Source organism: Brenneria izbisi (assembly GCF_025840185.1).
Lineage (GTDB): Bacteria > Pseudomonadota > Gammaproteobacteria > Enterobacterales > Enterobacteriaceae > Brenneria > Brenneria izbisi.
Map to the genome: position 1 here is coordinate 57,672 of NZ_JAMPJU010000007.1, position 57,671 is coordinate 115,342.

General features: G+C 52.6%; 51 protein-coding genes and 2 tRNA genes (2 of these 53 cut by a window edge). 33 read left to right on the forward strand and 20 right to left on the reverse strand.

All coding sequences use genetic code 11. The features are described from left to right. A protein-coding gene (locus tag NC856_RS10750) for an alpha/beta hydrolase family protein (protein ID WP_264090432.1) crosses the window boundary here: on the forward strand, nucleotides 1-163 show its 3' end. The gene continues 878 nt to the left of window position 1, outside the view; 163 of the gene's 1,041 nt are visible here — the last part of the coding sequence; its start codon lies beyond the left edge, outside the window; it ends in the stop codon at nucleotides 161-163. Here NC856_RS10750 and NC856_RS10755 read toward each other — a convergent pair. From NC856_RS10755 to mutY, 4 genes are all read right to left on the reverse strand, one after another. Continuing rightward, nucleotides 126-1,172: a helix-turn-helix domain-containing protein gene (locus NC856_RS10755; protein ID WP_264090433.1), complete on the reverse strand. Its 1,047-nt coding sequence runs from the start codon at nucleotides 1,170-1,172 to the stop codon at nucleotides 126-128. The genes NC856_RS10750 and NC856_RS10755 overlap by 38 nt on opposite strands. Nucleotides 1,173-1,262: 90 nt before the next feature. Next, complete coding sequence (mltC, locus tag NC856_RS10760) at nucleotides 1,263-2,336, reverse strand: membrane-bound lytic murein transglycosylase MltC (protein ID WP_264090434.1); 1,074 nt, start codon at nucleotides 2,334-2,336, stop codon at nucleotides 1,263-1,265. Between the two features lie 54 nt (nucleotides 2,337-2,390). Then, on the reverse strand, nucleotides 2,391-2,663 hold the full coding sequence (locus NC856_RS10765; RefSeq protein ID WP_264090435.1) for an oxidative damage protection protein: 273 nt from the start codon (nucleotides 2,661-2,663) through the stop codon (nucleotides 2,391-2,393). Between the two features lie 35 nt (nucleotides 2,664-2,698). Beyond that, a complete protein-coding gene (mutY, locus tag NC856_RS10770) occupies nucleotides 2,699-3,769 on the reverse strand; it encodes an A/G-specific adenine glycosylase (RefSeq protein WP_264090436.1) in 1,071 nt (356 codons plus the stop codon). A 164-nt stretch (nucleotides 3,770-3,933) separates the two neighbouring features. On the opposite strand from mutY, the gene trmB reads away from it, so the two are divergent. The 4 genes from trmB to NC856_RS10790 all read left to right on the forward strand — a co-directional run bounded on the left by trmB (nucleotide 3,934) and on the right by NC856_RS10790 (nucleotide 9,112). Continuing rightward, the gene (gene trmB / locus NC856_RS10775; RefSeq protein ID WP_264090437.1) at nucleotides 3,934-4,653 is read left to right on the forward strand and encodes a tRNA (guanosine(46)-N7)-methyltransferase TrmB; all 720 of its coding nucleotides are present in this window, start codon (nucleotides 3,934-3,936) and stop codon (nucleotides 4,651-4,653) included. A 1-nt stretch (nucleotide 4,654) separates the two neighbouring features. Next, nucleotides 4,655-4,999 (forward strand): YggL family protein, encoded by a 345-nt coding sequence (locus NC856_RS10780; RefSeq protein ID WP_264090438.1) that lies wholly within the window; start codon nucleotides 4,655-4,657, stop codon nucleotides 4,997-4,999. A 95-nt stretch (nucleotides 5,000-5,094) separates the two neighbouring features. After that, complete coding sequence (locus NC856_RS10785; RefSeq protein ID WP_264090439.1) at nucleotides 5,095-5,808, forward strand: YggN family protein; 714 nt, start codon at nucleotides 5,095-5,097, stop codon at nucleotides 5,806-5,808. A gap of 316 nt (nucleotides 5,809-6,124) precedes the next feature. Beyond that, nucleotides 6,125-9,112: an autotransporter domain-containing protein gene (locus tag NC856_RS10790; protein WP_264090440.1), complete on the forward strand. Its 2,988-nt coding sequence runs from the start codon at nucleotides 6,125-6,127 to the stop codon at nucleotides 9,110-9,112. Between the two features lie 59 nt (nucleotides 9,113-9,171). Here the strand turns inward: NC856_RS10790 and NC856_RS10795 are convergent, their stop codons facing one another. Together NC856_RS10795 and NC856_RS10800 are read right to left on the reverse strand one after the other, a co-directional pair. Beyond that, nucleotides 9,172-10,212 carry an NADP(H)-dependent aldo-keto reductase gene (locus NC856_RS10795; RefSeq protein ID WP_264090441.1) on the reverse strand — a complete coding sequence of 347 codons (1,041 nt, stop codon included), beginning with the start codon at nucleotides 10,210-10,212 and terminating at the stop codon, nucleotides 9,172-9,174. Between the two features lie 210 nt (nucleotides 10,213-10,422). Continuing rightward, on the reverse strand, nucleotides 10,423-10,641 hold the full coding sequence (locus NC856_RS10800) for a YgdI/YgdR family lipoprotein (RefSeq protein WP_264090442.1): 219 nt from the start codon (nucleotides 10,639-10,641) through the stop codon (nucleotides 10,423-10,425). A gap of 100 nt (nucleotides 10,642-10,741) precedes the next feature. Between NC856_RS10800 and NC856_RS10805 the strand changes: the two genes are divergently transcribed. Then, nucleotides 10,742-10,888 carry a hypothetical protein gene (locus tag NC856_RS10805; protein WP_264090443.1) on the forward strand — a complete coding sequence of 49 codons (147 nt, stop codon included), beginning with the start codon at nucleotides 10,742-10,744 and terminating at the stop codon, nucleotides 10,886-10,888. 6 nt (nucleotides 10,889-10,894) lie between these two features. Here NC856_RS10805 and NC856_RS10810 read toward each other — a convergent pair whose 3' ends face one another. Further along, nucleotides 10,895-11,611, reverse strand: a complete 717-nt coding sequence (locus NC856_RS10810) for a TerC family protein (protein ID WP_264090444.1) — start codon at nucleotides 11,609-11,611, stop codon at nucleotides 10,895-10,897. A 165-nt stretch (nucleotides 11,612-11,776) separates the two neighbouring features. Continuing rightward, on the reverse strand, nucleotides 11,777-12,460 hold the full coding sequence (gene mutH, locus NC856_RS10815; protein WP_264090445.1) for a DNA mismatch repair endonuclease MutH: 684 nt from the start codon (nucleotides 12,458-12,460) through the stop codon (nucleotides 11,777-11,779). A gap of 697 nt (nucleotides 12,461-13,157) precedes the next feature. Between mutH and rppH the strand changes: the two genes are divergently transcribed. The 13 genes from rppH (at nucleotide 13,158) to NC856_RS10880 (ending at nucleotide 32,589) form a co-directional block, all read left to right on the forward strand. Continuing rightward, complete coding sequence (rppH, locus tag NC856_RS10820) at nucleotides 13,158-13,691, forward strand: RNA pyrophosphohydrolase (RefSeq protein WP_264090446.1); 534 nt, start codon at nucleotides 13,158-13,160, stop codon at nucleotides 13,689-13,691. Between the two features lie 12 nt (nucleotides 13,692-13,703). Continuing rightward, nucleotides 13,704-15,950: a phosphoenolpyruvate--protein phosphotransferase gene (ptsP, locus tag NC856_RS10825; protein ID WP_264090447.1), complete on the forward strand. Its 2,247-nt coding sequence runs from the start codon at nucleotides 13,704-13,706 to the stop codon at nucleotides 15,948-15,950. A gap of 178 nt (nucleotides 15,951-16,128) precedes the next feature. Further along, nucleotides 16,129-16,995, forward strand: coding sequence for a prolipoprotein diacylglyceryl transferase (lgt, locus tag NC856_RS10830; RefSeq protein WP_264090448.1), 867 nt, complete (start codon nucleotides 16,129-16,131; stop codon nucleotides 16,993-16,995). 35 nt (nucleotides 16,996-17,030) lie between these two features. Continuing rightward, nucleotides 17,031-17,825 carry a thymidylate synthase gene (gene thyA, locus NC856_RS10835; protein WP_264090449.1) on the forward strand — a complete coding sequence of 265 codons (795 nt, stop codon included), beginning with the start codon at nucleotides 17,031-17,033 and terminating at the stop codon, nucleotides 17,823-17,825. 227 nt (nucleotides 17,826-18,052) lie between these two features. After that, nucleotides 18,053-18,556, forward strand: coding sequence for a prepilin peptidase-dependent protein (locus tag NC856_RS10840; RefSeq protein WP_264090450.1), 504 nt, complete (start codon nucleotides 18,053-18,055; stop codon nucleotides 18,554-18,556). Beyond that, nucleotides 18,550-19,128, forward strand: a complete 579-nt coding sequence (locus tag NC856_RS10845) for a prepilin peptidase-dependent protein (RefSeq protein ID WP_264090451.1) — start codon at nucleotides 18,550-18,552, stop codon at nucleotides 19,126-19,128. Before NC856_RS10840 ends, NC856_RS10845 begins: the two co-directional genes overlap by 7 nt. After that, nucleotides 19,125-19,580, forward strand: a complete 456-nt coding sequence (locus NC856_RS10850; protein WP_264090452.1) for a YgdB family protein — start codon at nucleotides 19,125-19,127, stop codon at nucleotides 19,578-19,580. Before NC856_RS10845 ends, NC856_RS10850 begins: the two co-directional genes overlap by 4 nt. Before the next feature lie 4 nt (nucleotides 19,581-19,584). After that, complete coding sequence (locus tag NC856_RS10855; RefSeq protein ID WP_264090453.1) at nucleotides 19,585-20,010, forward strand: prepilin-type N-terminal cleavage/methylation domain-containing protein; 426 nt, start codon at nucleotides 19,585-19,587, stop codon at nucleotides 20,008-20,010. Nucleotides 20,011-20,044: 34 nt separating this feature from the next. After that, entirely contained in the window at nucleotides 20,045-23,437 is a 3,393-nt protein-coding gene (recC, locus tag NC856_RS10860; RefSeq protein ID WP_264090454.1) for an exodeoxyribonuclease V subunit gamma, read from the forward strand. A 31-nt stretch (nucleotides 23,438-23,468) separates the two neighbouring features. Continuing rightward, nucleotides 23,469-26,417 (forward strand): pitrilysin, encoded by a 2,949-nt coding sequence (gene ptrA, locus NC856_RS10865; RefSeq protein ID WP_264090455.1) that lies wholly within the window; start codon nucleotides 23,469-23,471, stop codon nucleotides 26,415-26,417. Next, complete coding sequence (gene recB, locus NC856_RS10870; RefSeq protein ID WP_264090456.1) at nucleotides 26,414-29,962, forward strand: exodeoxyribonuclease V subunit beta; 3,549 nt, start codon at nucleotides 26,414-26,416, stop codon at nucleotides 29,960-29,962. The genes ptrA and recB overlap by 4 nt, the downstream gene beginning before the upstream one ends. Nucleotides 29,963-29,967: 5 nt before the next feature. Further along, on the forward strand, nucleotides 29,968-31,830 hold the full coding sequence (recD, locus tag NC856_RS10875; protein ID WP_264090555.1) for an exodeoxyribonuclease V subunit alpha: 1,863 nt from the start codon (nucleotides 29,968-29,970) through the stop codon (nucleotides 31,828-31,830). A 225-nt stretch (nucleotides 31,831-32,055) separates the two neighbouring features. Then, nucleotides 32,056-32,589, forward strand: coding sequence for a VirK family protein (locus NC856_RS10880; RefSeq protein WP_264090457.1), 534 nt, complete (start codon nucleotides 32,056-32,058; stop codon nucleotides 32,587-32,589). 71 nt (nucleotides 32,590-32,660) lie between these two features. Here the strand turns inward: NC856_RS10880 and NC856_RS10885 are convergent, their stop codons facing one another. Next, a complete protein-coding gene (locus NC856_RS10885) occupies nucleotides 32,661-33,683 on the reverse strand; it encodes a LacI family DNA-binding transcriptional regulator (RefSeq protein WP_264090458.1) in 1,023 nt (340 codons plus the stop codon). A gap of 356 nt (nucleotides 33,684-34,039) precedes the next feature. On the opposite strand from NC856_RS10885, the gene NC856_RS10890 reads away from it, so the two are divergent. Further along, nucleotides 34,040-35,236, forward strand: a complete 1,197-nt coding sequence (locus tag NC856_RS10890; protein WP_264090459.1) for an L-talarate/galactarate dehydratase — start codon at nucleotides 34,040-34,042, stop codon at nucleotides 35,234-35,236. Between the two features lie 99 nt (nucleotides 35,237-35,335). Then, complete coding sequence (locus tag NC856_RS10895; protein ID WP_264090460.1) at nucleotides 35,336-36,649, forward strand: MFS transporter; 1,314 nt, start codon at nucleotides 35,336-35,338, stop codon at nucleotides 36,647-36,649. A 129-nt stretch (nucleotides 36,650-36,778) separates the two neighbouring features. Here NC856_RS10895 and argA read toward each other — a convergent pair whose 3' ends face one another. Next, nucleotides 36,779-38,104: an amino-acid N-acetyltransferase gene (gene argA, locus NC856_RS10900; protein WP_264090461.1), complete on the reverse strand. Its 1,326-nt coding sequence runs from the start codon at nucleotides 38,102-38,104 to the stop codon at nucleotides 36,779-36,781. Between the two features lie 215 nt (nucleotides 38,105-38,319). Here argA and amiC point away from each other — a divergent pair, with 215 nt between their 5' ends. Next, the gene (gene amiC, locus NC856_RS10905) at nucleotides 38,320-39,561 is read left to right on the forward strand and encodes an N-acetylmuramoyl-L-alanine amidase AmiC (RefSeq protein WP_264090462.1); all 1,242 of its coding nucleotides are present in this window, start codon (nucleotides 38,320-38,322) and stop codon (nucleotides 39,559-39,561) included. 118 nt (nucleotides 39,562-39,679) lie between these two features. Here amiC and NC856_RS10910 read toward each other — a convergent pair. Next, a tRNA-Met gene (locus tag NC856_RS10910) sits at nucleotides 39,680-39,756 on the reverse strand. 48 nt (nucleotides 39,757-39,804) lie between these two features. Further along, nucleotides 39,805-39,881: transfer RNA gene (locus tag NC856_RS10915), tRNA-Met, on the reverse strand. A gap of 278 nt (nucleotides 39,882-40,159) precedes the next feature. Here NC856_RS10915 and mltA point away from each other — a divergent pair. The 3 genes from mltA (at nucleotide 40,160) to tcdA (ending at nucleotide 44,508) form a co-directional block, all read left to right on the forward strand. Next, on the forward strand, nucleotides 40,160-41,296 hold the full coding sequence (gene mltA, locus NC856_RS10920) for a murein transglycosylase A (protein ID WP_264090463.1): 1,137 nt from the start codon (nucleotides 40,160-40,162) through the stop codon (nucleotides 41,294-41,296). A 90-nt stretch (nucleotides 41,297-41,386) separates the two neighbouring features. Next, a complete protein-coding gene (locus NC856_RS10925) occupies nucleotides 41,387-43,645 on the forward strand; it encodes a molybdopterin-dependent oxidoreductase (protein ID WP_264090464.1) in 2,259 nt (752 codons plus the stop codon). A gap of 47 nt (nucleotides 43,646-43,692) precedes the next feature. After that, nucleotides 43,693-44,508: a tRNA cyclic N6-threonylcarbamoyladenosine(37) synthase TcdA gene (tcdA, locus tag NC856_RS10930; RefSeq protein WP_264090465.1), complete on the forward strand. Its 816-nt coding sequence runs from the start codon at nucleotides 43,693-43,695 to the stop codon at nucleotides 44,506-44,508. Nucleotides 44,509-44,535: 27 nt separating this feature from the next. On the opposite strand, the gene csdE is transcribed toward tcdA, so the two are convergent. Continuing rightward, nucleotides 44,536-44,991, reverse strand: a complete 456-nt coding sequence (gene csdE / locus NC856_RS10935) for a cysteine desulfurase sulfur acceptor subunit CsdE (RefSeq protein WP_264090466.1) — start codon at nucleotides 44,989-44,991, stop codon at nucleotides 44,536-44,538. Nucleotides 44,992-45,005: 14 nt separating this feature from the next. Then, nucleotides 45,006-46,211, reverse strand: a complete 1,206-nt coding sequence (gene csdA, locus NC856_RS10940; protein WP_264090467.1) for a cysteine desulfurase CsdA — start codon at nucleotides 46,209-46,211, stop codon at nucleotides 45,006-45,008. 184 nt (nucleotides 46,212-46,395) lie between these two features. Here csdA and NC856_RS10945 point away from each other — a divergent pair, with 184 nt between their 5' ends. The 4 genes from NC856_RS10945 to rlmM all read left to right on the forward strand — a co-directional run bounded on the left by NC856_RS10945 (nucleotide 46,396) and on the right by rlmM (nucleotide 49,453). Then, the gene (locus NC856_RS10945; protein WP_113865557.1) at nucleotides 46,396-46,617 is read left to right on the forward strand and encodes a YgdI/YgdR family lipoprotein; all 222 of its coding nucleotides are present in this window, start codon (nucleotides 46,396-46,398) and stop codon (nucleotides 46,615-46,617) included. Between the two features lie 369 nt (nucleotides 46,618-46,986). Continuing rightward, a complete protein-coding gene (locus tag NC856_RS10950) occupies nucleotides 46,987-47,910 on the forward strand; it encodes a transcriptional regulator GcvA (protein ID WP_264090468.1) in 924 nt (307 codons plus the stop codon). Between the two features lie 54 nt (nucleotides 47,911-47,964). After that, the gene (locus tag NC856_RS10955) at nucleotides 47,965-48,360 is read left to right on the forward strand and encodes a DUF423 domain-containing protein (RefSeq protein ID WP_264090469.1); all 396 of its coding nucleotides are present in this window, start codon (nucleotides 47,965-47,967) and stop codon (nucleotides 48,358-48,360) included. Next, on the forward strand, nucleotides 48,353-49,453 hold the full coding sequence (gene rlmM, locus NC856_RS10960) for a 23S rRNA (cytidine(2498)-2'-O)-methyltransferase RlmM (RefSeq protein ID WP_264090470.1): 1,101 nt from the start codon (nucleotides 48,353-48,355) through the stop codon (nucleotides 49,451-49,453). The genes NC856_RS10955 and rlmM overlap by 8 nt, the downstream gene beginning before the upstream one ends. A 9-nt stretch (nucleotides 49,454-49,462) precedes the next feature. On the opposite strand, the gene xni is transcribed toward rlmM, so the two are convergent. The 3 genes from xni to queF form a co-directional block, all read right to left on the reverse strand. Beyond that, nucleotides 49,463-50,230: a flap endonuclease Xni gene (xni, locus tag NC856_RS10965; protein WP_264090471.1), complete on the reverse strand. Its 768-nt coding sequence runs from the start codon at nucleotides 50,228-50,230 to the stop codon at nucleotides 49,463-49,465. A 121-nt stretch (nucleotides 50,231-50,351) separates the two neighbouring features. Beyond that, nucleotides 50,352-51,716 carry a nucleotide 5'-monophosphate nucleosidase PpnN gene (gene ppnN, locus NC856_RS10970; protein WP_264090472.1) on the reverse strand — a complete coding sequence of 455 codons (1,365 nt, stop codon included), beginning with the start codon at nucleotides 51,714-51,716 and terminating at the stop codon, nucleotides 50,352-50,354. Nucleotides 51,717-51,876: 160 nt separating this feature from the next. Next, nucleotides 51,877-52,746, reverse strand: a complete 870-nt coding sequence (gene queF, locus NC856_RS10975) for an NADPH-dependent 7-cyano-7-deazaguanine reductase QueF (RefSeq protein ID WP_264090473.1) — start codon at nucleotides 52,744-52,746, stop codon at nucleotides 51,877-51,879. A gap of 70 nt (nucleotides 52,747-52,816) precedes the next feature. Between queF and syd the strand changes: the two genes are divergently transcribed. The 4 genes from syd to NC856_RS10995 all read left to right on the forward strand — a co-directional run bounded on the left by syd (nucleotide 52,817) and on the right by NC856_RS10995 (nucleotide 55,710). Continuing rightward, nucleotides 52,817-53,365, forward strand: coding sequence for a SecY-interacting protein (gene syd, locus NC856_RS10980; protein ID WP_264090474.1), 549 nt, complete (start codon nucleotides 52,817-52,819; stop codon nucleotides 53,363-53,365). 685 nt (nucleotides 53,366-54,050) lie between these two features. Continuing rightward, nucleotides 54,051-54,437, forward strand: coding sequence for a YqcC family protein (locus NC856_RS10985; RefSeq protein ID WP_264090475.1), 387 nt, complete (start codon nucleotides 54,051-54,053; stop codon nucleotides 54,435-54,437). After that, nucleotides 54,430-55,215: a tRNA pseudouridine(65) synthase TruC gene (gene truC / locus NC856_RS10990; protein WP_264090476.1), complete on the forward strand. Its 786-nt coding sequence runs from the start codon at nucleotides 54,430-54,432 to the stop codon at nucleotides 55,213-55,215. The genes NC856_RS10985 and truC overlap by 8 nt, the downstream gene beginning before the upstream one ends. A gap of 39 nt (nucleotides 55,216-55,254) precedes the next feature. Next, nucleotides 55,255-55,710, forward strand: a complete 456-nt coding sequence (locus tag NC856_RS10995) for a flavodoxin (protein WP_264090477.1) — start codon at nucleotides 55,255-55,257, stop codon at nucleotides 55,708-55,710. Nucleotides 55,711-55,774: 64 nt separating this feature from the next. Here the strand turns inward: NC856_RS10995 and NC856_RS11000 are convergent, their stop codons facing one another. The 3 genes from NC856_RS11000 to glnD all read right to left on the reverse strand — a co-directional run. Then, nucleotides 55,775-56,164 (reverse strand): DUF3461 family protein, encoded by a 390-nt coding sequence (locus NC856_RS11000; protein ID WP_264090478.1) that lies wholly within the window; start codon nucleotides 56,162-56,164, stop codon nucleotides 55,775-55,777. 175 nt (nucleotides 56,165-56,339) lie between these two features. Then, nucleotides 56,340-57,167, reverse strand: a complete 828-nt coding sequence (dapD, locus tag NC856_RS11005) for a 2,3,4,5-tetrahydropyridine-2,6-dicarboxylate N-succinyltransferase (RefSeq protein ID WP_264090479.1) — start codon at nucleotides 57,165-57,167, stop codon at nucleotides 56,340-56,342. Between the two features lie 28 nt (nucleotides 57,168-57,195). Further along, nucleotides 57,196-57,671: the final stretch of a bifunctional uridylyltransferase/uridylyl-removing protein GlnD gene (gene glnD / locus NC856_RS11010; RefSeq protein WP_264090480.1), read on the reverse strand. It continues 2,209 nt past the right edge of the window; only the last 476 of its 2,685 coding nucleotides appear in the window; its start codon lies beyond the right edge, outside the window; the stop codon is at nucleotides 57,196-57,198.

Below are 57,671 nucleotides of genomic sequence, written 5' to 3' on the forward strand. Positions count from 1 at the left end.
TATGCAACTCTGCAAGCCGGGCGCGGCAGCACTCATCAATGCTTCAGAACCGGGCGAAGGCATTATCTGCACGGATGGCGCAACGGGTTCTCGCGAGGCCATTCATCGTGCGCTGATCGAGAAGATCAACGGCTTTCTGACGCGGACGTGGCAGCAGAACTAGCGGATGTTGATGAGGTGTTGGCGCGTCGCCAGTGGCTGGGGGACATCCCCGTGAATTTTAAAAACTCCCGGTTGAAGTTTGATTTGGTCTGGAAGCCGCAGGCCAACATGATGTCGATGATGCGTGAATCGGTCTGGCTGAGTAACCGCCTGGCTTCATTAATACGATAGCCATTCATGATCTGAGAAATATTACGCCCGTAAACGCGATTAATGGCTTCCGATAGTTGCCGGGTGGGGATGCCCAGCCGTCGGGCAAGGCGTTGGATCGTCATCGTGGGATCGGTATAGAGATTGTGGGTACGGATCAATTGATCCAGTTTGTCTGCCAGCGCCCGATCTTCAGGGCTGGCAGGCTGTATTTCGACGCCGTCTCTATTTTTCTCAGCCGTTTCCGCCAGAGAAGGGTCCGTGGTCACAATAAGCAAAGTCAGAACAATCAGCGTGGCAATGTGGGCGGCGGCAATCATTCCCGGCGCCCGCCTGCCGCCAAAAATCTCCAGATCCAGCGCGATGGCGATATCGGCCATCCCCGAGCAGATGAAATAAACGCCCGCCAGAAAACGTATTTTTTTCCACCGGGGGGATGCCGATGGAATAGCGCATGACGAGTGAACCAACGCCGTGCCATAGCCGGCGTAAATCATCAGCAGCGATAAATCGAGCAGCGGCAAGTTGATGTGGGCTCTCATGGTGACCAGGAGAGCCACGCCGATCACGGGAAGCAGATGCCGAAAGTAGCGTACCAACGGTTTGCTGTCGTTATTGACTGGTTTGGCGCAAAGCCAAAACAGCGGCGGCACAGAGGCTGCGACAATCGGTTGAAAAAAGGCTGGCAGTGAAAGCGATGTTCCCCAGTGGAATCCGCACAGGGTGATAGTAAGACAACTGGCGGCAATAAACGCGGTTTCTGTTTTTGTCGAACGCGCCTTGCCGTTAATATGCCGAATTCGCAGGAAAAGGACGATTAACAGAAACGCGGTGATAAACGGTAGCGGTATCGCGGGCATGCCAGTTCCCTTATGCGGTCAGGTGGTTTTATGATACTGAGCCTTTGGTCATCCATGTCAGAGGCCCAGCCAGAATGATTGAAATAATCGCTAGCGACGATAATTTTTCTGCGCCGTATTCACTTTGTACAGATATCGTCGAGACTCGCCTGACGGATGTTTGGTGGTCAGCGTCTGATAAACATCGCTGGGCGACATGTTATTGATAATTCCCACCGCCCGATCCCGGTCGCTGGAGAACACCCGCAGGACACTGCCCGCGCCGCCGTTATAAGCGGTGATCACCGCATAACGCCGCGAGGTTGGGTCTGCAATTCCGGCCAGATAGTTGTTCTTCAGAATCGACAGATAGGCAGTACCGGCATCAATGTTGTTTTCTGGATCAAACAGATAACTACGGCTGGGCTGTCCCCACTTTCCTTTCATTTTGAATACATCACGGCCCGCGCTGTGCTGGACGACCTGCATCAGACCGAGTGCGTCGGAGCGGCTGACCGCATAGGGGTTGAAACTGGATTCCGTCTGCATGATCGCCAGAATAAGCGATTCTTCAATGCCGTAGCGCTCGGCAGCTTTACGCACCAGCGGCAGATATTTGTGCGCACGTTTGTCCAGATGGTTGGGAACCAACTGAATGGTGACGGACCAGATGACATGCAACCCGGAATTTCGTTTCTGCAAGCGGTTCTGGATCAGATAATCGGCAAAGCTGGCGGCGCGGCCTTCCCAGCGGATCGGCTGCCCGGTGTTGTCCAGCACCTGCCCATAAAGCATCGGTTCGCGGCTGATCTGAATATCATTGGCGTCGGAGTAAAGATCGGTGTTGGTGGCGTCGTCACCCATCAGCAAGGTGGTGATAATCGCCTGACGCAAGCTGGCGACGGAATTGGTCGCCGAAATAGTCTCAATGGTGATCGTACCGGCATCAAAATTGATATGGCTGCGTGTTTGATATTGGTCGCTATATTTTACGTAATCTTTCGGTCCGGCGATCAGGACTTCGTTCATACCCCAGATATTCTCAATGTTGTGGGCGAACTGCCCCATCAGAATATCGAACGCATTGGTATCCTTGATAAATTGTTCGTTGACGGCGTTATCTTTGCTCCCTGAGCAGGAGATGAGTAACGGCGCGATAACCAGCAAAGCTAAAGTTTTCTTCATATAAAAAGCCGTGTCGGAATGAAAGACGTAACAGGATCGTCGGACCCTGCGGTATCAATGACTCGGGGGCGTATAGCCTTCGATATGTACGTCCTTCCCCTCAAACAGGAATTTGATCATTTCCTGTTCCAGCAGTTTGCGATCGTCGACGTTCATCATGCTGAGTTTCTTTTCATTGATCAGCATGGTTTGCTTGGTTTGCCATTGCGCCCAGGCTTCTTTGGAGATCTCGTTATAGATGCGTTTCCCCAGTTCGCCCGGATAAAGCTGAAAATCCTGCCCTTCGGCATCACGTTGTAAAAAAGTACAAAAAATCGTTCTGCTCATGCTTGTTCCTCATTAATTACGCAGGCATTCAATCATCATGCTGACTGCGGCTGGGCCAATTCCCGCAGCAGGCGTTCAACCGGGGTTGCCAACCCGACAGCAGGCGGCTGCGCTAAGTTATACCAGAGACCTGCGCCTTCATCCATGCGGGACCTTTGTAGTGAACGATCCTGCTCGCCGACGTGCAACCAGAGCGGCACGATATCCAGATGGAAATGGCTGAATGTGTGACGAAACGCGTTCAGTTGCTGGAGTGCGTTAACGTTCAGACCGCGTTGTTGCACCCATTGTTCCAATTCATGGCGTGCGCTGAATTGCGGAAAGCAGAATAATCCGCCCCACAGACCCACGGCAGGGCGTTGTTGCAGCCATACTTTTGAGCCTTGTTGCAGCAACAGAAACCAGCCGGTTTTCTCCGGCAGCGTTTGTTTAGGCTTTTTGCCGGGATACTGCGCCCAGTTCTGGTTGACATAAGCGATACAGCCCTTATTGAGCGGACACAGTTCGCATTTGGGACGACTGCGGGTACACACCATTGCGCCCAAATCCATCATCGCCTGATTGAACTGGCTGACGCCGCCAGCTGGGGTTACCGCTTCGCTTAATGTCCACAGCCGTTTTTCGACCTCTTTTTTACCCGGCCAGCCATCAACCGCATAGCAGCGCGCCAGTACGCGTTTTACGTTGCCGTCCAGGATCGGGTAGTGCTGTCCCAGCGATAGAGACAGAATAGCGCCGGCGGTGGAGCGACCGACGCCGGGTAAATCGGCCACCTCATCAAATGTGGTGGGGAACACGCCGCCGTGTCGGGAAGCGATGGTTTGCGCGGCTTTGTGCAGATTGCGGGCGCGAGCGTAATAGCCCAGCCCGGTCCACAGGTGCAGCACTTCATCCAGCGGCGCATTCGCCAGAGCGTTAACATCAGGGAAGCGGGCCATGAAGCGCTGAAAATAGGGAATGACTGTGGCGACCTGAGTTTGTTGCAACATCACTTCGGACAGCCATACTTTATAGGGCGTTTTCTCAAGCTGCCATGGCAGGGTTTTGCGGCCATAACGCTGATACCAGTCCAGCACCTGGTGCGCGAACTGTTGCGCTTGCATCATAAAATGGGATCACTATCCGGCAGGTAAAAGTCTGACAGCGATTCCAGCACAGAGTCATGATGCTGTAAACCGGAACTTTCCGAGGCGGCGGACTTGCTAAACCACAGTATCCTTGCATAATGCGCGTTTCCTTAATGAAATCGGACAGCCAGTAAGCACGCTTTATGATTAACAATGTCATCTCGCCGGAATTTGATGAAAACGGGCGCCCACTGCGTCGGATACGCAGTTTTGTTCGTCGTCAGGGACGTCTGACCAACGGGCAACAATTAGCGCTGGATAACTATTGGCCGGTGATGGGCGTGGAATATCAGACGGAACCGCTGGTATTTAGCTCGCTGTTTGGTCGTGAAGCGCCGGTGGTGCTGGAAATTGGTTTTGGCATGGGCGCGTCGCTGGTGAGCATGGCCGCGCAACATCCAGAACAGAATTTCCTGGGAATTGAGGTGCATCTGCCCGGCGTGGGCGCCTGTCTTGCGTCAGCGCATGAGGCGGATATCGGCAACCTGCGCGTCATGTGCCATGACGCGGTGGAAGTGTTGGAAAACATGATCCCCGACGGTTCGCTGTCGATGGTGCAGCTTTTCTTCCCTGATCCGTGGCATAAAGCCCGGCATAACAAACGCCGCATCGTGCAGACGCCTTTTGTGGAACTGGTGCGACGCAAGTTAAACATCGGCGGCGTCTTCCATATGGCTACAGACTGGGAACCTTATGCGCAACATATGCTCGAAGTGATGAGCGCTGTCGCAGGCTATCGCAACCTTTCTGACAATAATGACTATGTTGAGCGGCCGCAATCACGTCCGCTGACGAAATTTGAAGCTCGCGGCCAGCGTTTGGGGCATGGCGTTTGGGATCTTATGTTTGAGAGGATGAATTAATATGGCACAAGCTCGTAGCCGTCGTTTACGGAAAAAATTGCACATTGATGAGTTTCAGGAACTAGGCTTTTCCGTTAGCTGGCGTTTCCCGCAAGGAACCAGCGTTGAAGATATCGATCGCATGATGGATAAATTCGTTGATGACGTCATTGAACCGAATGGCCTGGCGTTTGAAGGCAGCGGTTATCTGCAATGGGAAGGATTGATCTGTTTGCAGAAGATCGGCCATTGCACCGATGAACACCGTCAACTGGTCAGCCGCTGGCTGGAAGAGCAGAAACTGACTGATGTTAAAGTCAGCGATCTGTTTGACATCTGGTGGGACTTACCCGAACAACTGTTGTAAATCAGGGCGCGGCTGAGTAACGCCATCGTTATTCGGCCTTTTTCGTCCGGCTAGCGATTCTCCCCGCCTCCGTCGTTGTTTCTTCAGGAGAAAATATGTTGCGTAAAATGACTCTCGGTTTACTGATGTTAATGTCCTGGCAGGCTCAGGCCGCCTATCAGTGTAGCGTTAACCCGCAGGACGATATCATCATCAGTCCGCAGCAGGTGCAGGTGGTTGGCGCCAGTGGGAATTTACAGATTTCACCGCAGGGAGATATGGTACGTAACGGCACGTCCTTGACGTTGAATGCCGAGCAACGCCGGCAGTCTAAAGCCTATCAGGAAGATCTGCGCCAGCAGATCCCGTGGATCGATCAGGGGGCGAGGCAGCGTCTGGAAAAAGCGCGCGTCGCGCTGGATAAAATCATTGTGCAGGAGTTAGGCAGCGATAGTAATGTGCGTAACCGGTTGACGACGCTCGATAAGCAACTCAAGCAGCAGATGAACCGCATCATTGAACACCGCAGCGACGGATTGACCTTCCACCATCAGGCGATCAAACAGGTCGAGCAGGATGGCAAGCAACTGGTGCAGCAGAGCATGGGCGGCGTCTTGCAGGACAGTCTCAATGAAATGGGCGTAAAACAGATGTCCAGCGGCGGCAACCCGTTACAGGCGATGATGGGCAATCTCGGCGGTTTACAAAAAGCGATTCAGACTGAGTGGAACAATCAAGAAATGGAATTTCAACAGTTTGGCCGTGATGTGTGCCAGCGCGTCACTACATTGGAAAACAAACGTAACAATTTATTGCAGTCAATTAAGTAGATTATTGTAATCATTTTCAATCGATTATCAAAAGGCAGCATTTTCATATATTGCCTTTTGATTTTATTGGATCGTATTTTTTTACAATTATTATGGTTTCATAATTTTTTCTTTTCGTAATGCTAATAAGCTATAACGTAAGCCGTTAAGGACAGTCTTTATCTGTGATGTGAAATACTATGGAGGGTACATGGAAATTTTTTCCAGGGTTATTCCTGGCTTCGAGCATGGAACGCACACTTCATGTCAAAATGTCATCAGTCATAAAACGAGATTCAGTCAGTGGTCCCGGTGGTGGACGGGCGCACTATGGGTGATGGCTTGTTTTCCGGCTACGCCATTGCGGGCGGCTACCGCGGATGATTTTCGAACGCCGGAATATCTGAGCAACGGTGCGTCGCTGGATTCGATGCGGGCGGCGGATGCTTACGCACTGGGATTTAGTGGTCGGGGCGTAACGGTGGGGATTATTGATACCAGTGCCGATTTGTCAGGGGCGGAGTTTCTGGGCCGGGTGGATGACAGAACGCGCTGGATCAGCACTCCTGCCGATAGATCGCCGCACGGTCGCGCCGTTGCAGGGGTGATAGGCGAGGCGAAGAACGATGCCGGCGTACAGGGCGTTGCATACAATGCCAACCTGCTGGCGCTCGGCACCGATCTCAGCATTGGTAGTCTGGCGCAGGCGATGGGGGAAATCGCGGAATACCCGGATGTGAAAATCATCAATAACAGCTGGGGTTTTGAACTCTATTATGACAATATCGACAGCTATTCTCCCGAAATCAAGGACGAGATAGACAATATTTTGATTCCCGGTTTTACCGAGTTGGCGGAAGGTATCACATCACGCGGAAAATTGATGGTTGTCTCCGCAGGAAACGAGGGACATCTGACGCCCGCGTTGCTGGCCGGGTTGCCGACGTGGTTGGACGTCACTGGTCGGGAGAACCGAATTGGCAACAACTGGCTCAACGTGATGACGTATGATCCCCGGCAATCTTCAAATAGCGCGGCGTTTATCGCTTCGTTCAGTAACCTGGCTTTGGGGGCTAGCGAATACAGCCTGCTGGCGCCAGGGGTGGAAGTCTCCACCACCATAGGCGAGGACACGTATACCAGGTTGAGTGGCACCTCGTTTTCCGCACCTTACGTAGCGGGCGTCGGCGCGCTGGTTAGCGAAGCGTTTCCCTATCTGGACGGTAAACAGATTGCCGATGTCTTGCTTTCCACCGCGACGCCGTTGAGCGGCGATAATCGTCCTAAAGCGATAATGCTGACACGCAACGAATACGATGGCGATCTGAATCTGGTCGATATCACGCTGAAATTTTATTCAACCCAACGCGATGTCACAGTTACTGAAGATGAGATAAATGTTCTGCTTGGCTCATTAATCACAGAACAAACCCCCGAAGAAGTGAAGGAACGGTTGCGAGACATGATCCTCACCGCATCCAGCGAACAGAATATCACCGTGCTTCCTGAAAACGACTATCAATCGCTGTTCGGCCAGGGGATCGTGAACGCTTATAAAGCCGTGCAGGGGCCGGGCGCGCTGAATGCGCGGCGGCTGAGCGATGATGATATTGGCGGCGGGGCGACCGGCGGCGAGTATGCTTTGTATGGCGTTGATACCCAGGGTGTAGATAGCGCCTGGCGTAATGATATTGCTCAGGTTCGTAATCAAAATCCTGAAAGCACGCTGTTTGGACGTGACGTCGGTTTGCGTAAGCAAGGCGATGGCACGCTTTATCTGACGGGCGATAACCGCTATGCCGGGCCGACCATCATCCAGGGCGGCGAGATTGTGGTCGGCGCTGTCGCGGGGGGAACAGGCAGTCTGGCTGGCGATGTCTGGGTACAATCCGCCGCGACGCTGAGCGGTCACGGCAAGATTGCCGGCAGCGTGACGGTTGATGACGGCGCCACGCTCTCGCCCGGCACTTCCATTGGGACATTGACCGTAGGCAATGTGACTTTCCGGCAAGGCGGCATCTATGCGTTTGAGGTTGATGAACAGGGCAGAACGGATAGCCTGAGGGTCACGCAGGACGCGCATCTGGCGGGAAAGGTCATGCTGACAAGCGCTTATCCGCAGGCGTTTGGCGAGCGTTTTTCGCTGGTCAATGTGGGCGGTAAGCTAACCGGGGCCTTCGATCCGCTGACCTCGCCCCGCCAGACGCTTTTTCTGACCGATACGCTGAGCTACAGCGACCAGCAGGCTTATCTGGAGGTGGCGCGTAATAGTCGGCCATTCAACGACGTGGCGCAAAATCGTAATCAAAGCGCTGTCGCTCAGGCGATTGACAGTCAGAAGCGTGGTCGGGTTTTTGCGGTGATAGCCGACACAAGAAGTGAAGAAGCCGCCCGCGCCGCATTTGATAACCTCAACGGTGAGATTTATGCCGCGTCCCGTTCCGCCATGTTCCAGCGTAGCCGTTATATGCGCGACGTAATCAATAGCTCAATGCATGCAGGAAAAGCGGATGCCTTGTGGTTGAGTTCCTGGGCTAATGAAGGGCAGGTGGATAAACAGCCGGGGTTCGCCCAGGTGACGCACAGCGGTTATGGTTTTTTAATCGGTAATGGTAACGCAATCGGTGAAAACAGTACCCTGGGTTTTGCGCTCGGCAGTGAGAAAAGCAAAATCAAAATCGATGAACGTGCGTCCAGCACGGATGTCACCGCCTATCATCTCGCAGGTTTCTGGGGTAGCAAGCAGTGGGGGATGGATATCCGCAGCGGTATAACATATAGCTATCTGGATATGGCAAGCGAACGTTCGATCACCGTGCCGGGGCTGGAGAGTCGGGCGCGATCGAAATACCGCGCTCATTTGGCGCAGGGCTTTGCTGAGGGCAGTCATCGGTTTGCGTTTAACGATCATTTTAGCCTTGAGCCTTATGGCAACGCGGCTTATGTCTGGATGAGCATGCCCGGCGCACGGGAAAATGGCGGCGAGGCGGCGCTGAACTGGCGCAAACAGACTGGCGGCACAGCGTTTTCCACGCTGGGTCTACGCAGTGAATTGCGCTTTTCCTCCCCGCTGCCGGTCGCCTTTTACACGGATGCAGGCTACCAGCGCCGTATGATGGCTGATGATAATCAAATGCGGCTGCGTTTTGCGCGTGGCGACGAATTCACCATCAAGTCCGGCGCCGATCGCGATACCTTGCTGCTGCGTGCAGGGATGTCTTTGGGTCTGACGCAAAGCGGAAAACTGTCGCTGGGTTATCAGGGCATGTTGGGGAAAAATACGCGTGACGACAGCGTCAGGATGCAGTTCAGCGCGACATTCTGAGTGAGTATGGCGATACGCTGCTCCGTTAGGAACGGCGTATCAAACGATATGGGCGGAAATTACGGCGCCGGGATCGTAAAGCGGCGGTGGATCGCGTCCAGTTCGTCCAGAATCTCGCTATTTAACCGCAGATCCTGACTCGCCAGGTTGATCTTGAGTTGCTCCACCGAGGTGGCCCCCAGCAAGGTAGTGGCGACAAACGGTTGCTGGCGGACGAAAGCCAACGCCATCTGCGCCGGATCCAGTCCATGTTTCCGCGCCAGCGCGACGTATTCGGCGATTGCCGACTCAGTATGAGGCGCAGTGTAACGGGTAAAGCGGCTGAACAACGTATTACGGGCGCCGGCAGGTTTGGCGCCATTAAGGTATTTCCCTGTCAGCGTACCAAACGCTAACGACGAGTACGCCAGCAGTTCCACCCCTTCATGCTGACTGATTTCCGCCAACCCCACTTCAAAGCTGCGGTTAAGCAGACTGTATGGGTTTTGAATCGATACGATGCGCGGCAATTCGTGTTTCTCAGCCAGATGCAGATAGCGCATCACGCCCCAGGGCGTTTCGTTGGAAACGCCGATGTAACGAATCTTACCGGCTCTGACCTGCTCATTCAGCGCTTCCAACGTTTCCAGCAGGGTCACTGCCGGTTTGTCTTCGGTATACTGGTACCCCAGTTTACCGAAACAGTTGGTTTGGCGTTGCGGCCAGTGCAATTGGTACAAATCAATATAATCGGTGTTCAGGCGCTTAAGGCTGGCGTCCAGCGCGTCACGGATGTTTTTGCGATCCAACGCCTGTTGTGGACGAATAGCGTTATCATTGCCGCGGGCCGGACCGCTAACCTTGCTTGCCAGAATGAGTTTTTCACGTCCGCCGCGGGATTTCAGCCATGAACCGATATAACTTTCGGTCAGCCCCTGGGTTTCCGGTCGTGGCGGAACAGGATACATCTCTGCGGTATCAATCAGGTTAACGCCAGCGGCAATGGCGTGATCAAGCTGTGCATGCGCTTCAGCTTCACTGTTTTGTTCGCCAAAAGTCATCGTGCCAAGACCCAGCACACTGACTTCTAAAGCACTATGGGGAATACGGTGATATTGCATTGCCAGCTTCCTTGTATGTCTGAAAATAACCGATGCATCAATGCCCGGTGAGCTTGCAGGAAACAGGCGCGTTGGCGCTTTCCTGTAACCTGGCATTTTTGGGGATGACACACCTGAATTGACTATAACCAAGCCGCGCGATGGGGGAAAGCCTCTTTATTGTCTGGCGGCGTGGTAATGGTGTTCGGCTGGGAGAAGGGTATCCGGCAATCAGCGTTCGATAATCTGAGAAATATTATTACTGTTAATCTGTCTTTCGTTGCCTTGTTCATCAATGTAACTGAGCATTCCTGTTTCTTTATCCAGAACCGGCTTGCTTTGCGTCAACAGCATCTGTCCCTCTTTTGTCGCCATGACATACTGACTCGAACAGCCGCTAAGGGTGAATAATACCGCCAGTGTTGCCGCCATTTTTACCCGTACTTTCATTGTTATCTTTACCTGTTTTCGTCAGCAAAAAAATTGAATGTTATTCATTGAGTCTAGCAAAGAGTCTGTCGACATTAAGTAGGAATAATGGAAAAAATTAATGGAGAAAGCGTTAATTTTGGTTAACACGATCGAGAAAATGTGTCAGACGACATTAACGGTACAAGATGCGCAGATGACGCGGCGCGCTGATTCGACACCGCTTTTTCCCATTGCGCCCGCCGTGATTGACAGGCGCGAGGATTGAAACCGTTCAGTCCGTCACGTTGGCCTTTTTGCCACGTAGCAGATTCAGGGCTTCAACAGACATCGAGAAGAACATCGCAAAGTAGATATAGCCTTTCGGCACATGAACATCGAAACTTTCCAGAATCAGCGTGAAGCCGACCAGGATCAGGAACGATAGCGCCAGCATTTTGACGGACGGATGACGTTCGACAAACTCGCCGATAGTGCGGGCGGAAAACATCATCACACCGACGGCGATAATTACAGCCGCCATCATAATAAACAGATGGTCGGAAAGGCCCACCGCCGTGATCACCGAATCCAGACTGAAAATAATATCCAGCAGCATGATCTGTACGATCGCGCCAAAGAAAGAGTGTACCTGCGACACATGATCCACCGAGCTTCCTTCCACGGTTTCATGGATCTCTTTGCTCGATTTCCAGATCAGGAACAAGCCCCCGAAAAACAGGATCAGGTCGCGCGTGGAAATCTCATTGCCCAGCACGGTGAATAGGGGATGGGTCAGGCGGATCACCCAGGCAATCGAGGCTAGCAGCCCAAGACGCATCAGCATGGCGCCCATAAGACCGATACGGCGTGCTTTATTTTGTTGAGCTTTGGGGAGTTTGGCGACAACCAACGACAGGAAAATAATGTTGTCGATACCCAGAACGATCTCCAGAATGGTCAGCGTTCCCAGCGCTAACCAGGCATTCGGATCAACAATCCAATCAAACATGTATCAATACACCTTAAACGAAACGTAAACGACATTATACGCCGTTACATCAGTGAGTGGGCAAGTGAAAGTGTTGCTAACGAAACGCTTTATCTTTTTGCTATGTGCGGTTCCTGGTTTGATATTGTTACCGCTTTACTCCTGAAATCCATTGTGTGAAGACCGTCATAAAAAATGACGAGCAAGTAAAGGCGCGGTGAACGTTTTTTTCAGATAGAACCCACGGGGCAACGTCATGATGGGTTGCCCGAATTCACCGATTGCCTCCGTCAGTGCACGACTATTGGCGGCTTTCGGACGTAATTGCAGCACTTCGCCATGACGTGCGGTGATGCTTTCCACCTTACCGAGCACAATCAAGTCCATTAACTCTTCCCAGTCACGGCGCAGTTGCTCCTCTTCCTCTTCGTTGGGGCTCCAGATAAGGGGCGTACCAATCCGCCGTTCGCCTAAGGGGATCGGTCGTGAACCTTCCACCGGGATCCACAGTACACGCGCCAGTTTATGCCGAACGTGGCTGTTTTCCCAGGTAACGCCGCTATTGCCGGTCAAGGGGGCGACGCAGACGAATGTGGTTTCCAGCGGACGACCTTGCTCATCAATAGGAATGGTTTTCAGTTCAATACCGATATCGGGGAAATCCTGCTCAGGCTTGCTGCCCGCGCTGGCGCCCAGGAAACGCTCCAGCAGCACGCCTATCCAGCCTTTATCACGCTTCAGATTGGCGGGTAGCGGCAACTGCGCAATGCTGGCTAGTTCAGCCAGGTTATAGCCCGCGAGCGCCTGGGCGCGTTGCAGCAATGCCTGTTCGTTATGTGGTGGCGCGGTAAGTACGGACGGTGAATTCATGGCTGTCTGACCTGACGTTTGTCGCTCAAAAAAAACACAGCGGGTAAAAAACATTAACGCACAGCGTGCGAAGCTGTTAAAGAATTCAATAATAGCATGATTCGTAGAACTTTTTTTCGATACGAAAACCAACGTGAGATGCGCTTTTTTAAACTGTGCACGTATAGAAACCAACAATGAACAGGATCTTACACCAGGTTATCCACAGATTTCTTGGATAACCCGTGTGAAGATGGATTACTGGTTTGATTTACAGCCTTGACGTCACGGATTTTTGCTGTTTTTGCTTATTTATTGCCTGATGTTGTTGTTGCCTCTGTGGATAAAATCGACATAGAACGATCTTTCGCCAGCATCGCGTTGATAAGAATTCATACAGGATCCTTTGCAATGAGTTTTCAGTGCAGATGATAATTAATTTTATGAAAATAAAGGATTATTTTTTAATTAGTTCGATAATTCTTTATCTGAAAAAAATAAGTTTTACTCACTTTTTCATGGGTTCTGCACAAAGATGTCCACAGAAATAGTGAATAAACCGCCATTCTTTGGTTGCGCATGTTTATAACTTTGGTTCTATCTGTGGGTTATCTGCTTTTTATTAGAGTGATAACTGCGCTAAGCAGTGGTTTACCGCCTGCCGTGAGTGTGAAACAATCAGGTCATCTTTGCATTTAAAGTATATCGAGGTAGTCCGGTGATCGATGATGATGGCTACCGCCCGAACGTTGGTATCGTAATTTGTAATCGGCAGGGGCAGGTCTTATGGGCCCGTCGTTACGGTCAACACTCCTGGCAGTTTCCTCAAGGGGGGATCAACCCCGGTGAGAACGCAGAGCAGGCAATGTACCGTGAACTGTTTGAAGAGGTGGGTCTGAAGAAAAAAGATGTCCGCGTGTTGGCGTCTACCCGCAACTGGTTACGTTATAAATTACCGAAACGTTTGGTGCGTTGGGATACTAAACCGGTCTGTATCGGCCAAAAGCAAAAATGGTTTCTGCTACAGTTAATGTGTAATGAGTCTGATATCAATATGCAAAGCAGTGGCACGCCTGAGTTTGATGGCTGGCGTTGGGTCAGTTACTGGTATCCGGTTCGTCAGGTTGTATCTTTCAAACGCGATGTTTACCGTCGTGTAATGAAGGAATTTATCAGCCCGGTAATACAACTTCAGGAGAGTACGGCGACACGGTCGGCATCTCCGTCTGGCTCCCGACGAAAAAGAGGGTAATTCAGGCACATCATGCTCACGCGCTTGCGAGAAATTGTTGAAAAGGTAGCGGCGGCGGCTCGCCTTAATGATGCGCTGGAAATTCTGGTCAATGAAACCTGTCAGGCAATGGACACGGAGGTCTGTTCGATCTATCTGGCTGACCACGATCACCAATGCTACTACCTGATGGCGACGCGAGGTTTAAAAAAACCGCGCGGTCGAACCGTTACGTTGGCATTTGGGCAAGGCGTGGTCGGTCTGGTCGGCCAGCGCGCCGAACCGATTAATCTGGCTGATGCCCCGGCTCACCCCAGTTTCAAGTATATCCCCGCGGTAAAAGAGCAGCATTTCCGCTCTTTTCTGGGGGTTCCCATTATTCATCGTCGTCAGTTGTTAGGGGTATTGGTCGTCCAGCAGCGAGAGCATCGCCAGTTTAACAAGAATGAAGAATCCTTCATGGTCACGCTGGCGACGCAAATGGCCGCCATTTTTTCTCTGTCGCAGATCAAGACGCTGTTTGGCCAATACCGCCAGACGCGCATTAGCGCGCTGGTAGCCTCACCCGGCGTGGCGATCGCACCGGGATGGCAGGATTGCAGCCAGCCTTCCCTGGATCAAGTTTTTCCCGCATCGAGTCTGGATAACGAACGCGAACGTTCTCGTCTGATGCAGGCGTTAGAAGACGCGACAGCGGAGTTTCGGCGCTTCAGCAAACGGTTTAACGCCAGCGCCCAAAAAGAAAGCGCCGCGATTTTCGATTTGTATTCCCATCTGCTGAATGATGCGCACCTCAAGCGTGAATTGTTTCAGGAAGTGGACGCGGGCAACGCGGCGCAATGGGCGGTGAAACTGGTGATCGAACGCTTCGCGGCGCAGTTTTCCAATTTGCAGGACACCTATCTGCGTGAGCGTGCCGGGGATTTGCGGGCGCTTGGGCAACGATTGCTATTCCATCTTGACGACAATGCGCAAATTACCGGGCAGTGGCCTGAACGTTTCATTCTTGTCGCCGATGAACTGACCGCCACCTTGCTGGCGGAGCTTCCGCCGGAGCGTCTGGCCGGCGTGGTGGTGTATGACGGCGCCGCCAATTCTCATGCTGCGATCCTGGTGCGCGCCATGGGGCTGCCGACATTGGTCGGTGCGGATATTCAGCCTGATATGCTGCATCAACGTCTGCTGATTATCGATGGTTATCGTGGCGAACTGCTGGTGGACCCTGAACCAGTGCTGGTGCAGGAGTATCAGCGTCTGCTGATTGAAGAAAAGGAGCTTACCCGCCTGGTTGAAGATGATATGGAACGTCCTGCGATGCTGCAAAGCGGCGAACGCATCCAGATTATGTTGAATGCGGGGTTGAGCGCCGATCATGAGAAACGTTTTATTAATCAGGTCGATGGCGTCGGTCTGTATCGCACTGAAATTCCCTTTATGCTGCAAAGCGGTTTTCCGTCGGAAGATGAACAACTGGCGCAATACCAAAGCATGTTGCAACTCTACCCGTCGCGTCAGGTAATGTTGCGAACGCTGGATATCGGCGCGGACAAACCATTGCCTTATCTGCCCATCAGCGAAGAGAATCCGTGCCTCGGCTGGCGCGGTATTCGTATTACCCTCGATCAGCCGGAAATCTTTCTGATTCAGATCCGCGCCATGCTGCGAGCGAATGCGTATCTCGGCAACCTGAATATTCTGCTGCCGATGATCAGTAGTCTGGATGAGATTGACGAAGCCCGCCGCCTTATCGATCAGGCGGCAGGTGAAGTGGAAGAGATGCTGGGTTTTCCGCAACCTAAACTGCGGATCGGCATCATGGTGGAAGTGCCGTCAATGATTTTCCTGTTGCAGCATCTGGCTTCCCGCATCGATTTTGTTTCGGTCGGCACCAATGATCTCACCCAGTATCTGCTGGCCGTCGATCGCAACAATGCTCATGTCGCTTCGCTGTATGACAGTCTGCACCCGGCTATGCTTCAGGCGCTCAATCTTATCGCCGTTGAGTGCCGACGACATGATCTTGCGCTTTCGGTATGCGGCGAGATGGCCGGAGAAGCGTTGGGGGCGCTGCTGCTGACCGGACTCGGATATCGCACGCTCAGTATGAATGGTCGCAGCGTTGCCCGCATCAAGTACCTGCTGCGCCAGATAGCGCTGCCTGATGCGCAATCTCTGGCGCAGCAACTGCTAAAAGCGCACACCGCTAGCGAGGTCAGGCAATCGGCCGCGCATTTTATGGAAGAACGCGGGCTGGGCGGATTGGTGCGTGGCGGACGCTGATTTTTTCGATTTTCAATAAAGGTTTACAGATCTTTTGCCGCACGGCAATCATCGAATTCGATGCGCTATGCTATGATGCGCAGCCGCGCCTGGCGGGAAAGGGGAAAGGATGATATTCCTGCCCTGGCCAGGGAATGCCCCGTTCGCGGGGGACATACAACAAAATATGTGGTGAACGATGACAACGAGCTATCTGGCGTTTCCTCAGTTTGATCCAGTGATTTTTTCAATCGGCCCGGTGGCGCTGCATTGGTATGGACTGATGTATTTGGTCGGTTTTGTGTTTGCCATGTGGCTGGCGGGACGCCGGGCTAACCAACCGGGCAGCGGCTGGAAGAAAGAAGAAGTCGAGAACCTGCTCTACATCGGCTTCCTCGGTGTTTTTGTCGGCGGGCGTCTGGGCTATGTTCTGTTCTATGCCTTCCCCTCCTTTCTGGAAAATCCGCTCTATCTGTTCAAAGTCTGGGATGGCGGCATGTCGTTCCACGGCGGTCTGGTCGGCGTTATCGTCGTAATGATGTGGTTTGCCCACAGGACCAAACGCCATTTCTTTCAGGTATCTGATTTTATTGCGCCGCTGATCCCATTCGGCTTGGGGGCGGGACGTCTGGGGAACTTTATCAACGGCGAACTGTGGGGACGTGTCACCACCAATACGCCCTGGGCCATGTTGTTTCCCGGCTCACGCGGCGAAGATCTCGAACTGGCGGCCAGCAATCCGCAATGGCTGGCGATTTTCAATCAATACGGCATGTTGCCGCGCCACCCATCCCAGTTGTATCAAATGCTGCTCGAAGGGGTATTGCTGTTTATCCTGTTGAATCTGTTTATTCGCAAACCCCGGCCTATGGGGAGTGTTTCGGGCCTGTTCCTGATGGGTTATGGCCTGTTTCGCATCATCAGCGAGTTTTTCCGTCAGCCGGACGCGCAACTGGGGCTGTTTGGCGGCGTATTCAGTATGGGGCAGATTCTTTCGTTGCCGATGGTGATCGCCGGTATCCTGATGATGGTCTGGGCCTACCGCCGTCAACCGGTACAATCCTAGTCCGGCATCATTCTTTAATTTTGTGGTGAGGTAGTATGAAACAGTATCTGGATCTGATGAAAAAAGTGCTTGATGAAGGCACGCCGAAAGCAGACCGTACCGGAACTGGCACCCGCTCTATTTTCGGTCATCAGATGCGTTTCAATTTGCAGGACGGTTTTCCGCTGGTCACAACCAAGCGTTGCCATCTGCGATCCATTATTCACGAACTGCTGTGGTTCCTGAATGGCGATACCAATGTTGGCTATCTGCATGACAACAACGTCAGCATCTGGGATGAGTGGGCGGATGAAAACGGCGATCTCGGCCCGGTATACGGTAAACAATGGCGCGCCTGGGGCGCGGCCGACGGACGTCAGATCGACCAGTTGAAAAACGTACTGACGCAGTTGAAACAGGATCCTGACTCCCGCCGCATTATTGTTTCGGCCTGGAACGTCGGGGAACTGGACAAAATGGCGCTGGCGCCTTGCCATGCCTTTTTCCAGTTCTATGTCGCCGATGGCAAATTATCCTGCCAGCTATACCAGCGTTCCTGCGATGTGTTTCTGGGACTGCCGTTCAACATCGCCAGTTATGCTTTGCTGGTGCATATGGTGGCGCAGCAGTGCGACCTTGACGTGGGCGATTTCGTCTGGACCGGCGGCGACACGCACCTTTACAATAATCATATGGAACAGACGCATCTGCAATTGAGCCGAGAACCGCGCGCGCTGCCGACACTGGTGATAAAACGCCGTCCTGATACGCTGTTTGATTACCGTTTTGAAGATTTCGAAATCGCAGGTTACGATCCGCATCCGCCAATCAAAGCGCCTGTGGCGATTTGATGCTATCTCCTCCCGGCATGGATGATCTTTAAGGGCCGCTTTTGCGGCCTTTTTAATTGGCGCATACCGCTTGCCTGTTTCCTGCGCTGGTGTATTGCCGCTTATTTTTTCCTGCCTTCCCGCAGATCTGTTCTGTCATTACATTGTTGCAATAAAACATTGCGTATCGGTATGCAAAAAAACGCTAATCCACTGTATTGCATGATAAAAATATCTACACTGCCGTCATGAACACAAACAATCGGCAACCGCGGGGGTTTACCTTGCTTGAGATACTGGTCATTTTGACTATTGTCGCGTTATTGGCCGGCGGCGGCATACAGACGTGGATAGGGTATCAGCAGGCGTTGCGTCTGGAGCAGAGCGCGCAACAACTGCTGGATTTTCTTAACCGGGTTCAGGCCAATGCCTATTGGCACAATCAAACTCGCACGGCGCAACTGGTACGTCAGAGAGAACGCTGGTGCATGGTTAGCGATGCCGAGCGTCGGGCGGAAAATATGTTGTGCCGTGAAGCAGGCAGCCAGCAATATGTCAGTCCCACCCAGGAAATTACGGTTGCGAATGCAACCAGCAATCGCTTTGTTTTTTATGGTTTGCGCAGCACGGCGCAGGCGGGGCATATCACGCTGATGAATCCGGCAGGAAGGCTACGCCTGATCATCTCCGTGCGTGGGCGCATGCGGCTGTGTAGTGAAGAACGGCAAGTTCTGGCGATCCCGCTATGCTGAGGCGTGCGCACCGGGGTTTCACCTTACCTGAAATTTTGCTGGCGTTGAGTCTGAGCAGCCTGATTATGTTGTCCGCCGCCCAGTGGTATCCCATTTTGCGCAGCCAGAGCCAAAATAGCGCGCAGTATTTCCGGCTCGAACAGCTATTTAGTCAGGTGATTTCCGGCATTGAAAAAAATATCCGCCGTGCGGGTTTTTGTGCGGGCGCGTGTCAGGGGGCGGCGATGACGCTGGCACGCTATCCGGGAGAAATGCCCAATAGTTGTCTGAACGTCTCTTATGATCTGAATCGCAACGGCGTCTGGGATGGAGGAGAGCAGGAACATGAATCGTTTGGCTATCGGCTGCGTGCCGGGGCGTTGGAGATCCAAAGCGGCGCGCATAACTGCCGAGGCGATCGTTGGGAGAAGCTCTTTGATCCACAGGAAGTGATGCTGACGCATTTCCGCATACAACCTGTGGCTGGCAAGGCGGGGGCTAAACTGTACCAATTGCAATTGACCGGATTCTGGACAAAACGTCCTGCCGTTCAGCGTACCGTTACGCGTTTGATCCTGGGACGCAATCAATGAACGGGAGAGAACAGTATGGCGGCGGCACGCTGGTCATGGTGATGTTGATTACGGTTATCGGGCTGTTGCTCATGTCTGGCCTGCAACGCCAGCTTGATGCGACTATACAAATGGGAAATGATGAGCGCCATTACCTGCGGGCGTTTAATCAGGCATTATCTTCGCTGAACTGGGGTATACATGTGGTCTGGCCTCGGTTACAGGACGACTGGTCATGCCAGACGCTGGCAAGCGACACGCTGAATGTCTGTTTAAAAAAAGCGTCTGACGAGGGGCTGGGGTTATTGCGGGGCGAAGGGCTGCTGCCATCCCAGCGTCGTCCGCTTTTCCTGTATCAGCGGGTGGTTTTCTCCGGGCTGGCATCCGAGCAGATCACGCTTAAGGCGGTATCCCGCGGCTGGCTGGATTTCTGCCCGGATAGCGAGGCCGAACGCTGCGCTGACTTGGAATAACGCCATGATGTTCAGGCCGTTCTATTCGCAAAGGGGCTTCAGCCTGACAGAAACGCTGGTTGCGGCATTATTGTTAACCATATCGCTGCTGGGTTTACTGCAATATCACCAGCTATTGCAACAGTCGTTTCTGCATCAGTGGCAACAACGGCAGGCATGGCGTCTGGTTGCGCAGCAATTGGACGCGTATGAGGCGGGAGTCACGAACACGGGGATACTCAATGATGGCACGGTGTCTGATGACAAGATTCATGACAAAACAGTGCTTGATCCCGCTACAGGAATCAGACGAAAGTGGCAGACCAGCTTGTCAGAGCAAAGACTGACGGCTGAGTGCAGGAAAGTGACGGCAACCGTCACGACGCCGACAAACTATCAGGCGCGGCTTACCCGCTGGTTTTGTCAGGCGGCGCAATCCATTCGTGGATAATTTGGTCACACTTAGCGGCATGACAGGAGCCAGGATGTTTACGGTTTATCATTCCAACCAGTTGGATATTTTGAAAAGACTGATGGTCGAACTGATTAAACGTCAGCCGCTTCAGGATCCTTTTCAGCAGGAAGTCATTCTGGTGCAAAGCCCTGGCATGGCTCAGTGGTTGCAGATTGAACTGGCCGGACATTTCGGCATCGCCGCCAATATCCATTTTCCGCTTCCCGGCGTTTTTTTGTGGGATATGTGCCGTCATATTTTTCCCGACATACCGAAAGAAAGCGCTTTCAGCAAAGAGATGATGACTTGGAAGCTGATGCATTTGCTGCCTGAACAATTGGAACAACCTGATTTTGCTCCACTACGCCATTATCTACAGGATGATGACGATCAGCGGAAGTTGCATCAACTTGCCGGACGTATCGCTGATCTCTTCGATCAGTATCTGATTTATCGTCCGCAGTGGATCGCGCAATGGCAAGCGGGCCGTCAGGTGGACGGTCTTGAGGGGAACCAACTCTGGCAGGCCGCCTTGTGGCGCGCATTGGTCGATTACACCAGGGAACGGCAACAACCCGAATGGCATCATGCGATGTTGTACCAACGTTTTATTCAAACGCTGGAACAGGCAAAAACCTGTCCGCCAGGATTACCGCCGCGGATTTTCATCTGCGGTATTTCCGCGTTGCCGCCGGTCCATTTACAGGCGCTGCATGCATTGGCTCGCCATATTGACGTGCATCTGCTGTTTACCAATCCTTGTCGTCACTACTGGAGCGACATTCAGGATTATAAATTTCTGTCCAGGCTGAAAAATCGTCATCGTCGGCTGCATTGCTGGGACAACGCTCAGCCTGAAAGCCACCGCGCCTTATTTCGTGATCCGCACCAGGCTGATGGGTTGTTCAACGCCGAGGGGGAACAGCGGATCAATAATCCGTTATTGGCGTCCTGGGGAAAGTTAGGTCGTGATCATCTGTATCTGCTGGCCGAACTCGATGCGCTACAGGAGGTGGATGCGTTCGTGGATCTGGATGCGGATAGCCTGTTGCGCACCCTGCAACGCGATATCCTGGAACTGGAAGATCATGCGGTGGTGGCCGTCAGCAAGGCATCGCTGGAAACCAGCATGAAGAAACGGCCATTAGATCGCCGTGATCGTTCCGTCGATATCCATGCTTGCCACAGTCCGCAACGTGAAGTTGAAGTGCTGCACGATCAGATTTTGTCCATGATGGCTGATGATCCGCAACTGACGCCGCGCGACATCATTGTCATGATGGCGGATATTGATGGTTATACGCCGTTTATTCAGGCCGTATTCGGTAATGCTCCGCCTGAGCGCTATTTGCCGTATGCAATCTCCGATCAGCGGGCACGCCGCGCTCATCCAGCTTTACAGGCGGTGATCAGCCTGCTGGATTTGCCTAATAGCCGCTTTACCGCCGAGCAGGTTCTGGCTTTGTTGGAAGTGCCTGCACTAGCGGCGCGTTTCGGCATCCAGGAGGAGGGGTTGCGCCGTTTACGTTTATGGGTCGTGGAGTCTGGTATTCGCTGGGGACTGGACGACGATAACGTTCGGGAACTGAAGCTTCCCGCTACCGGACAGCACACCTGGCGCTTTGGGCTGACGCGCATGTTGCTGGGCTACGCTATGGACAGTCAGGCCGGCGAGTGGCAAGGGGTACTGCCTTACGACGAATCCAGCGGTCTGGTGGCGGAACTCGCCGGACAATTGGCTGAATTGCTGATGCAGCTTCATGTGTGGCGTCAGCGTCTGAGCCAACCGCGCGAGTTGACGCAATGGTTGCCCTTGTGTCGCCAACTGTTGGAAACCTTTTTTGAGGCGGATAGCGATACGGAAGCTGCGTTGGCGTTGATTGAGAAACAGTGGCAACACGTGCTCGGCATGGGTGCGGCGTCCCAGTATCCCCAGGCGGTGCCGATATCAATCCTGCGTGATGAGCTTTCCCGCAGGCTGGATCAGGAGCGAATCAGCCAGCGATTTCTGGCTGGCGCCATTAATTTTTGTACCTTGATGCCCATGCGTTCGATTCCCTTCAAAGTAGTCTGCCTGCTGGGGATGAATGATGGCGTATACCCGCGCACGTTGCCGCCTCTGGGGTTCGATCTGATGGGAAAAAGCATCCGGCGGGGCGATCGCAGCCGTCGCGATGACGATCGCTACCTGTTTCTGGAAGCGATGCTGTCCGCTCAGAACAAGTTGTATATCAGCTATATCGGTCGTTCGATACAGGATAACACTCGCCGCTATCCTTCCGTGCTGGTCAGTGAACTGACTGAATACATTGCGCAAAGTCACTACCTGCCGGATGATGCGGCGCTTGATATTGATAGCAGCGCGGAGCGAGTTATTCGTCATTTGTGTCACGAACATAGCCGGATGCCGTTTGATGCAAAAAACTTTCTCGCGCAACCGGTGCCGCAAAGCTTTGCCGCAGAGTGGCTGGCGGCGGCCAACCGGCAGGGTCAACCAGCGCCTGATTTTGATCGTGAATTGCCTCAGGAGCGCTATACCGATATCAATCTGGACGATTTAAAACGTTTTTACCGGCATCCGGTGCGGGCGTTCTTTCAGCTTCGGTTGGGCGTGAGGTTTATGCTGCAAAATGACGAACTTCTTGATGAAGAACCTTTCACCCTCGACAACCTGAGCCGCTATCAACTGAATACTGAATTGCTTAATACGCTGATTGCCGAGGAAGATCCCGCACGATTATACCGGCGTGTTCGTGCTGCGGGCGGTTTGCCCTTCGGCGCGTTTGGCGAACTTTACTGGCAGGCGCAGCAAGAGGAAATGGCGGAACTGGCCGCACGCATACGTGAGGAAATGACGCCGGGTACGGCGGAAAGTATGGAAATTGATATCCGCGTTGATGACGTCCATCTCCGTGGCTGGCTGGCTCAGGTGCGGCACGATGGCCTGTTGCGCTGGCGTCCCGGAAAACTCGTCATGACGGACGGCATGATGTTGTGGCTGGAACATCTGGTCTATTGTCTTTCGGGAGGGCAGGGGGAAAGCCGGATGTTCGGGCGTGAAAAAACGGCCTGGCGATTCGCCCCTATACCGGAGAAACAGGCTTTGGCATGGTTGCAACAACTGCTGGATGGCTATCAGCAGGGGATGAATAAGCCGCTCCTGCTGCTCAACAAATCGGGCAGTGCGTGGTTGGCGCAGTGCTATGATCGCGAAAGTGATAGTATTCAATGGGATGATGAAACGCAGAACAAAGCTCGCGCCAAACTGTTATCGGCCTGGCAAGGGAATAAGGGAGCGCCAGGTGAGGGAGAGGACGACTATCTGCATAGAATTGTGCGCGAATTGGATGAAAAACGAATGAATGAAATCATTGAGGCGGCGCAAATCTGGCTGCTGCCGCCGATTCGTTCTAATCTGGCTTGATTCAGTGAAGTAAAGGCTATTGGAGAATTGCATGCGTAAACCGTTTGTCTGGATTACCGGATTGTTTTTTTTATTCACTTTCTGGCTTCCGTTGAGTTGGGCTGAAACGGGTTGGCAGCCTCTTGCTCAGACTATCCGTAAAAGTGAGAAGGATCCGCGTCAGTACCAGGCGATAAAACTGGACAATGGGATGACGGTACTGCTGGTTTCAGATCCGCAGGCGACTAAATCCCTGGCTTCATTGGCCTTGCCGGTAGGATCGCTTGACGATCCGAACAGTCAGTTGGGGTTGGCGCATTACCTTGAACATATGGTTTTAATGGGCTCCAAACGTTATCCAAAGCCTGAAGCGTTGTCCGAGTTTCTTAAAAAACATGGCGGCAGTTACAATGCCAGCACTGCGTCTTATCGCACGGCATTTTATCTGGAAGTGGAAAACGATGCGTTGCAACCGGCGGTGGATCGACTGGCCGATGCCATTGCCGACCCGTTGCTTGATCCGGTGAATGCCGATCGTGAACGTAATGCCGTCAATGCCGAAATGACCATGGCGCGCTCGCGTGATGGTCAACGCATGGGGCAGGTTGGCGCAGAAACGCTGAATCCCGCGCATCCCAGCGCGCGGTTTTCCGGCGGTAACCTGGAAACGCTCAGCGATAAGCCAGGCAGTAAATTGCATGATGAACTGGTGAAGTTTTATCAACGCTATTACTCGGCCAATCTGATGAAAGGGGTGATTTACAGCAATCAGCCTCTGCCTGCATTAGCAAAACTGGCTGCGGAGACATTTGGCCGCATTGCCGATCAGCAAGCCAGCGTCCCGGCCATTACGGTTCCGGTGACCACGCAAAAACAGCGTGGTTTAATGATTCACTATGTCCCGGCGCAGCCGAGAAAACAGTTGCGTATCGAATTCAGAGTCGATAACAACAGCCAGGCGTTCCGCAGCAAAACCGATACTTACATCAGCTATCTGCTGGGCAACCGTAGCCACAATACGTTATCCGATTGGCTGCAAAAGGAAGGGTTGGTGGAATCGATTGGCGCGGGCGCCGATCCGGTCATTGACCGTAACGGCGGTATCTTTGCGATCTCAGTCTCTCTGACGGATAAAGGGCTGGCGCAACGTGACGAAGTTATCGCCGCCATCTTCAGTTATTTGCGGCAGATCCGCCATGAAGGAATTCAACAGCGTTACTTTGACGAGATCGCCCGCGTATTGGATCTGGATTTCCGCTACCCCTCCATCAGCCGTGATATGGATTACATCGAGTGGCTGGTCGATACCATGTTGCGGGTGCCGGTCGAACATACGCTGGATGCGATGTACCTTGCTGATCAGTTCGATCCCGCGGCGATAGCGCAGCGTCTGGATGCTATGACGCCGCAGAATGCCCGTATCTGGATGATTAGCCCGAATGAGCCGCACAATAAAGTGGCTTACTTTGTCGATGCGCCTTATGAAGTGAAAAAAATTCCGGCAGCGACGTTTACCAAATGGCAAACGCTGGGAGAGAAAATTTCACTCTCGCTCCCCACCACCAACCCTTATATCCCGAATGATTTTTCTCTGATCAAGAGTGATACCCGCCTGACGCATCCGAAAATCCTGTTGCATGAACCGGGGTTACGTGTGCTGTATATGCCGAGCCGTTATTTTGCCGATGAACCTAAAGCCGAAATCACTTTGCTGCTGCGTAATCAGGATGCTCGTAATAGCGCGCGTAATCAGGTGTTGTTTGCGCTTAATGATTATCTGGCCGGTCTTGCGCTGGATGAACTGAGCTATCAGGCATCGGTTGGCGGGATTAGCTTTTCAACCAAAAGCAATGATGGCTTGGCGATTGATGCCGGCGGCTACACTCAGCGTCTGCCGCAGCTTTTGCTGGCGCTGGTTGATGGCTATTCTTCGTTTACTTCGACGGAAGAGCAACTGGAGCAAGCCAAATCCTGGTATCTGCAACAGTTGGAGGCGGCGGAAAAAGCAAAAGCGTTTGAACTGGCTATACAGCCAATCCAGTCTCTGTCGCAACTGCCATACAGCGAACGCGAAGAACGTCGTCAGTTGCTGAAAGACATCAAGTTGCAGGAACTGGTGAATTATCGCAGGGATTTACTGCAAAAGGCGACGCCGGAGATGCTGGTGGTCGGCAACTTGTCGCCAGAGAAGGTGAAAGAATTGGCGCAAGCGTTGAAAACCCGCCTGAACTGCGGTGGTAAAACGTTATGGCGCAGTAAAGAAGTGAGGATCGAGCAACCGCAGCGCGCGAATCTGCAACGTGCCGGCAGCAGCACGGACTCCGCATTGGCGGCGGTTTACATTCCCGCCGGCTATAGCGAAACGCAGGGAATGGCCTATAGCTCGGTGCTGGGGCAGATTATTCAACCCTGGTTCTATAACCAATTGAGAACGGAAGAACAACTTGGCTATGCGGTGTTTGCTTTCCCGATATCCATTGGGCGCCAATGGGGGATGGGTTTCCTGCTGCAAAGCAACAGCAAACAACCCGCCTACTTATACCAGCGCTATCAGGATTTTTATCAGAAAGCGCAAAAACGCCTGCGTGAGATGAAAAAAGAGGAGTTTGAGCAATACAAACAAGGCGTTATCAATGAGTTGAGTCAGCGCCCACAAACATTGGACGAAGAAATCAGCCGCTTGCGCAATGATCTGGATCGGGAAAATTTTGCCTTTGATACCCGTGAGAAACTGATTGCTGAAGTTAGACCGTTGACGGTGGAGCAACTGGCCGACTTCTTCCGGCAGGCGTTAAAACCAGAGGGGCTGGCCGTGCTGTCGCAAATTTCCGGTAGTCATCATGGCAAGGCGGATTATGTTGCTCCGCAGGGATGGCGGACCTACCCGAACGCGTCTTCGTTACAGAAAACGTTGCCGGTTGAGAACGCGCCGGCCATGAAAAGCGACGATGCTTTCGCCTCTGAAACTGATAACGCCGTCAATAAGGCAACGGTGAAATGAAACGCCCCGCGCCGCAATCACTCAACGTCATGACGTTGCCGCTCCTGGGGGAGCGGCTGATTGAGGCGTCGGCAGGAACGGGGAAAACCTATACGCTGGCGGCACTTTATCTGCGTTTGCTGCTGGGTTTGGGGCAGCAATCCGCTTATCCGCGCCCGTTGTTGGTCGAGGAAATTCTGGTGGTCACCTTTACTGAGGCGGCGACAGAAGAACTGCGCGAACGTATCCGGGAGAAAATCCATGTCTTGCGTATCGCCTGTATTCGTGGAGAAAGCGATGACCCGCTGCTGAATTTATTGCTGGCCGAAATCCCTGATTATCAGGCGGCGGCGGAAATCCTGTTGTCTGCCGAGCGGCAGATGGATGAAGCGGCGATCCACACTATTCACGGTTTTTGTCAGCGGATACTGAGCGCCAACGCATTTGAATCCGGCGTCCTGTTTGAGCAGGTGCTGATCGAGGATGAGCAACCATTACGCCGTCAGGCCTGCGCGGATTTCTGGCGTCGCTACTGTTATCCACTGCCTATGGATGTCGCCCGCGTCGTCGGTCTGGAGTGGAATGGGCCGGAGAGCCTGCTCGCTGATCTAAAGCCTTATCTGCAAGGCGAAAGTCCGGTTTTTCGTCATCCGCCAGAGGAGGAGGAAACGCTGCTTAGCCGGCATCAGAAAATTATTGCGCTTATTGATGCCTGCAAACAGCAGTGGCAGGCGTCAGCGGCGGAACTGGAAGGGCTGATTAACGCGTCTGGCGTGGATAAACGCAGCTATAGCAGCAAACACCTGCCTAACTGGTTGCAAAAAGTCACGCAGTGGGCGGCACAGCCAACGCAGGATTATCAACTGCCAAAAGAGTTGGAAAGATTTAGCCAGCAGGTGTTGGTGGAGAAAACTAAAAAAGGCGTGGCGCCTGAGCATCCGGTGTTTGCGGCGGTTGAGCGTTTGCTGGGGGAGTCGCTTTCGTTGCGCGATATCGTCATGGTGCGAGCGCTGAACGAGATTCGTCAGTCGATGCGTGAGGAAAAGCGGCGGCGTGCGGAGTTGGGATTTGACGATCTGCTTGGTCGGCTGGATGACGCGTTGCAACAGCCGGGGGGAGAACAGTTGGCCCATACCGTGCGGACGCGTTATCCCGTGGCGATGATCGACGAGTTTCAGGATACCGACCCTCAGCAATACCGTATTTTTCGCGCGTTGTATGGCGGGCAACCGCAGTGCGGCCTACTGTTGATCGGCGATCCCAAACAAGCGATCTATGCCTTTCGCGGCGCAGATATTTTTACTTATATGCGCGCCCGATCCGAAGTCAGCGCGCACTATACGTTAGGCACCAACTGGCGTTCATCTCATCAGATGGTGCGTGGCGTGAACCGTTTATTTCAGCGTCTTGAATATCCGTTTGTGTTTAAAGAGATTCCGTTTCTGGCGGTTGAACCGGCTGAATCTAAACGCGATCTGGTCTTTGAGATCGACGGTGCGCCGCAGCCCGCGCTACAGTTTTGGCTGACCGGCGAAGAACCCATTGGGGTTGGCGATTATCAGCAGTTAATGGCGCATCAATGTGCGCGACAGATCCGTGACTGGCTGGTCGCCAGCCAGCGTAAACAGGCTTGGCTGAGTACGGGTAAAGCACGACGTTTGGTTCAGGCGTCCGATATGAGTGTGCTGGTGCGCAGTCGTCATGAAGCCGCGCTGGTGCGGGAAGCATTAAGCCGTCTTGCTATCCCGTCGGTCTATCTGTCCAATCGCGACAGCGTGTTCACCACGCCGGAAGCGCGCGATATTCTGTGGATCTTGCAAGCAGTGCTGACGCCTGAGCAAGAGAGAACGTTACGCAGCGCGATGGCTACTTCGCTGATGGGATTGGATGCGCCGGGGTTGGATACGCTAAGCCGTAGCGAAGAGGCCTGGGATGCGCTGGTTGAAGAGTTTGCCAGCTATCGTTTGCTGTGGCGGCAGCGTGGGGTGTTGCCGATGCTGCGTGGGCTGATGAGTCGGCGTCAGTTGGCGGAAAACCTGCTTGCCAGCGGTGACGGTGAGCGACGGTTGACGGATGTGCTGCATATCGGTGAATTATTGCAGGATGCTTCATCGGCGCTGGATAGTGAGCACGCATTGGTGCGCTGGCTGTCGCAGCAAATTACCCAGCCCAATCCGCAAGCGGAGAATCAACAACTGCGTCTGGAAAGCGATCGCCATCTGGTGCAAATCGTGACGATCCATAAATCGAAAGGGCTTGAGTACCCGCTGGTCTGGCTGCCTTTTATCAGCAATTTCCGGGTGCAGGAGCAGGGCATTTATCATGACAGAAACAGCTACCAGGCGTTGCTTGATCTGAATAACAGCGAAGAAAGTCAGGCGCTGGCCGAAGAAGAGCGGTTGGCCGAGGATTTGCGGCTGCTTTATGTGGCGCTGACCCGCTCAATTTACCACTGTAGCGTTGGCGCTGCGCCGTTGCAACGTGCGCGCCGCAAAGGTGATGGCAGCGATATGCACCAGAGCGCGTTGGGTTATTTGCTCCAGCGCGGCAAAGAGGCGGAGGCGGCGACGCTGGTGGCTGAGCTTGAAGGGTTGGTCGGCGACGGCGTGGCGGTCACGCCGGTACAACCCGGCGATGAACAGCCCTGGCAACCCGACGAACTCGTTCAGTCGGTATTGCTGGCCCGCAACAGTGAGAGCGTATGGTTCAATGGTTGGCGAGTGACCAGCTATTCCGGTTTGCAGCAACACGGTTCCTCCGTCATGCACGAGTTGCTGCCTCGTCTGGATATAGAAGCGATGGGGGAGCGGCAGGAACAACCGGAAACGCAGTTTACCCCGCATACGTTTCCGCGAGGCACAAGCCCTGGGACGTTTTTGCACAGTTTGTTCGAGACGCTGGATTTCACTCAGCCGGTCAATGACGCATGGCTGGCGGAACGACTCCAACTGCACGGTCTGGATCCGGTCTGGCATCCGGTACTGCGATCGTGGATGGAGGTGATTTTGACCATCCCGCTCAACGATAACGGTATTACGTTGTCGGCGCTGGATACACAACATAAACGTGCGGAGTTGCAGTTTTATATGCCGATTGAGGCGCCGTTGCAGGCGGCGCAGCTTGATGTGCTGACAAAGCGCTATGATCCGTTATCCGCCCGATGTCCTCCGCTGTCGTTCCAGCAGGTACAAGGTATGCTGAAGGGGTTCATCGATCTGGTGTTCTGCTGGGAAGGACGTTATTTCCTGCTGGACTACAAATCCAATTGGCTGGGCGCCGATGCCGGCGCTTATACGCAGCCCGCCATGATACAGGCAATGGCCGAGCATCGCTATGATTTGCAATATCAGCTTTATAGTCTGGCGTTACACCGCTATTTACGCCATCGCGTGGCGAATTATGACTATGAGCAGCACTTCGGCGGCGTGTTCTATCTGTTTTTACGCGGTATCGACTGTCATTACCCCGGTAACGGGGTGTTTTATTGTCGGCCAGCGGCTGCTTTTGTCGCCGGGTTGGACCGGCTGTTTCAGGGAAACCAGGCAGATGGGGCCGATACGCCATGACCACCATGATTGACTTGCTCGACACGGCATTACAGCGCCGGTTGCTGCGGCCATTGGATATGCAGTTCGCCAGAATGTTGGCGGATGACGCACACCCTCACTTATTGCTGGCCGCAGCTTGTCTGAGCGCTCAGTCGGGCGCGGGCAACGTGTGCCTGCCGTTGGAGAGGTTGCATCCGCAATGTTTATTTGACGGGCGCGACCATCAGCTGGCCCATGAGATAGGGGAATTGGCGGGACAACCGGATGTTGCGGGCTGGCGGCGGTATTTACTTTCGTCGGAGGCAGTCAGCGACGGAAGTCGGCCAACGCCGTTGGTATTGCACCAAGACCGGCTGTATCTACAGCGTAGCTGGCAATATGAAGGACGTGTCGCGCATTTTATTGCTGGCAAGGGACAGGATTTGCCCCATGATGAATCGCAGATCCGCACTGTGCTCGATAGCCTGTTTTCCACGCCAGACCGTGATATTGACTGGCAGAAAATTGCTGCTGCGGTGGCGTTGACCCGACGTGTCACCATTATTTCCGGTGGGCCGGGAACCGGAAAAACCACGACTGTCGCCAAACTGCTGGCGGCGCTGATTCAGTTGAACAATCGCGGCGACGCATTACGGATTCAGTTGGCGGCGCCGACGGGGAAAGCGGCGGCCCGGCTGACCGAATCATTGGGGACGGCATTGAACACGCTTGCGCTGAGCAAGGCGCACCGCGATGCGTTTCCCCAGGAAGCGGCAACCTTGCACCGTTTATTGGGCGCGGTGCCGGATAGTCAGCGTTTACGTCATCATGCGGGCAATCCGCTGCATCTGGACGTGCTGGTGGTGGATGAAGCTTCCATGGTTGACCTGCCGATGATGGCTAACCTGATTGCCGCTTTACCCGAACAGGCCAGGCTTATCCTGTTGGGCGATCGTGACCAGCTTGCTTCGGTGGAAGCGGGCGCGGTACTGGGCGATATCTGTCGTTTTGCCGAATCAGGATATAGCCGTAACAGGGTACAGCAGCTACAACGGCTGACGGGTTGCCTGTTGGCGGAAACAGGCGTGGAAAGTCCGGTTACTGTAGCGGACAGCATCTGTCTGTTGCGCAGAAGCTATCGTTTTGACCAGCATTCAGGGATCGGCCAGCTGGCGCTGGCGGTGAATAACGGCGACGATCAACGTGTACGGGCGGTATTGAACGGCGCTTTTGCGGATATCGCCTGTTACCCGCTGGCAGAAACCGAGGATTATCAGCGTATTCTCACCGCAGGCGTTGAGGGATATCGTGACTATTTACAGCGTATTGCGGCCGGCGAAAGCCCTGACGCGGTATTGCTGGCGTTTCAGCGTTATCGCCAGTTGTGCGCGCTGCGTGAAGGACCGTTTGGCGTGGCGGGGTTGAATCAGCGGCTTGAGCAGGCCCTGCAACAAGCCGGGTTGATAAGCCGGAATCGCAATCCGCTCAACCGTTGGTACATTGGGCGACCGGTGATGATCGAACGTAATGATGCAGTGCTGGGGTTATTTAATGGCGATATCGGTATCGCGCTGATGAGTGAAAAAGGCGAATTACGCGTCTATTTCCAACTGCCTGACGGCAAACTGAAAGCGGTGGCGCCCAGCCGTTTACCGCCCCATGAAACCGCGTATGCCATGACGGTACATAAATCACAGGGATCGGAATTTGAGCATACGGCGCTGGTGTTGCCGAATCACTCTTTGCCGGTGTTAACGCGCGAACTGGTTTATACCGCCATCACACGCGCCCGTCAGCGTCTGTCTCTGTATACGGATATGAAAATACTGTATCGGGCGGTAAAAACGCCAACCCAACGGCATAGTGGGCTGGTGGAACGGATTACCGAATTAATGCGGGGTGAATAAGCGGTATAGTGTTTAAATATATCGAGAAACTTTTTTCAGAAAAAGTAAATTCAGATATAAGTCATATAACTGAAATAATGACTGTCCCGTCAAATTTAAATTTGCCTTTTTATTGGGTAGCATAATCATGATTTTTATTAATATTATATTTCTTTAAATTATATAATATAAGATGGCGTTTTTTTGTATTTTTTAATTAATAACACTTGTTTTTTGATCAGGATGATGGAATATTTTTGGGGCTTGTCTTTGTCTGGATATTATCATAAGGGAGTAAGAAAAATGTTTTTTTCCAAATCGCCTTTTAAAGGAAACCGGATGTCCTCGTTTTTTACCTTGAAGAAGTTTATTTTTACCGCGTTTTTATACAGTCTTTCCCATTACAGTTATGCGGATTCGCTTGATACGCTGTCTGACCTTAAGCAGGTACTGAATAAGGGCGAGCGAGTCAATATGACGGTTGATTTAACACAGTGCGCCAACCCCGAAACCGGCGCCACGGGGACGATGAAAGGAGGACTGGTGATTAATTCCTATCTGATCAGACCGGACGGTTCTCTGGCTTTTTCGGATACCCGCCAGACGGTGAGTAATGAAAGCAAACCAGTGGCGCAAATTCTGCGGTACCGGTCTAAGGATGAATATACAATAACCTTCTCAATGCGATTATTTTCTCTTCCAGACTGGCAACCTGTCGGCAATAGTGTGCAATATGACTGCCTGATTAATAAAGGTATCATATTTTATTCTCACGATTGATATTGCCCTGAGCACGCCACGCTTTGCCGTGGCGTTTTCGTTCAGCGTAACATCATTATGTTTTAAGATGATCAGGCCGATTCCCGCTCAATCAGTGAAAATCCAATATCGACGATGGGTTCGCTGACGGGTTTGCCTTCAATTTTATCCGCCAGCATCATGGCCGCATCGGTGCCGATTTTCCAGCGGTCAATTCTGATCGTGGTGATCGAAGGCGTATTATGAGCGGCAAAATTCAGATCGCCAAATCCGATCACCGCCAGTTTGTCCGGCACGTTCAATGCTCTTGTTTCTGCTTCCATAATGGCACCTTGCGCGAGGGTATCAGAACTGCAAATGATGGCATCGAACTGATTATCTTTCGCAAGCAGCGCACTCAATCCCTGGCGACCCAACGCCAGCGTCGCAGGCAAAGGCAACGTAATTTCCCGAACCTGGCAATCAGGTTTTTTTTGTATAATCTCATAAACTCCTTTTTTCCTCTGTCCTGCTCTTCTATCTTCTGTCCAAAGCAACCCGAATCGTGAATAGCCTTTATTTAACAGGTAGTAACCAATCGCATTGCCAATTTTTTCATGAGAAAACCCGACCAGCATATCAAGCGGTGTTGGCGTTAAATCCCAGATTTCAACGACGGGAAGATTGGCGTTAAGGATGATTTTCTTAAGTTCGGGGGAATGGTGAATACCGGTGAGAACAATACCATCCGGGCGACGAGAGAGGATCGTCGTAACGATATCGGCCTCGGATTCATGCGTATAGCCAGCAACACACAACAGCATGTGATAACCGCGCGTGGCCAGTTCGTCGCTGATGGCCTGAACCGTATCAACAAACATACTGTTATTGATTTGAGGAACAATAACCGCGATGAGTTTGCTGCGTTTCGACGCCAACCCGCCGGCCAACATGTTTGGAATGTAACCCGTCACACGCACCGCCTCCATGACGCGGGACACGGTTCCCGCACGAACGATTTTGGGATTGTTCAATGCCCGGCTGACAGTCATCGGAGAAAGTCCCGCGGCACGAGCCACATCTTCCAGCGTGGGGGGGCGGTTCGGGTTATTGACGGCGTGTTTATCACTCTTCACTCGATGTTCCCCAATATGTTACTGACTTCCTGTCTGTCAGATTATCGTTGAAGTAGGGTATTTTCCAGCCAAGATTGATGAATGGCGATAATGCAAGTCGGTACGCTTGCTTACGACAGGGTGCGCTTATTTCCCAAATGTGACTTTAGCGTGTTTTTTGTGCGTTTGCATAAATGATTGCGTTATCATTGTTGTTTTTTGTGAGAATTATTACCGTGGTTTTTATGTGTTTTTTAATGTTTAAATTTAATTATTGATTAATTTGTGATCTGTTTTGCATCCTTGTGTTCTTTTTCTGTTCATCTGCGGTGTTTGGGTTAAATATGTTAGCGCAATCATTTAAAAGGGGAAAACACATGACTCTTAGCGCTAATTCAGATGCTGTAAGCTACGCGAAAGCAACGAATGTCAAAACTGCCGCTGATACCGGCGATCGGATCGAGTGGGTAAAAATGTCATTGGCTTTTTTGCCGTTGGCGACGCCGGTCAGTGATGCCAAGGTTCTGACCGGACGACAAAAGCCGCTTACCGAAGTCGCTATCATTTTTGCTGAAGTCCGCACCAGAGAGGGGTTTGAAGGCGTCGGCTTCAGCTATTCGAAACGAGCGGGCGGGCAGGGCATTTATGCCCACGCCAAAGAAATTGCCGATAACCTGATCGGCGAGGATCCTAACGATATAGACAAAATTTACACCAAGCTGCTGTGGGCCGGCGCGTCTGTCGGTCGCAGCGGCATGGCGGTACAGGCGATTTCTTCCATCGATATCGCGTTGTGGGATATGAAAGCCAAACGCGCCGGGTTGCCGCTGGCGAAGCTGTTGGGATCGCACCGTGATTCCGTGCAGTGCTATAACACTTCCGGCGGATTCCTGCATACGCCACTGGAACAGGTTTTAAAAAATGTGGTGATTTCGCGTGAAAGCGGCATTGGCGGGATCAAACTGAAAGTCGGGCAACCCAATACGGCGGAAGATATCCGGCGCCTTACCGCCGTGCGCGAGGCATTGGGCGATGATTTCCCGTTGATGGTGGATGCGAATCAGCAATGGGATCGCGAAACCGCCATACGTATGGGACGGAAAATGGAAGCATTCAACCTAATCTGGATTGAGGAGCCGCTTGATGCTTACGATGTCGACGGTCACGCGGCGCTGGCCGCCGCCCTCGACACACCGATCGCCACCGGTGAGATGCTGACCAGTTTCCGTGAACATGAGCAGTTGATCCTCGGTAACGCCAGCGATTTTGTTCAGCCTGACGCGCCGCGCGTCGGCGGGATCTCGCCTTTCCTGAAAATCATGGATCTGGCGGCCAAGCATGGTCGTAAGCTCGCGCCTCATTTCGCGATGGAGGTGCATTTGCATCTGGCGGCGGCTTATCCGATTGAGCCCTGGCTGGAACATTTCGAATGGTTAAACCCACTGTTTAACGAGCAGCTTGAGTTACGTGATGGCCGCATGTGGGTTTCCGATCGTCTGGGGCTTGGTTTTACCCTGAGCGATCAGGCAAGAAAATGGACGGCATTGACCTGCGAGTTTGGTAAACATCCCTGATGTGTCCCGTGACTGATATTTTCTCTATCAGTCACGGTAATTAACTGTACCTCTACTTATCCAATTAAATGCAACCCTCGTTGACAGGAGTTGTCTACCATGAATACGTTAAAAAAACGCACAAATGTAAGATATACAATATTAATTTTTCTTTTTTTAGCCACGGTTTTTAATTATGCGGACCGTGCGACACTTTCCGTTGTCGCACCTTTTATGAGTAAGGAATTAGGCTTCGACCCGGAGGCTATGGGACTGGCGTTTTCTGCCTTTGGTATTTCCTACGTTATTATGCAAATTCCCGGCGGGTTACTACTTGATAAATTTGGTTCGCGGTTGGTATATGGTTTTGCTTTGATTGCCTGGTCTGTTGTTACGATGTTCCAGGGGACGATTTATCTATTTACTTCCCCTCTCGTGGCGCTGGTTATTCTGCGTTTGCTCATGGGCGCGATAGAAGCGCCCGCATTTCCGGCCAACAGCCGTCTCAGCGTTCAATGGTTCCCGAACAAAGAAAGAGGTTTCGTCACCTCGGTTTATCAGGCCGCCCAATATATTTCTCTGGGCGTGGTTACGCCTTTAATGACGGTGATTTTATATCATTTAAGCTGGCACTATGTATTTTATTATATTGGCGCCATTGGCGTCTTGCTGGGAGTATTTTGGTTTATCTACGTACAGGAACCGTTTAAACATAAAAAAATCAATCAGGAGGAGCTTGACTATATTCGTTCCGGCGGCGGGGAGCCCACTCTCGGCGTTAATAAAAAGAAAGAGAAAATCACTTTTTCACAAATAAAAACCGTCTGTGTTAACCGCATGATGATTGGCGTTTATATTGGTCAGTTTTGCGTTACCTCCATCACCTGGTTCTTTCTTACCTGGTTCCCTACTTATTTATATCAGGCCAAAGGGATGTCAATATTGAAAGTCGGTTTGGTCGCATCCATCCCCGCGATTGCCGGTTTTATCGGAGGGATCATCGGCGGCGTATTTTCTGATTATTTGTTGCGACGCGGCTATAGCCTGACGATATCGCGCAAACTGCCGATTATCTGCGGCATGTTGCTGTCATGTACCATTATTGCCGCGAATTACACCAGTTCAGAAGTCGTCGTTATAGCCGCGATGAGTCTGGCGTTTTTTGCCAAAGGGTTTGGTAATCTGGGATGGTGTGTCTTAAGCGATACCTCGCCCAAAGAAGTGCTGGGCATCGCGGGCGGCGTTTTTAACATGTGCGGCAATATGGCCAGCATCATTACGCCGCTGATCATTGGCTTTATCTTATCTTCCACCCAATCGTTTGATTACGCCATTTTGTACGTAGGTTCGATGGGGGGAATTGGGCTTATCGCTTACTTATTTATTGTCGGGCCGTTGGAGCGGATCACTATCACACCGGCGCCAGCCCAATAATCAGGGATTCGTGTCGCTGTGACACATTGCTGTTGCGTAGATTTGAACTCCTCCGGGGCAGCAATTTTTTATTCTTGTCGATGACAATGGTGTGTAGCGCCAGCACCATTGTCATGTGTCCGCTGAGTGTCACAGATCCAGCACCAGAATTTTTGAGCGGCGATGATAGTTGTACAGTTCCTGTTTTCTTTTCGGCAGCATTTCCACTTCCGCAGGTAAAAAACCACGCTCCTGAAACCAGTGGATACTATGGGTGGTCAACACAAACAGTTTGCTCAACCCTTGCTGACGTGCTTGCGCGGCAATTCTTTGCAACAACATATCGCCGCGTGAGGAACTGCGGTAGTCCGGGTGAACCGCGACGCAGGCCATTTCGCCGATACTCTCTTCCGGGAACGGGTAGAGCGCGGCGCAGGCGATAGTCAGGTTATCCCGCACTACCACGGTGAATTTATCGATTTCCATTTCCAACTGCTCACGCGAACGTCTGACCAGAATACCCTGCTGCTCCAGGGGACGAATCAGTTCCAGAATCCCGCCGATGTCGTTAATCGTTGCCCGGCGCACTTGCTCGGCGCTTTCCATCACGATCTGCGTGCCGATACCGTCGCGGGAGAACAGTTCTTGCAGTAGGGCGCCATCTTCCTGATAACTGATCAGATGGCTGCGGCGGACCCCGCTACGGCAGGCTTTAACCGCGCCACGCAGGAATCTGACCGTACCGGAGTGGTAATCACCTTCCGCTTCCATCGCTTCGATACGCCGTTGGGCATCGTCTGGAAACAATTCAGAGATAATGTTGCCTTTATCGTTGATCACGCCCTGTGAAGAACAGAAGCCAATCATTTTCTCGGCTTTCAGCTTGATCGCCAACTGGGTGGCGACTTCTTCCGACATCAGATTGAAGCTTTCGCCGGTAACGGAAACCGCGACCGGCCCCAGCAGAACAATCGCCCCGCTATCTAACTGGCGGTACAGCGCTTCTTCATCAATGCGGCGAATGCGTCCGCTATGGCAATAGTCCACGCCGTCATCAACGCCAAGCGGCTGAGCGATAATAAAGTTACCGCTGACGACATTAATATGCGCGCCCTGCAACGGCGTGTTATTCAGACTCATGGACAATCGGGCGGTAATGTCCAACTGCAACATACCGGCGGCCTGTTTGACCAGTTCCAGCGTAACGCTGTCCGTGATACGAGTATTTTTGTGATAGCGGGGCTCGTAGTGATGGGTTGTCAGGTTGGCATCGATCTGCGGGCGGGCGCCGTAAACCACGACCAGCTTGATGCCCAGACTATGCAATAGCCCGATATCGTTGACGATGTTGGCGAAGTTTTCATGTTCGATGGCTTCTCCACCCAGCATGATGACAAACGTTTTGCCGCGATGGGCATTGATATAAGGAACTGAATGGCGGAAGCCTTGAACCAGTTCTGTACTACGTTCCTTCACTGCGAGCCCTCTTTGAATTTTTATTCGTAATTTTTGTATTTTTATTCTTTGTGAGGTAAAAGGCAAGGGGTAAGACAAGCCCTTTCTTCGCCTCATTCAAGGCGCCAACAGGATTTTTGCATGACAGCGCAGGGGAGATTGGTTAAAGTTTTTGATAATTTTCATATTCCTGCTTTCAGCTTTTGGCAAGAGCACAGTAATCAGACCGGGGTTGCATGTCTTATTTGAATCACAATCTGACTCGGCGACGCCTGTTACAAAGCGCAGCGGCAACCTGGCTGTTAAGCGTCAGTGGCGTTGGGCTGGCTGCGACAGCGCAGATGATTGCCGTGCGTGTCTGGCCTTCCTCTTCTTATACTCGCGTCACGCTGGAATCAAATCTTGCGCTGAAATACAAGCAATTTACGCTCAGTGACCCGAACCGCATTGTGGTGGATATTGAAAATATTCATCTTAATAGCGTGTTGAAAAACATTCCCAGTCAGTTTCAACAAAATGATCCGTTAATCAAAGCGGCGCGTATTGGTCAGTTTGATAAAGATACGGTGCGCCTGGTGTTGGAACTGAAACAAAGCGCCAGCCCCAAGCTGTTTACATTAGCGCCGGTGGCGGAATTCAAACATCGTCTGGTGGTGGATCTCTACCCGGATGTCGGCAAGTATGACAACGAAGCAGATCCGCTGCTGGCGTTGCTGGAAGACTACAACAAGGGTGACCTTGAGCGTACCTTGCCGGCGGAAGCGCCGCAGCAAGGTAAGGCGGGACGCGATCGTCCGTTGGTGATTATGCTCGATCCCGGCCACGGCGGTGAAGATCCCGGTGCGATTGGTAAAAACAAGACGCGTGAGAAGGATATCGTTCTGCAAATCGCTCGCCGTCTTCGCACATTGATCGATCGCGAATCCAATATGAAAGCCTATATGACCCGCAATGAAGATGTGTTTATTCCTTTGCGCGTGCGGGTGGCGAAAGCGCGTAAACAGCGGGCCGATCTGTTTATCTCCATTCATGCGGACGCGTTTACCAATCGCGCGGCCAGAGGTTCATCGGTTTTCGCGCTTTCCAAGAAAGGCGCAACCAGCACCGCCGCCAGTTTTTTGGCGCAAACCCAGAATGAATCGGATTTGATCGGTGGGGTCAGCATGAGCGGCGATCGCTACCTCGACCATACTATGTTTGATCTGGTGCAGACGGTCACCATTAGCGACAGCCTGAAATTCGGCAAAGAAATCCTGACCCGGTTGGGCAAGGTGAACCGTTTGCATAAAAACCGTGTCGATCAGGCGGGTTTTGCCGTATTGAAAGCGCCCGATATTCCTTCCGTTCTGGTGGAAACCGCCTTTATCAGCAACCTTGAAGAAGAGCGCAAGCTGCGCACCAGTCATTTTCAGCAGCAGATCGCGGAATCCATTCTTGCCGGAATCAAAGCCTATTTCGCCAGTCGGTCGGGGCTATAAGCGTGGGCGCGTAGCAAGCGCAAGAGAGGGCGCGGGTTTTGAGGAATGAGATAGTGGGGAGAGATACGCCAGAAAGCAAAAAACACCCAGTAGGGTGTTTAATAGCTTGATAATCAATTGGTTGCGGGGGCCGGATTTGAACCGACGACCTTCGGGTTATGAGCCCGACGAGCTACCGGGCTGCTCCACCCCGCGTCCGTCTTGATATCTGGTTTTTTCTGATGGTTAGCACACATCAGTAATTGGTTGCGGGGGCCGGATTTGAACCGACGACCTTCGGGTTATGAGCCCGACGAGCTACCAGGCTGCTCCACCCCGCGTCCGTGGATGCGCACTATACTCCCCACGCGCTTCTATGCAACCTATTTCTGCAAAAAGTACGGGATCGCCGGTGCGGATGCTGAATTTACCGCCTGATAGTCTATTTTTTAAACGCGGTGTGACGGGTTTTATGGCGAGAAAGCCGTGCACGGCGTATAGCGGGCGCACCATTAAAAATCGCGGGCGCGATTTTTAGGCCGGCGCATTCCTTTATCTATAGCCGTTTGTTATCGTTCGGCAGTGGATCTACATGATGTCAAAAGAGAGCGCAACGAAGATGAAAGGAAGTTGGGGAAAATACGTGCTGACCGGCCTGGTGATTGCGATTCTGGCAGGTTGTCAGTCCAGACCGACCGATCGCGGACAGCAATATAAAGACGGGCGTCTCAATCAGCCTCTGGAACTGGTGAATGAACCTAACGCCAAGGGAAAACCGGTCAATGCGCGCGATTTTATCACCCAGGTTGCGGAAATCAGAAACGCTTCCCCAAACCTCTATGCCCGCAATACCAACACCTTTCAGGCGATTGAAAACTGGATGATGTCTGGCGCCGATACACGCGAGTTGAGCAAATTCGGTTTAAGCGCCTGGCAAATGGAAGGCGTGGATAACTTCGGCAACGTTCAGTTCACGGGTTATTATACGCCGGTGCTGCAAGCGCGTTATACCCGTCAGGGAGAATTCCGCTATCCGCTGTATGCCATGCCGTCACGCGGCAAGAATAATCGTCGCCTGCCGGATCGCGCCGCGATTTATGCTGGCGCATTGGACGAGCGTCTGGTGCTGGCCTGGAGCAATTCGCTGGTGGATAACTTCATGATGGAAGTGCAAGGCAGCGCCTACATCGATTTCGGGGATGGACGCCCGCTCACGTTCTTTGGTTATGCCGGTAAAAATGGTCATGCCTATCGCAGCATAGGCAAGGTGTTGATCGATCGTGGCGAAGTGGCGCGTGAGGATATGTCCATGCAGGCTATCCGCAAGTGGGCGGCGGAACATAGCGAATATGAAGTTCGTGAACTGCTGGAACAAAATCCATCTTTTGTGTTCTTCAAACCCATGATGTCCTCGCCCGTTAAAGGCGCCAGCGCGGTGCCGCTGGTGGCGAAAGCCTCTGTCGCCTCCGACCGTTCGCTGATCCCGCCGGGAACCAGCATACTGGCGGAAGTGCCGTTGCTGGATAATCAAGGCAAGTTTACCGGTCAGTATGAAATGCGGCTGATGATTGCGCTGGATGTCGGCGGGGCGATTAAAGGCCAGCACTTCGATATCTATCAAGGGATTGGTCAAGATGCCGGACATACGGCTGGTTACTATAATCACTATGGTCGGGTATGGGTGCTGAAAAATAATCAGAACGACGGGACGCTCTTCAATTCAGGTTCATTACTGGTCAATAATCCGCAAAATTAATTTTACCTTCCTGATATCCCAGCTAACGCTGGGATAAATGTTATCTCCGATTTATTATTTATTCTGCTAACTATTTACCCTGAGATTGTCATGTCGATTAAACGTTATCCACATCTTGCGCATTGGGGCGCGTTTACCGCTGTAGTTGAGAATGGGAAATTGATTCGCTGTGAACCCTTTGCCGATGATCCTTCTCCTTCCGCCATGCTCGATTCGATTGTGCCGCTGGTCTATTCCGAACGACGGATCCGGCGTCCCGCGGTGCGCCGTTCGTGGCTGCATAAGCGTGAGAACAGCGATCGCACGCTACGGGGCAAGGAAGATTTTGTTGAGGTCGACTGGGATGTTGCGCTGGATTTAATTGCCGTGGAGAATCGCCGCGTGCGCGATCAATACGGCGCCGACGGGCTGTTTGCCGGCTCTTATGGTTGGTCTTCCGCCGGACGTTTCCATCATGCCCGTTCGCAGGTGCGGCGCTTTTACTTTTCCGGCGGCGGCGCGGTCGATCAAGCCGGCAACTACAGTTGGGGCGCCGCGCAGTTTTTCCTGCCGTATGTCATTGGTACGTTTCATCCCCTGACCGGCAAAGTGACGGAATGGCGCAGCGTCGCCGAGCACGGTGAGATTTTCCTCGCTTTTGGTGGTCTGGCGCTGAAAAACGCGCAGGTCGCCTCCGGCGGCGCCGGACATCACACGCTCCGACCGGCGCTGGAGAAGCTGGTGGAGAAAGGCATTCCGGTGATAAACGTCAGCCCGATGCGCGATGATTGTCCGGCATTTGTTAACGCCGAATGGATACCCATTCGCCCGAATACCGATGTGGCGTTGATGTTGGCGCTGGGATACGAAATTCAGCAACTGGGCGCGGACGATAAAGCATTTCTACAACGCTACTGCGTGGGCTACGAGCAACTGACGGATTACCTGCAAGGACGCGGCGACGGTATTGCCAAAACCGCGGACTGGGCCAGCGCCATCACCGGCATTCCGGCGGCGCGTATTCAGCGTCTGGCGCGACAGCTTATCGGCGTGCGTAGTTTTATTACCTGTTCCTATTCCGTGCAGCGCGCGCACCGCGGCGAGCAGCCTTACTGGATGATGATTGCGCTCTCTTCCATGCTGGGACAGGTTGGCTTACCAGGCGGCGGTTTTTCGTTCGGACATGGCTCCATGAACAGTGTGGGCAACGAGCGTATTTCCACGCCCGCGCCTGCATCGCCCGCCAGCCTGAATGCGGGGCGGGCGATCCCGGTCGCGCGTATCGCCGACATGCTATTGAAGCCGGGCGAGCCCTATACTTTTCAGGGGGAAACGCACACCTATCCTGATATTCACCTGATTCACTGGGCCGGGGGCAATCCTTTCCATCACCATCAGCAGTTGAATCGATTGGTGGAAGGCTGGCGCAGGCCGGATACGGTCATCGTTCAGGATATCGTCTGGACGCCAGCGGCGCAGATGGCGGATATCGTTTTGCCGGTAACCACTTCGCTGGAACGTAATGATATCGGCGGTTCGTCGCGCGATCGGTTCATTTTTGCCATGCATCAGGCAATTGCGCCGCAGCATCAGGCCCGTCATGACGTTGATATCTTTAGTGAACTGGCCGAGCGACTGGGCTATCGGGAGGTGTTCACGCAGAACCGCGACGAGCGGCAATGGCTGGAAACACTTTATGATGATTGCCGGGCCAGACAGAAAGAGGCGGGGCAATCCTGGCCGTCATTTGATGCGTTCTGGCGGCAAGGGTATGTCGAGATCCCGATGGATGAGAAGCCGTTTGTGTTCTTTGAAGATTTCCGGCGCGATCCGCAGCAGCATGCGCTGCAAACGGCAAGCGGTAAGATCGAGTTGTTCAGTTCGACTATCGCCGGGTATCACTATCCCGATTTCGCGCCGCATCCTGAGTGGCGTCCGCCAGTGGAATGGCTGGGCGCGCCGGCGAGCAAAACATGGCCGCTGCACTTTATTTCTATCCAGCCCGCCGATCGACTGCATAGCCAACTGGCGACGACGCCGCAGGTTGCGGCCAACAAAACCGCAGGCAAGGAAACGCTGTATATGCATCCACAGGATGCGGCGGCGCGCGCGATCACCGACCGTTCCCTGGTGGAGGTCAGGAACGATCGCGGACGTATTTTGGCTGGCGTGCAGATTACCGACGGCGTAACGCCGGGTGTGGTGATTATGTCCACCGGCGCCTGGTTTGAACCGGGGTTTGGTCGTCAGCAATGGCATCCGGTGGAGCAATCCGGGAATGCGAACGTACTGACATTGGATATCGGCACTTCTCCACTGACTCAGGGACCCAATGCCATGAGTTGCCTGGTGGATGTCGTGCGGGTTTAGCGCTATCCTGTGGCGCTTTTATTTTCCTTGAGTGAAGGTTGGTTGTCATGAGTACGCAATTATCCGCAGCCTATTTACAACGTTTCGGCGGCACCGCGCGGTTGTATGGTCAGCAGGCGCTGGCGCTGTTTTCCCAGGCGCATGTCTGTGTGATCGGCATCGGCGGCGTCGGCTCATGGGCGGCGGAAGCCCTGGCGCGCACCGGTATCGGCGCGATCACGCTGATCGATATGGATGACGTGTGCGTCAGCAACACCAACCGACAGATCCATGCGCTGCGCCAGCATACCGGGCAGTCAAAAACGGAAGTGATGGCGCAACGCATTCTGGCGATTAACCCGGAATGTCAGGTTACCTGCGTGGATGATTTCATCAGTGCCGAAAATGTGGCGGAATTACTCGACCGCAATTTCAGCTATGTCATTGACGCGATTGATAGCGTGCGTCCCAAAGCCGCGCTGCTGTCATACTGCCGTCGCTATAAAATCCCGGTGATCACTACCGGCGGCGCGGGCGGGCAAATTGATCCGACGCGCATTGAAGTGGCGGATCTGGCGAAAACCATTCAGGACCCGTTGGCCGCCAAGCTGCGTGAGCGTTTAAAGCACGACTTCAACGTGGTGAAAAACAGCAAAGGAAAATTGGGGATTGATTGCGTGTTTTCCAGCGAACCGTTGGTTTACCCGCAGCCTGATGGTTCGGTGTGTGCGTCCCGCAACACCGCCGAAGGCGTGATGCGTATGGACTGCGCTTCAGGTTTTGGCGCCGCGACGATGGTAACCGCCACGTTTGGTTTTGTGGCGGTTTCTCATGTGCTGAAAAAGATGATGGCGAAGATGGCGCGGGGAACCGCGTCTCGCTAATTGTGTGACGCATTATTCGACGGGTTGTTACTCTCCCGCGGCGACCGACCCGGCAATGCTCCTGATCCTGGCCGACAGAGCGGCCAGACCGCTTGAACGCGAGGCGCTGAGTTGAGCGCGTAGCCCCAACTGTTCAAACAGCGCCAGCGGATCTTCCTGTAATAAAACATCAGCCGTTTTTCCTTCAGCGGCGGTAAGCAACACGGCCAGTAAACCGCGAACAATACGTCCGTCGCTGTCGCCGTAAAAGTGCAACGTGCCGTCTGCCTGACGCTGATAGCCCAACCAGACACGGTTTTCGCACCCTGACAGTGAAATAGCATCGTCTTTCAGCGCTTGCGGCAAAGGGGGCAAGGCTTTCGCCAGTAAAATCAACTGCCGGTAGCGCTCTTCCCATGACCGGCAGGCGGCGAAACGCGCCTGCAAATCTGTTGCGCGGATTTGGCGTCCGAAAGGGTGAGCGGTGTTTGTCGTATCAGTCATGACAGTGATGTCCGTTAATCTGCAAGAAGTTTAAGCGCATTGCCCATCGCCGTGACGAGCGAGGCAACATCCTGCTCGTTATTATATGGCGCGAATGAGGCGCGTAGCGTGCCGTTGATGCCCAATGCCGCCATCAACGGTTGCGCGCAATGATGGCCTGCTCGCAGCGCGATGCCGCTTTCCGCCAGCAACGTTACCAGATCGCTATGATGGACGCCCGCGAACTCGAAGGACAACAGACTGGCGTCAGCACAGCGGAAACTACGAAAGCCTGGGAACCGCGCTAACCGTGCTTCTGCAAGTCCCGCCAGATCCTGGCTGTGTTGCTCCGCGCCCGGCCAGTCCAGTTTTGACAACCACTCTATGGCCGCAGACAAACCAAGTACCCCGGCGATATGCGGCGTACCGGCTTCAAATCGATAAGGGATCGCCTGCGGCGTAAATCCGTCAAAAGAGACATGGCTCATCATCTTGCCGCCGCCGTGCCAGGGGGCCATCTGCTCCAGCAGTGCGGTTTTCCCATATAGCACGCCCAACCCGGTCGGCGCATACAGCTTATGTGCGGAAAACGCATAAAAATCAATATCCAGCGCCTGAACGTCAGGCGGGCAGTGCGCCATGCCTTGTGCGCCATCGACCATAACCACCGCGCCGTATTGATGGGCAAGCTGAATGGCTTTTGCCAGATCGGGCTGACCGCCCGTGACATTGGACATCTGGCCCAATGCCAGCAGCCGGGTTTTCGGCGTCAGTAAATCGGCAAGCTGAGTGATATCCGGTAACCAATCCGCGCCGATGGGCAGTTTTATTACACGTGCGCCGGTCTGTTGCGCCACCATCAACCAGGGAATCAAATTGGCATGGTGTTCCGTTTCGCTGACAATGATTTCGTCACCCGGTTGCAGACGCGGGCGGGCATAGCTTTGGGCAACCAGATTGATCGCTTCCGTGGCGCCTTTCGTCCAGACGATGGCGCGAGGATCTTGCGCATGCAGAAGAGTCGCCACCTGCTCCCGCGTATACTCAAAACGTTGCGTCAGCGCCCGCGCAGCCTGATGCTGACTGCGGTGAACCGTCGCGTTTTCCGTGCTGTAAAACTGCTGTACGGTATCAATGACAGTCTGTGGTTTCAGGGTAGTAGCCGCGCTGTCCAGATAGACGGCGGCATCCCTGAGCGCGGGGAATTGCTGGCGGAACATTGTGGCGTTAAACAGTGTCATGATCGTCCTCTTTTGGGGAGCCAGATCCTGTCCCATTTTGCCGGGGGAAACAAGTTTAAGACTATGCTTAATACGACTTTATGGAAAAGTGGTGAAAGCTTGCTAAGCTTTAAAATGTTAAGTTTCAGTATTTCCTGATGTATAGGGTCAACAAAAAGACATTTTAATTCACATGGAGTTAACGATGAAGAATAAAATCTCTATTTTCGCCGCTGTTGTATTGGCCTTTTCTCTGGCAGGCTGTTCCAGTAATTACGTCATGCATACCAATGACGGACGCACTATCGTCGCTGATGGTAAGCCTAAAGTGGATAATGAAACCGGTATGATCAGTTATACCGATGCTTATGGTCAGAATCAGCAAATCAGCCGTGATAATGTGCGGGAGATGGTTGAAGCGAAGTAATTGTGATCGTCGCCATCATAATATGCGCAAATAAAATTCAGGTATAAAAAAAGCACCGCGATCGCGGTGCTACATATAAAAATCACTATGGACAGACAGGGTAATTGTACAATAAGTGAAATAAGGTAGACTCGCTACCGCGTCTGAAAAGGCAGACATTAAATAGCAAACACAACATCACAACCACAAGCCAAAAGCACCTCAGGTCACCCCTCCGCACTTTTCGTTCCGGCTCAGGAAGTTGCGTTAATATAGGTATTTGCTGGTACATCCTCAACGGACAAATTATAATGCCTCGGATTATAAAAACTAATAGTTAAATACACGGATTAACCGTGCTATTTACCGGTAAATAAAAGAATTTCACCCATGTCAAAACGTCTGCCTCCCCTTAATGCTTTGCGTGTATTTGATGCCGCCGCCCGTCACCTCAGTTTCACCAAAGCGGCGGAGGAGTTGTTCGTTACCCAGGCCGCGGTCAGTCATCAGATCAAGTCGCTTGAGGATTTTCTGGGGCTTAAGTTGTTTCGCCGCCGCAACCGTTCGCTGCTGCTGACGGAAGAAGGTCAAAGTTATTATCTTGATATTAAGGAAATCTTCTCATCGCTTAATGAAGCCACGCGAAAATTGCAATCGCGCAGCGCCAAAGGCGCGCTGACGGTCAGCCTGCTTCCCAGTTTTGCCATTCACTGGCTGGTTCCCCGGTTGTCGAGTTTTAATTCCGACTATCCGGGGATTGATGTGCGGATCCAGGCGGTTGATCGGGATGAAGACCGGCTATCGGATGATGTGGACGTCGCCATTTTTTATGGCCGTGGCAACTGGCCGGGGTTGCGAGTAGAAAAATTGTATGCCGAATATCTGTTGCCGGTCTGTTCGCCGGTGTTGTTGACGGGCAATCATCCGTTGAAAACCCCGAACGATTTGGCTGCGCACACCTTACTGCATGATGCGTCGCGCCGCGACTGGCTGGCTTATACACGTCAGCTTGGCGTGCAGATTAATGTCCAGCAGGGGCCGATTTTCAGTCATAGTGCGATGGTGCTCCAGGCGGCCATCCACGGTCAGGGCGTAGCGCTGGCCAATAATGTCATGGCGCAGACCGAAATTGAGGCCGGGCGGCTGGTCTGTCCGTTCAACGATGTTTTGGTCAGTAAAAATGCTTTTTATCTGGTATGTCATGACAGTCAGGCAGAACTGGGTAAAATAGCCGCCTTCCGGCACTGGATCCTGGCTCGTGCAGCCAGCGAGCAGGAAAAATTTCGTTTCCGCTATGATAACACTACACGTTGAGGCGAAGGTTATTGCGCCTCAGATATTCACAGATGATTTTATTGGATAACAACGATGAATAGTCGTTTCATGCTGGTGTTTTCCGCCGTCAGCGGTTTTGTTTTTGTTGCGCTGGGGGCATTTGGCAGCCATGTGTTAAGCAAAACCCTGGGACCGACCGAACTCGCCTGGTTGCAAACCGGGTTGCAATATCAGGCATTTCATACGCTGGCTATTCTGGCATTGTCTGTCGCCATGTATCAGCGCACTAATCTCTGGTTTTACTGGAGTAGCGTCTTTCTGGCTCTGGGAACTGTGTTGTTCAGCGGCAGTTTATACTGTCTGGCGCTTTCGCATCTGAAGCTTTGGGTTTATGTCACGCCGATTGGCGGATTCTGTTTTCTGGTTGGCTGGTTATTAATGTTGGTTGGCGCATTGCGCCTGAAGAGAAAGGCTGAACGCCATGAATAAAGTTATTTTGTACTGTCGTCCGGGATTTGAAAAAGAGTGTGCGGCGGAAATAACGGAAAAAGCAACGCACTATAATGCTTATGGTTTTGCCAGAGTAAAAGAAAACAGCGGCTATGTGATCTTTGAATGCTATCAGCATGAGGATGCTGAGCGACTGATAAAAGAATTGCCGTTTCATGAACTGATTTTCGCGCGTCAGATGTTCGTTAGCGGTGAGTTGCTGCGCGACCTGCCGCCGGAAGATCGTATTACGCCGATTGTCGGCATGCTGACAGGGGCGATTGAGGGCGCGGGCGAATTGCGCGTCGAAGTCCCGGACACCAATGAAAGCAAGGAACTGATGAAGTTCTGCCGCAAGTTTACCGTGCCGTTGCGTGCGGCGCTGCGCGAGAACAAGATCCTGTTAGGGTATGAGAAAGCTGATCGGCCTGTGTTGCATGTGCTGTTTATCGCGCCCGGTTGCTGTTATGTCGGCTACTCTTACAGCTTTAACCATTCACCGTTCTATATGGGGATTCCACGTCTGAAGTTTCCGTCAGATGCGCCCAGCCGCTCGACGTTGAAACTGGAAGAAGCTTTCCATGTTTTCATCCCGGCGGATGAGTGGGATGAGCGGCTTGCCAGCGGAATGTATGCGGTTGATTTGGGCGCATGTCCCGGTGGCTGGACTTATCAACTGGTGAAACGCGCCATGATGGTACACGCCGTGGATAATGGCCCGATGGCGCCCAGTTTGATGGACACCGGACAAGTTATGCATCATCAGGCCGACGGCTTTCGTTTTGAACCGCCGCGTAGCAACGTTTACTGGTTGGTGTGCGACATGGTGGAAAAACCGGCCAAGGTCACCAGTCTGGTTGCCGACTGGCTGGTAAAAGGCTGGTGCCGCGAGGCGATATTCAACCTGAAATTGCCGATGAAAAAGCGTTATGAGGAAGTATCGCAGAATCTGGCTTTGCTTAACGAACGGCTGGTCCAGAGCGGCATCAATGCACAGGTGCGCGCCAAACAGTTATACCACGATCGTGAAGAAGTAACGGTGCATGCGCGGCGCTTCTGGGCCGCGGTGCCGGGACGCCGCGACGAGCGCTAGAATATGTTTTCAGGGGCGATCTGTCAGCGGCAACCGTAACTGTTGCAGATTGCCATTCAGCGCCAGATCGGTGCTGAGAGTTGAGACTCGACGGCTGATAAACGCCATCTCTCGTTGTTGTTCAAGCTTATTTCGCCATTTCTCCGATACGCTCGCCAGATCCTGATACAACGTTTCCAGACTACCCGCCTGTTGCAATAACTGTACGGCGCTTTTGGGGCCGATACCGCTGACGCCTGGGATCTTGCTGCTGCTGATGCCCGCCAGTCCCCAATAATCGGTAAGCTGTTGCGGCAATACGCCAAACGCCTGCTCAACGAAAGGCAAATCCAACCAGCGTTTCTGAAAGTAATCACGGATCTGGATGGTTGGCGCCAGTAGCTGACAATAGCCTTTATCCGTTGATACGATTGTCGCCTGATGCCCGGAAGCCGCCACCTTGGTTGCCAATGTCGCGGCCAGATCGTCGGCTTCATTGCCCGGCGAGTGCCAACTTGCGACACCCATTTCGGCAAACGCGGCTTTGATCTGCGGCAGTTCCTGTTTGAGATCCTCCGGCATTGGGGGACGTCCGGCTTTGTAGTCAGGTAAAATCTGATGTCGCCAACTGGTCTCGCGCTCTTCGTCGTCAAAGACCGCAACGGCGTGGGTCGGCTGGCTGTGTTGCAATAATTGCTGCAATGCATGTTGGCTGGCCGGTACGCACGGAGAACCTTGTACCGCATGAATGCGGCGGATCAAATTAAGCGCATCGACAATCAGCAGATGGACAGGCATAGCGAACTTCCTGATGGCGGTTGTAGGGGGGAAGGCAGCCTTCCCCATTGGTAATGATGAATCGGATTGCGCGTTTTAAAAGCCCACCTGATTGCTCTACGCCGCTAGAGGCGCAGTTGCCTTAAGCGCAAATCTCGTAGCAAGGAATGTATGCGCTGCCGGGAAGCTTCATGCGTTGTTGCGCGACAAATCCCTGTAACAGTTTGTCCATGCTCTTCATGAGCGCGGTATCGCCGTGGATCTTATAAGGCCCTTGATCCTCTATTGCCTTGATCCCTACTTCCTTGACGTTCCCCGCCACGATGCCTGAAAACGCCCGGCGCAACGCTGCTGCCAGTTCTTCCGCCGGCTGATCGAGATGCAGATTCAGGTTAGCCATGTTTTCATGTGTGGGCTCAAAAGGCATCTGCAAATCGGGTGCAATCCGCAGTGACCAGTTAAAGCTATAGGCATCGCCCGTGTGTCTGCGGCTTTCTTTGACCAGCGGCATCGATTTCTTCATTTGGTGCGCCACTTCCGCGGCGTCATTAATGATGATGGAGTAGTAGCGTCGGGCCTGACGTCCCAACGTGCCGACAATAAATTCGTCCAGTACGCGGAAATAATCGGCGCTTTCTTGCGGGCCAGTCAGGATAATCGGCAGCACTTGCTCGCTGTTTTCCGGGTTCATCATAATGCCCAACAGATAAAGGAACTCTTCCGCGGTTCCCACCCCGCCGGGGAAAATGATGATGCCGTGACCGATACGTACAAACGCTTCCAGGCGTTTTTCAATATCCGGCATGATAATCAGTTCATTCACCAGCGGATTCGGCGGCTCGGCCGCAATAATGGAGGGCTCCGTCATTCCGATAAACCGGCCATCTTTGTAGCGTTGCTGCGCGTGTCCGACAGCGGCGCCTTTCATCGGCGCTTCCATTGCGCCGGGGCCGCAACCAGTGCAGATATTCAGTTCACGCAGACCAAGCTGGCTGCCGACTTTACGGGCATACAGATATTCGGTTTCGTTGATGGAATGACCGCCCCAGCACACCACCATATTCGGCTCTTCGCCGACATGCAGGGAACGGGCATTACGTAAAATGGAAAATACCAGATTAGTGATGTGCGCTGAGTTTTCCAGATTCAGATTCTGATAGCGGCCCGCGGTGGTAATCTCTCCGTTAACAAACAGAATATCGCGTAGCACGGCAAACAGATTGGCCTGTAATGAACGAATGAGGTAGCCGTCCACAAAGGCTTCTTCCGGCGGGTTGATCAACTCCAGTTTCACGCCGCGTTCGCGCCGCAGCACGTTGATGTCAAAGTTTTCAAAGCGCGAAAGCAGTTCCTTACTGTTGTCTGTCTGGCTGCCTGAGTTTAAGACGGCGAGGGAACAATTACGGAACAAACGGTAGAGATCGCTGCTGGCTGTGCTTTTCAGCATGTCCACTTCCAACTGCGATAACAAATCCATAGACCCTAATGGGCTGATATGTGTAATCAATTTTACTCCTTGAACGCAGTGTAATCCGCCATTTCGTCGATGGCTTAAATGAGCCGGGACAAATACTCTGGCTTTCCCGTGACTTCACCTTAACGTGCTGCCATCATTTTTTCCAATCATGGCGGTGGGGAAAAACATCATATTGCGTAACGTTTCGCAATTATTGACGCGGCAACCGCCCATTCGAGACGATAAACGCACCGTTGCTGCGCCACGGATTGATATCCAACCCGCCCCGACGCGTGTAACGGGCATAGACGCTGAGTGTTTCCGGTTGGTAATAACGCATCAGGTCGTTAAAAATACGCTCCACGCATTGCTCATGAAATTCATTATGATGGCGGAACGACACGATGTAGCGCAGCAGCGCTTCCCGGTTAATGCGCTTTCCTCGATAGCGGATCTGCACCGAGCCCCAATCGGGTTGATGGGTAATAAGACAGTTGGATTTCAACAAGTGGCTGACCAGCGTCTCTTCGACGATCTGACTCGCTTGCGCCGACGGACGCTCACCCTGTGAATCAGCGGCCAGATAATCCGCGTTAAACGCGTAGCTATCGATGTGGATATCCTGATCGTCGATACATTCCCCTGCAAATCCGGCGATTGGCTGACCTTCCAGTTCGCTGAGCTTAAACAGTGCGACGCTGACCCGGCCTTGCGCGCATTGACCGAGATCGTTTATCAAGGTCGTGCGAACCGCCTCCCAATTGGCAAAGTGGGTCTGGTTAAAACTGTTGAGATAAAGTTTAAAGCTTTTAGACTCAATCAGATTCAGGCTATTCGCATCCAGATGCATTTCACCAACGGCCACTTGAGGCACGCCGTTGGGGTTGAGCCAGGAAAGTTCGTAGAGTGTCCAGATATCGGCGCCATGGAATGGCAAACTATCCGGGAAAATACCGAGTGGCTCGCGGTTGAGGCTGCGCGGCACCGGTTGCAACAGTCCCGCATCGTAACGATCGTGATAAGGTGTGGGTTTACCCAGCGTCAGTGCGCTCAGGGCCTGATGCTTGTCATAGATGGACATGCCGTTACCTGATGTAAAAAGATATCATGGTGAGTAGTGTAACCTGACTAACAGAATGATGAGAAAAATTATGGATTGTGGCGTCACCCAGGCATTGGCGGCATTTACCCGGCGTTATGTCGATCTCTGGCAGCGGGAAACCGGCCATCCGCCAGCCAGTGACGCATTATATGGCGTGCCTTCGCCCTGCATTACCGAAACCGGGGAAGAGACGGTTTACTGGCTGCCGCAGCCGTTTTTACCCGCTGGCGCGCTGGAAGGCGTGGAGCGAGCATTGGATATCAGTCTGCACCCGGATATTCATGCGTTTTACACCGCGCAATATGCGGGGGATATGACGGCGCAATTCGATTCGCGTTCATATACCTTGTTACAAGTCTGGAGTGAAGACGATTTCATCCGCATGCAGGAAAATCTGATCGGGCATTTATTGACTCAGAAACGTCTGAAATTATCGCCGACGCTATTTTTAGCCACCACCGATTCTGAAATGACGATGCTCTCCCTGTGCAACGTTTCCGGGCAGGTTCTGCTGGAAGAGTTTGGTACGAAGCGAAATCAGGTAGTGGCGCCGACGCTGGCCGAATTTCTTTGTGCGCTTTGTCCGCAAATACGTTAATGATTAATCAGGTTTTACTTTTAGTTATGTAAGAGATCTCTCACATTTCCTGTGCGATATCTCTCATCTTTTATATGAAAGTTCAATTTCATTTTAATTTTTATACTATTAATCAGATAATTATCTTTAAGCTTTTCATTTTTTTTGTAGGCTAATCGATAAAGACTGTCAGTTACCTCTTGCTGAATACTAACAATTAATACATCTTATTACTTAATTTGGTAACCGGTTACATTGAGTGTTACGGTTACCATAGTAGTCGGCGGTCCATTCATCTTGTATTTGGTTTGCCGCTTTCTTTCAGGAAGAAACCCGTTTTCAGGATGAAATCATGGACACCTCCAGGACGGAGATTGAGAGCCGATTAGGAGCGTTGGTGGGGCAGGAGCCTAAAAGGATTGGATCATGGATGATATACAAGGATGGATAAGTCAGGAAGAAAGTTGGACGACAGCATGGATGGCAGGTTAGGAAGACCATCAAGGAAAAGTTTTCATGGATGAGCAGGGATGCAAAAGTGTAGCGGGATAGCTATAAAACGAATAGGGGGTACTGAGTGATCAGTACCCCCGTTTTTTTACTTTTTTTCGCGCCGCCGCCACGCTAAAGCGCGAATATTGGGCGAGACTGATATCAATGCTATGCTTTGCCGCCAATTGAACTGGCTTCCGTCGTGAGAAACCGCATGAGTATAGAGAATCAGGTTCGTCAGGCTTTATTTGATCTTGAACGTGCCTTAAGAGACAGCCCTTTCTGGGAACTATCGCCGCCGCAAACCGCTGCTTTTAACAGCGTTGAACCTTTCTGCGTGGATACCATGCCGGCAGCCCAATGGCTTCAGTGGGTGCTGTTGCCGCGTATGCACGCCTTGCTGGATAGCGCCGCGCCGCTACCTGAAAAATTCTCGCTATTGCCTTATTTTGAAGAAGCGCTGGATGGCGCGCCAGAAGAGGTCGAACCGGTTTTACGCTATATCGGACAACTTGATGCGCTGTTCATCCAGCATGCGCAAGATGGCTTTGATATGGATGACGATGAAACGCCTCGTGCAGATGAAAACCGCAATGCTTGAGATCATTTATCAGGATGAGCATCTGGTCGCGATCAACAAGCCTGCTGGTTGGCTGGTGCACCGCAGTTGGTTGGATCGTAAAGAAAAAGTGGTGGTGATGCAGACCTTGCGCGATCAGATCGGACAGCATGTTTATACGGTTCATCGTCTGGATCGCCCGACATCCGGCGTACTGTTGCTGGCGTTGTCCAGCGAGGTGGCGCGTTCATTGTCTCAGCAGTTTGAACAGCATCGGATGCGGAAAATCTATCATGCGGTGGTGCGTGGCTATATAGCGGATGACGGAGTGATTGATTATCCTCTGACGGAAGAACTGGATAAAATTGCGGATAAATTCGCTGCCCCTGATAAGGCGCCTCAACCGGCGGTCAGCTATTATCGCGTGTTGGCGCAGACGGAAATGCCCGTGCCGATAGGCCGTTATCCAACATCACGTTACAGCCTGCTGGAATTGACCCCGCAAACCGGGCGCAAGCATCAGTTGCGTCGTCATCTTTCGCATATTCGTCATCCGATTATCGGGGACAGCGCGCATGGCGATCTACGTCAGAACCGTGGGATGGCGGCGCATTTTGCCTGCGGCAGATTGATGTTGCATGCCAGCCAACTGAACTTGCCTCATCCGGTGAGTGGGGAGCAGCTGACTTTGCAAGCCCGTTGGGATGCGCCCTGGCAAGGCGTGATGTCGCAGTTTGGTTGGCAGGGTATTCTCCCTGACGTTGAAAGGGTTGAGTTTCCCGACGCATCAGGTCAGGATAGCGGGCGTTTGATTCAGTAGTCAATAAACCGCGCGTTGAATAAAAAGGGAGTGGGAAGCATGGCGCAGATTGGTATTTTTGTCGGTACAGTCTACGGGAATGCACTTCTGGTAGCTGAAGAAGCGGAGAATATCCTCAGAGAGCGTGGGCATGAGGTGAAGATTTTTGAGGATGCCTTGCTGGAGCAATGGCTTGATTACCGTGGGCACTATGCGCTGGTGGTGACGTCGACCACGGGACAAGGGCAGTTGCCGGACTCTATCGCGCCTCTGTATGTGGCGTTGCGCGAGAAAGGCGGTTATCAGCCCGACTTGCGCTATGGATTGATCGCTCTGGGCGATAGCAGCTATGAAAATTTTTGTGGCGGCGGTCATCAGTTTGATGAACTGTTGCAGGATATCGGCGCCAAACGCCTGGGTGATGTTCTGGACATTGATGTTATCGAAAGTCCTGAACCGGAAGTGCTCTCCTGCCCGTGGGTTGAACAGTGGGCGGGGATGGTGGAAGCGCAGTGATGCAGTGAGATGAAAAACGGGAGCGAGCGGCTCCCGTTTTCTCAGCAAGGCGAGTAAAACACAGTTAGCGATTTTTGGTCAGTTTTTCCAAATCGGCCTCAATCTCGGCGATTTTGTTGGAAACCACACTTTCAAGGTGGCGCAGATCGTCAAGGATCTTGCGCTTCAAATCCACTTCCACTTGTTCGTGTCGGCAGATTTGATCGAGTTCATCAATCACATAACGTAAATTAGGGCTGATTTCGTTGATCTCTTTATAACCCTGCCCTGAGTTGTCGGCCATGATGGTTTTGCGCTGACGCGGATACTTAAACTTTACGCTCTTGGCGAAGAATTCCCCTTTGTCCTTGTGGAAGTATATTTTCAGAATGTCGTTGCTGGCCTCCTGGCGCAAGCTATAGCGATCGATATCGTCGGGATTGGTGATCCCCAGGCTTTTCAGATTGTCATACATAGTGCCACCTCGTTATTTTTAAAATAGTAGTTTCTAAAATCGTGGTTTTTAAAATAGTGGTTTTTAGATAACTCAGTTTATTTTACTGATAAACGATCCGTTCCATCTGTGACAGCCCACCCTATTTGAACCGCCGTAAAAAAAATGGCGGGTTAAATAACCCGCCAGATGCCATTTAGTCAATGGTGCGCAATAACTCGTTAATGCCCACTTTACCGCGGGTTTTCGCATCCACTTTCTTCACAATCACGGCGCAATACAGGCTGTAACTGCCATCTTTGGACGGCAGGTTGCCGGACACCACCACCGAGCCGGCAGGGACTCGACCGTAATGAACTTCGCCTGTTTCACGATCATAAATCTTGGTGCTCTGGCCGATGAACACGCCCATAGAGATAACCGAACCTTCTTCGACGATCACCCCTTCAACGACTTCAGAACGGGCGCCGATGAAGCAGTTGTCTTCGATGATGGTCGGGTTGGCTTGCAGCGGTTCCAGAACACCGCCAATACCGACGCCGCCTGACAGGTGAACGTTTTTACCAATCTGGGCGCAGGAACCGACAGTGGCCCAGGTATCGACCATGGTGCCTTCATCAACATAAGCGCCGATATTGACATAAGAGGGCATCAGTACCGTATTACGTGCGATAAAGGCGCCCTGACGTACACTGGCTGGCGGTACAACGCGGAAACCTTCGCGTTGAAAACGTTCCGCATCATAATCAGCGAATTTCATCGGGACTTTATCGTAGTAGCGTGTTTCCGTGCCTTCCATCATCTGATTATCATTAATGCGGAAAGAGAGCAGCACAGCCTTTTTCAGCCACTGATGCGTGACCCACTGGCCGTCAATTTTTTCCGCGACACGCAACGCGCCGCTATCCAGCAGGCCGATAACCTGATTGACGGCTTCGCGCGTGACCGTGTCTGCGCTTGCCGGGGTGATCTCGGCGCGGCGCTCGAAAGCAGTTTCGATAACGTTTTGTAGTTGTTGGTGCATCCTGTTTTCTCTTTCCTGATAGTGAAAATTAACTCAATGGTACTTTATCGTTTGGGTTCAGGGCCTCTGTCAACCGTTCTTGCAATTTAAGGCGCAATTCCGGTTTGAGGGCCCGTCGGTCTTTGTCGGCGAGGATAAATAAATCTTCTACCCGCTCGCCAATGGTGGAAATGCGGGCGCCGTGCAAGGAGAGGTTCATATCGGCGAAAATTTCACCGATACGCGCCAGCAGACCTGGCTGATCAAGTGCGATGAGCTCCACATAGCTGCGTCGATCGGTATGCGTAGGCAAAAAATTGACTTCGGTCGGGACGCTGAAATGACGTAACTTCGGCGAAGGACGACGCCCGCGCGGGTGCTGATAATCACGCTGCGTCAGCGCTTGCTCCAACGCATGGCGGATCATCTCGTGACGATCCCGCGCCAGCGGGCTGCCGTCTGGCTCCAGCACGATAAAGGTATCCATCGCCATGCCGTCCCGACTGGTAAAAATCTGGGCATCGT

Coding starts and splice junctions, on each gene's coding strand:
- NC856_RS10805 (WP_264090443.1), top strand. CDS start 10,742: ATGGAGAAAGCGTTAATTTTGGTTAACACGATCGAGAAAATGTGTCAG.
- NC856_RS10795 (WP_264090441.1), bottom strand. CDS start 10,212: ATGCAATATCACCGTATTCCCCATAGTGCTTTAGAAGTCAGTGTGCTG.
- xni (WP_264090471.1), bottom strand. CDS start 50,230: ATGCCTGTCCATCTGCTGATTGTCGATGCGCTTAATTTGATCCGCCGC.
- mutH (WP_264090445.1), bottom strand. CDS start 12,460: ATGAATTCACCGTCCGTACTTACCGCGCCACCACATAACGAACAGGCA.
- NC856_RS10785 (WP_264090439.1), top strand. CDS start 5,095: ATGTTGCGTAAAATGACTCTCGGTTTACTGATGTTAATGTCCTGGCAG.
- NC856_RS10840 (WP_264090450.1), top strand. CDS start 18,053: ATGAACACAAACAATCGGCAACCGCGGGGGTTTACCTTGCTTGAGATA.
- rlmM (WP_264090470.1), top strand. CDS start 48,353: ATGAATAAAGTTATTTTGTACTGTCGTCCGGGATTTGAAAAAGAGTGT.
- NC856_RS10925 (WP_264090464.1), top strand. CDS start 41,387: ATGTCGATTAAACGTTATCCACATCTTGCGCATTGGGGCGCGTTTACC.
- NC856_RS10855 (WP_264090453.1), top strand. CDS start 19,585: ATGATGTTCAGGCCGTTCTATTCGCAAAGGGGCTTCAGCCTGACAGAA.
- NC856_RS10765 (WP_264090435.1), bottom strand. CDS start 2,663: ATGAGCAGAACGATTTTTTGTACTTTTTTACAACGTGATGCCGAAGGG.
- mltC (WP_264090434.1), bottom strand. CDS start 2,336: ATGAAGAAAACTTTAGCTTTGCTGGTTATCGCGCCGTTACTCATCTCC.
- csdE (WP_264090466.1), bottom strand. CDS start 44,991: ATGACTGATACGACAAACACCGCTCACCCTTTCGGACGCCAAATCCGC.
- NC856_RS10945 (WP_113865557.1), top strand. CDS start 46,396: ATGAAGAATAAAATCTCTATTTTCGCCGCTGTTGTATTGGCCTTTTCT.
- NC856_RS10995 (WP_264090477.1), top strand. CDS start 55,255: ATGGCGCAGATTGGTATTTTTGTCGGTACAGTCTACGGGAATGCACTT.
- NC856_RS10880 (WP_264090457.1), top strand. CDS start 32,056: ATGGAATATTTTTGGGGCTTGTCTTTGTCTGGATATTATCATAAGGGA.
- recC (WP_264090454.1), top strand. CDS start 20,045: ATGTTTACGGTTTATCATTCCAACCAGTTGGATATTTTGAAAAGACTG.
- queF (WP_264090473.1), bottom strand. CDS start 52,746: ATGTCCATCTATGACAAGCATCAGGCCCTGAGCGCACTGACGCTGGGT.
- tcdA (WP_264090465.1), top strand. CDS start 43,693: ATGAGTACGCAATTATCCGCAGCCTATTTACAACGTTTCGGCGGCACC.
- recB (WP_264090456.1), top strand. CDS start 26,414: ATGAAACGCCCCGCGCCGCAATCACTCAACGTCATGACGTTGCCGCTC.
- NC856_RS10780 (WP_264090438.1), top strand. CDS start 4,655: ATGGCACAAGCTCGTAGCCGTCGTTTACGGAAAAAATTGCACATTGAT.
- NC856_RS10950 (WP_264090468.1), top strand. CDS start 46,987: ATGTCAAAACGTCTGCCTCCCCTTAATGCTTTGCGTGTATTTGATGCC.
- NC856_RS10755 (WP_264090433.1), bottom strand. CDS start 1,172: ATGCCCGCGATACCGCTACCGTTTATCACCGCGTTTCTGTTAATCGTC.
- amiC (WP_264090462.1), top strand. CDS start 38,320: ATGTCTTATTTGAATCACAATCTGACTCGGCGACGCCTGTTACAAAGC.
- NC856_RS10845 (WP_264090451.1), top strand. CDS start 18,550: ATGCTGAGGCGTGCGCACCGGGGTTTCACCTTACCTGAAATTTTGCTG.
- ptrA (WP_264090455.1), top strand. CDS start 23,469: ATGCGTAAACCGTTTGTCTGGATTACCGGATTGTTTTTTTTATTCACT.
- NC856_RS10850 (WP_264090452.1), top strand. CDS start 19,125: ATGAACGGGAGAGAACAGTATGGCGGCGGCACGCTGGTCATGGTGATG.
- trmB (WP_264090437.1), top strand. CDS start 3,934: ATGATTAACAATGTCATCTCGCCGGAATTTGATGAAAACGGGCGCCCA.
- dapD (WP_264090479.1), bottom strand. CDS start 57,167: ATGCACCAACAACTACAAAACGTTATCGAAACTGCTTTCGAGCGCCGC.
- NC856_RS10800 (WP_264090442.1), bottom strand. CDS start 10,641: ATGAAAGTACGGGTAAAAATGGCGGCAACACTGGCGGTATTATTCACC.
- NC856_RS10955 (WP_264090469.1), top strand. CDS start 47,965: ATGAATAGTCGTTTCATGCTGGTGTTTTCCGCCGTCAGCGGTTTTGTT.
- NC856_RS10985 (WP_264090475.1), top strand. CDS start 54,051: ATGAGTATAGAGAATCAGGTTCGTCAGGCTTTATTTGATCTTGAACGT.
- mutY (WP_264090436.1), bottom strand. CDS start 3,769: ATGATGCAAGCGCAACAGTTCGCGCACCAGGTGCTGGACTGGTATCAG.
- truC (WP_264090476.1), top strand. CDS start 54,430: ATGCTTGAGATCATTTATCAGGATGAGCATCTGGTCGCGATCAACAAG.
- mltA (WP_264090463.1), top strand. CDS start 40,160: ATGAAAGGAAGTTGGGGAAAATACGTGCTGACCGGCCTGGTGATTGCG.
- NC856_RS11000 (WP_264090478.1), bottom strand. CDS start 56,164: ATGTATGACAATCTGAAAAGCCTGGGGATCACCAATCCCGACGATATC.
- NC856_RS10790 (WP_264090440.1), top strand. CDS start 6,125: ATGGCTTGTTTTCCGGCTACGCCATTGCGGGCGGCTACCGCGGATGAT.
- NC856_RS10890 (WP_264090459.1), top strand. CDS start 34,040: ATGACTCTTAGCGCTAATTCAGATGCTGTAAGCTACGCGAAAGCAACG.
- recD (WP_264090555.1), top strand. CDS start 29,968: ATGATTGACTTGCTCGACACGGCATTACAGCGCCGGTTGCTGCGGCCA.
- lgt (WP_264090448.1), top strand. CDS start 16,129: ATGACAACGAGCTATCTGGCGTTTCCTCAGTTTGATCCAGTGATTTTT.
- NC856_RS10895 (WP_264090460.1), top strand. CDS start 35,336: ATGAATACGTTAAAAAAACGCACAAATGTAAGATATACAATATTAATT.
- csdA (WP_264090467.1), bottom strand. CDS start 46,211: ATGACACTGTTTAACGCCACAATGTTCCGCCAGCAATTCCCCGCGCTC.
- thyA (WP_264090449.1), top strand. CDS start 17,031: ATGAAACAGTATCTGGATCTGATGAAAAAAGTGCTTGATGAAGGCACG.
- NC856_RS10810 (WP_264090444.1), bottom strand. CDS start 11,611: ATGTTTGATTGGATTGTTGATCCGAATGCCTGGTTAGCGCTGGGAACG.
- ptsP (WP_264090447.1), top strand. CDS start 13,704: ATGCTCACGCGCTTGCGAGAAATTGTTGAAAAGGTAGCGGCGGCGGCT.
- syd (WP_264090474.1), top strand. CDS start 52,817: ATGGATTGTGGCGTCACCCAGGCATTGGCGGCATTTACCCGGCGTTAT.